Source organism: Burkholderia cepacia ATCC 25416 (assembly GCF_001411495.1).
GTDB lineage: Bacteria > Pseudomonadota > Gammaproteobacteria > Burkholderiales > Burkholderiaceae > Burkholderia > Burkholderia cepacia.
In genome coordinates this window covers 2484277-2541947 of sequence record NZ_CP012981.1, presented here as the reverse complement: position 1 = coordinate 2541947, position 57671 = coordinate 2484277, and the positions used below count along the sequence as shown (strand labels likewise).

Annotated in this window: 49 protein-coding genes, 1 tRNA gene and 1 pseudogene (2 of these 51 only partly in view); 16 read left to right on the top strand and 35 right to left on the bottom strand. The window is 64.7% G+C overall.

Features of this window, described 5'->3' with window-relative positions:
- Positions 1-1719: the 3' portion of an AMP-binding protein gene (locus APZ15_RS11505; protein ID WP_027787656.1), read on the top strand. Its footprint begins 36 nt before the window's first position; the window shows 1719 of its 1755 coding nt (coding positions 37-1755); the start codon falls outside the window, past its left edge; the stop codon is at positions 1717-1719.
- 29 nt (positions 1720-1748) lie between these two features.
- Entirely contained in the window at positions 1749-2666 is a 918-nt protein-coding gene (locus APZ15_RS11500; RefSeq protein ID WP_027787657.1) for a DUF1571 domain-containing protein, read from the top strand.
- Between the two features lie 27 nt (positions 2667-2693).
- Here the strand turns inward: APZ15_RS11500 and APZ15_RS11495 are convergent, their stop codons facing one another.
- Positions 2694-2978 (bottom strand): hypothetical protein, encoded by a 285-nt coding sequence (locus APZ15_RS11495; RefSeq protein ID WP_027787658.1) that lies wholly within the window; start codon positions 2976-2978, stop codon positions 2694-2696.
- Positions 2979-3273: 295 nt separating this feature from the next.
- Between APZ15_RS11495 and hfq the strand changes: the two genes are divergently transcribed.
- Positions 3274-3858 (top strand): RNA chaperone Hfq, encoded by a 585-nt coding sequence (gene hfq, locus APZ15_RS11490; protein WP_027787659.1) that lies wholly within the window; start codon positions 3274-3276, stop codon positions 3856-3858.
- Between the two features lie 77 nt (positions 3859-3935).
- On the opposite strand, the gene APZ15_RS11485 is transcribed toward hfq, so the two are convergent.
- The 14 genes from APZ15_RS11485 to APZ15_RS11420 all read right to left on the bottom strand — a co-directional run bounded on the left by APZ15_RS11485 (position 3936) and on the right by APZ15_RS11420 (position 17571).
- Positions 3936-4643 carry a DUF2968 domain-containing protein gene (locus APZ15_RS11485; protein WP_027787660.1) on the bottom strand — a complete coding sequence of 236 codons (708 nt, stop codon included), beginning with the start codon at positions 4641-4643 and terminating at the stop codon, positions 3936-3938.
- A gap of 54 nt (positions 4644-4697) precedes the next feature.
- Entirely contained in the window at positions 4698-6089 is a 1392-nt protein-coding gene (locus tag APZ15_RS11480) for a sigma 54-interacting transcriptional regulator (protein WP_027787661.1), read from the bottom strand.
- Positions 6090-6106: 17 nt separating this feature from the next.
- Positions 6107-7981, bottom strand: coding sequence for a TadG family pilus assembly protein (locus tag APZ15_RS11475; RefSeq protein ID WP_027787662.1), 1875 nt, complete (start codon positions 7979-7981; stop codon positions 6107-6109).
- Positions 7982-7992: 11 nt separating this feature from the next.
- Complete coding sequence (locus APZ15_RS11470) at positions 7993-8355, bottom strand: DUF3613 domain-containing protein (protein WP_370448725.1); 363 nt, start codon at positions 8353-8355, stop codon at positions 7993-7995.
- Positions 8345-9232: a tetratricopeptide repeat protein gene (locus APZ15_RS11465; protein ID WP_027787664.1), complete on the bottom strand. Its 888-nt coding sequence runs from the start codon at positions 9230-9232 to the stop codon at positions 8345-8347. Before APZ15_RS11465 ends, APZ15_RS11470 begins: the two co-directional genes overlap by 11 nt.
- Before the next feature lie 23 nt (positions 9233-9255).
- Positions 9256-10266 (bottom strand): type II secretion system F family protein, encoded by a 1011-nt coding sequence (locus APZ15_RS11460; RefSeq protein WP_027787665.1) that lies wholly within the window; start codon positions 10264-10266, stop codon positions 9256-9258.
- 4 nt (positions 10267-10270) lie between these two features.
- Positions 10271-11266: a type II secretion system F family protein gene (locus APZ15_RS11455; RefSeq protein ID WP_027787666.1), complete on the bottom strand. Its 996-nt coding sequence runs from the start codon at positions 11264-11266 to the stop codon at positions 10271-10273.
- Complete coding sequence (locus APZ15_RS11450; RefSeq protein ID WP_027787667.1) at positions 11259-12623, bottom strand: TadA family conjugal transfer-associated ATPase; 1365 nt, start codon at positions 12621-12623, stop codon at positions 11259-11261. The genes APZ15_RS11455 and APZ15_RS11450 overlap by 8 nt, the downstream gene beginning before the upstream one ends.
- Positions 12624-12626: 3 nt before the next feature.
- Positions 12627-13907: a fimbrial protein gene (locus tag APZ15_RS11445; RefSeq protein WP_027787668.1), complete on the bottom strand. Its 1281-nt coding sequence runs from the start codon at positions 13905-13907 to the stop codon at positions 12627-12629.
- A 45-nt stretch (positions 13908-13952) separates the two neighbouring features.
- Positions 13953-15287: a type II and III secretion system protein family protein gene (locus APZ15_RS11440; RefSeq protein WP_027787669.1), complete on the bottom strand. Its 1335-nt coding sequence runs from the start codon at positions 15285-15287 to the stop codon at positions 13953-13955.
- Positions 15288-15353: 66 nt separating this feature from the next.
- On the bottom strand, positions 15354-16265 hold the full coding sequence (gene cpaB, locus APZ15_RS11435; protein WP_027787670.1) for a Flp pilus assembly protein CpaB: 912 nt from the start codon (positions 16263-16265) through the stop codon (positions 15354-15356).
- Positions 16266-16350: 85 nt separating this feature from the next.
- Positions 16351-16821, bottom strand: coding sequence for a TadE/TadG family type IV pilus assembly protein (locus tag APZ15_RS11430; protein WP_027787671.1), 471 nt, complete (start codon positions 16819-16821; stop codon positions 16351-16353).
- Positions 16818-17318: an A24 family peptidase gene (locus APZ15_RS11425; protein WP_027787672.1), complete on the bottom strand. Its 501-nt coding sequence runs from the start codon at positions 17316-17318 to the stop codon at positions 16818-16820. The genes APZ15_RS11430 and APZ15_RS11425 overlap by 4 nt, the downstream gene beginning before the upstream one ends.
- An 82-nt stretch (positions 17319-17400) precedes the next feature.
- A complete protein-coding gene (locus APZ15_RS11420) occupies positions 17401-17571 on the bottom strand; it encodes a Flp family type IVb pilin (RefSeq protein ID WP_027787673.1) in 171 nt (56 codons plus the stop codon).
- Positions 17572-18249: 678 nt separating this feature from the next.
- On the opposite strand from APZ15_RS11420, the gene APZ15_RS11415 reads away from it, so the two are divergent.
- The 4 genes from APZ15_RS11415 to APZ15_RS11400 all read left to right on the top strand — a co-directional run bounded on the left by APZ15_RS11415 (position 18250) and on the right by APZ15_RS11400 (position 23819).
- Positions 18250-19896 (top strand): collagen-like triple helix repeat-containing protein, encoded by a 1647-nt coding sequence (locus tag APZ15_RS11415; protein WP_057056456.1) that lies wholly within the window; start codon positions 18250-18252, stop codon positions 19894-19896.
- 40 nt (positions 19897-19936) lie between these two features.
- Positions 19937-21358: a collagen-like triple helix repeat-containing protein gene (locus APZ15_RS11410; RefSeq protein ID WP_027787675.1), complete on the top strand. Its 1422-nt coding sequence runs from the start codon at positions 19937-19939 to the stop codon at positions 21356-21358.
- 144 nt (positions 21359-21502) lie between these two features.
- Positions 21503-23191, top strand: coding sequence for a ShlB/FhaC/HecB family hemolysin secretion/activation protein (locus APZ15_RS11405; protein ID WP_027787676.1), 1689 nt, complete (start codon positions 21503-21505; stop codon positions 23189-23191).
- Positions 23192-23357: 166 nt separating this feature from the next.
- Entirely contained in the window at positions 23358-23819 is a 462-nt protein-coding gene (locus tag APZ15_RS11400) for a DUF2147 domain-containing protein (protein ID WP_027787677.1), read from the top strand.
- A 116-nt stretch (positions 23820-23935) separates the two neighbouring features.
- On the opposite strand, the gene APZ15_RS11395 is transcribed toward APZ15_RS11400, so the two are convergent.
- The 6 genes from APZ15_RS11395 to typA form a co-directional block, all read right to left on the bottom strand.
- Entirely contained in the window at positions 23936-24346 is a 411-nt protein-coding gene (locus tag APZ15_RS11395) for a transposase (protein WP_027787678.1), read from the bottom strand.
- 144 nt (positions 24347-24490) lie between these two features.
- The gene (gene zapE / locus APZ15_RS11390) at positions 24491-25588 is read right to left on the bottom strand and encodes a cell division protein ZapE (protein WP_027787679.1); all 1098 of its coding nucleotides are present in this window, start codon (positions 25586-25588) and stop codon (positions 24491-24493) included.
- A gap of 98 nt (positions 25589-25686) precedes the next feature.
- A complete protein-coding gene (gene lpdA / locus APZ15_RS11385; protein WP_027787680.1) occupies positions 25687-27117 on the bottom strand; it encodes a dihydrolipoyl dehydrogenase in 1431 nt (476 codons plus the stop codon).
- 81 nt (positions 27118-27198) lie between these two features.
- The gene (gene odhB, locus APZ15_RS11380; RefSeq protein ID WP_027787681.1) at positions 27199-28473 is read right to left on the bottom strand and encodes a 2-oxoglutarate dehydrogenase complex dihydrolipoyllysine-residue succinyltransferase; all 1275 of its coding nucleotides are present in this window, start codon (positions 28471-28473) and stop codon (positions 27199-27201) included.
- Between the two features lie 135 nt (positions 28474-28608).
- Positions 28609-31473 carry a 2-oxoglutarate dehydrogenase E1 component gene (locus APZ15_RS11375; RefSeq protein WP_027787682.1) on the bottom strand — a complete coding sequence of 955 codons (2865 nt, stop codon included), beginning with the start codon at positions 31471-31473 and terminating at the stop codon, positions 28609-28611.
- 317 nt (positions 31474-31790) lie between these two features.
- A complete protein-coding gene (typA, locus tag APZ15_RS11370) occupies positions 31791-33617 on the bottom strand; it encodes a translational GTPase TypA (RefSeq protein ID WP_027787683.1) in 1827 nt (608 codons plus the stop codon).
- Positions 33618-33943: 326 nt separating this feature from the next.
- On the opposite strand from typA, the gene APZ15_RS11365 reads away from it, so the two are divergent.
- The 4 genes from APZ15_RS11365 (at position 33944) to APZ15_RS11350 (ending at position 38874) form a co-directional block, all read left to right on the top strand.
- Positions 33944-34435 carry a MarR family winged helix-turn-helix transcriptional regulator gene (locus APZ15_RS11365; RefSeq protein ID WP_027787684.1) on the top strand — a complete coding sequence of 164 codons (492 nt, stop codon included), beginning with the start codon at positions 33944-33946 and terminating at the stop codon, positions 34433-34435.
- Positions 34436-34522: 87 nt separating this feature from the next.
- Positions 34523-36019 carry an efflux transporter outer membrane subunit gene (locus tag APZ15_RS11360; RefSeq protein ID WP_027787685.1) on the top strand — a complete coding sequence of 499 codons (1497 nt, stop codon included), beginning with the start codon at positions 34523-34525 and terminating at the stop codon, positions 36017-36019.
- A gap of 52 nt (positions 36020-36071) precedes the next feature.
- A complete protein-coding gene (locus APZ15_RS11355; protein ID WP_027787686.1) occupies positions 36072-37286 on the top strand; it encodes an HlyD/EmrA/EmrK family protein in 1215 nt (404 codons plus the stop codon).
- A gap of 28 nt (positions 37287-37314) precedes the next feature.
- A complete protein-coding gene (locus APZ15_RS11350) occupies positions 37315-38874 on the top strand; it encodes a DHA2 family efflux MFS transporter permease subunit (protein WP_021162400.1) in 1560 nt (519 codons plus the stop codon).
- Positions 38875-38959: 85 nt separating this feature from the next.
- Here the strand turns inward: APZ15_RS11350 and truB are convergent, their stop codons facing one another.
- The 9 genes from truB to APZ15_RS11305 form a co-directional block, all read right to left on the bottom strand.
- On the bottom strand, positions 38960-39892 hold the full coding sequence (truB, locus tag APZ15_RS11345; RefSeq protein ID WP_027787687.1) for a tRNA pseudouridine(55) synthase TruB: 933 nt from the start codon (positions 39890-39892) through the stop codon (positions 38960-38962).
- Between the two features lie 13 nt (positions 39893-39905).
- Positions 39906-40304, bottom strand: a complete 399-nt coding sequence (rbfA, locus tag APZ15_RS11340; protein ID WP_021162402.1) for a 30S ribosome-binding factor RbfA — start codon at positions 40302-40304, stop codon at positions 39906-39908.
- A 114-nt stretch (positions 40305-40418) separates the two neighbouring features.
- Complete coding sequence (gene infB, locus APZ15_RS11335) at positions 40419-43346, bottom strand: translation initiation factor IF-2 (RefSeq protein ID WP_027787688.1); 2928 nt, start codon at positions 43344-43346, stop codon at positions 40419-40421.
- A gap of 91 nt (positions 43347-43437) precedes the next feature.
- Positions 43438-44913, bottom strand: coding sequence for a transcription termination factor NusA (gene nusA, locus APZ15_RS11330; protein ID WP_006476166.1), 1476 nt, complete (start codon positions 44911-44913; stop codon positions 43438-43440).
- Positions 44913-45371: a ribosome maturation factor RimP gene (gene rimP / locus APZ15_RS11325; RefSeq protein ID WP_014897219.1), complete on the bottom strand. Its 459-nt coding sequence runs from the start codon at positions 45369-45371 to the stop codon at positions 44913-44915. The genes nusA and rimP overlap by 1 nt, the downstream gene beginning before the upstream one ends.
- Positions 45372-45830: 459 nt before the next feature.
- Complete coding sequence (gene rluB, locus APZ15_RS11320) at positions 45831-47597, bottom strand: 23S rRNA pseudouridine(2605) synthase RluB (RefSeq protein WP_027787689.1); 1767 nt, start codon at positions 47595-47597, stop codon at positions 45831-45833.
- A gap of 60 nt (positions 47598-47657) precedes the next feature.
- Positions 47658-48689 (bottom strand): SMC-Scp complex subunit ScpB, encoded by a 1032-nt coding sequence (scpB, locus tag APZ15_RS11315; protein ID WP_027787690.1) that lies wholly within the window; start codon positions 48687-48689, stop codon positions 47658-47660.
- Between the two features lie 272 nt (positions 48690-48961).
- Positions 48962-50164, bottom strand: coding sequence for a pyridoxal phosphate-dependent aminotransferase (locus APZ15_RS11310; RefSeq protein WP_027787691.1), 1203 nt, complete (start codon positions 50162-50164; stop codon positions 48962-48964).
- 74 nt (positions 50165-50238) lie between these two features.
- The gene (locus APZ15_RS11305) at positions 50239-51141 is read right to left on the bottom strand and encodes a LysR family transcriptional regulator (RefSeq protein WP_027787692.1); all 903 of its coding nucleotides are present in this window, start codon (positions 51139-51141) and stop codon (positions 50239-50241) included.
- A gap of 430 nt (positions 51142-51571) precedes the next feature.
- Between APZ15_RS11305 and APZ15_RS11300 the strand changes: the two are divergent.
- Together APZ15_RS11300 and APZ15_RS42115 are read left to right on the top strand one after the other, a co-directional pair.
- Positions 51572-51967: pseudogene (locus tag APZ15_RS11300) on the top strand (transposase); the annotation flags it as partial.
- A 197-nt stretch (positions 51968-52164) separates the two neighbouring features.
- Positions 52165-52416, top strand: coding sequence for a hypothetical protein (locus tag APZ15_RS42115; protein WP_027787693.1), 252 nt, complete (start codon positions 52165-52167; stop codon positions 52414-52416).
- A 193-nt stretch (positions 52417-52609) separates the two neighbouring features.
- On the opposite strand, the gene APZ15_RS11295 is transcribed toward APZ15_RS42115, so the two are convergent.
- Complete coding sequence (locus tag APZ15_RS11295) at positions 52610-52927, bottom strand: hypothetical protein (RefSeq protein ID WP_027787694.1); 318 nt, start codon at positions 52925-52927, stop codon at positions 52610-52612.
- 157 nt (positions 52928-53084) lie between these two features.
- Between APZ15_RS11295 and APZ15_RS11290 the strand changes: the two genes are divergently transcribed.
- The 3 genes from APZ15_RS11290 to APZ15_RS11280 all read left to right on the top strand — a co-directional run bounded on the left by APZ15_RS11290 (position 53085) and on the right by APZ15_RS11280 (position 54697).
- A complete protein-coding gene (locus APZ15_RS11290; RefSeq protein ID WP_027787695.1) occupies positions 53085-53801 on the top strand; it encodes a YdcF family protein in 717 nt (238 codons plus the stop codon).
- A gap of 224 nt (positions 53802-54025) precedes the next feature.
- A complete protein-coding gene (locus APZ15_RS11285) occupies positions 54026-54304 on the top strand; it encodes a hypothetical protein (RefSeq protein ID WP_011351789.1) in 279 nt (92 codons plus the stop codon).
- A gap of 135 nt (positions 54305-54439) precedes the next feature.
- Positions 54440-54697 (top strand): hypothetical protein, encoded by a 258-nt coding sequence (locus APZ15_RS11280; RefSeq protein ID WP_021162409.1) that lies wholly within the window; start codon positions 54440-54442, stop codon positions 54695-54697.
- 40 nt (positions 54698-54737) lie between these two features.
- On the opposite strand, the gene APZ15_RS11275 is transcribed toward APZ15_RS11280, so the two are convergent.
- The 4 genes from APZ15_RS11275 to APZ15_RS11260 form a co-directional block, all read right to left on the bottom strand.
- Positions 54738-55028, bottom strand: a complete 291-nt coding sequence (locus tag APZ15_RS11275; RefSeq protein ID WP_027787696.1) for a putative quinol monooxygenase — start codon at positions 55026-55028, stop codon at positions 54738-54740.
- Between the two features lie 525 nt (positions 55029-55553).
- The gene (bamC, locus tag APZ15_RS11270) at positions 55554-56762 is read right to left on the bottom strand and encodes an outer membrane protein assembly factor BamC (RefSeq protein WP_027787697.1); all 1209 of its coding nucleotides are present in this window, start codon (positions 56760-56762) and stop codon (positions 55554-55556) included.
- 140 nt (positions 56763-56902) lie between these two features.
- Positions 56903-56979 (bottom strand) — tRNA-Pro (locus APZ15_RS11265).
- A 161-nt stretch (positions 56980-57140) separates the two neighbouring features.
- Positions 57141-57671, bottom strand: partial view of a class I SAM-dependent methyltransferase gene (locus APZ15_RS11260; protein ID WP_027787698.1) — the 3' portion only. The gene runs 183 nt beyond the window's last position; only the last 531 of its 714 coding nucleotides appear in the window; its start codon lies beyond the right edge, outside the window — the gene reads right to left on this strand; it ends in the stop codon at positions 57141-57143.

The following is a 57671-nucleotide window of genomic DNA, read 5'->3' as shown; positions in this document are numbered from 1 at the left end:
CCGCCGAACACCGACGGCATCTGGTACGCGTCATATCCGCCCGGCGTCCCGCACGACATCGACGTCACGCAATACGCATCGCTCGTGCAGTTCTTCGACGAATGCACGAGCCGCTTCGCCGAGCGCGTCGCCTATGTGAGCGCGGGCGCATCGATGACCTATCGCACGCTCGCGCAGAAAGTCGACGCGTTCGCATCGTATCTGCAAAGCCTCGGCGTCAAACCCGGCGACCGCGTCGCGATCATGCTGCCGAACACGTTCCAGTACCCGGTCGCGCTGTTCGGCACGCTGAAAGCCGGTGCGATCGTCGTCAACGTCAATCCGCTCTATACCGCGCGCGAACTCGCGCACCAGCTGAAGGACAGCGGCGCGCAGACGATCGTCGTGTTCGAGAATTTCGCGCGCACGCTGCAGGATGCGCTGCCGGAAACGCAGGTGAAGAACATCGTCGTCACCGCGCTCGGCGACCTCCTCGCCGACGGCTTCAATGCGAAAGGACGCCTGATCAATTTCGTGCTGAAGCACGTGAAGAAGCTCGTGCCGGCCTACCACCTGCCGCAGGCCATCCGGTTGCGCTCCGCCCTCGCGCTCGGTGAGCGAAGCAAGCCGCAACCCGTGCAGACGACGCGCGACGACCTCGCATTCCTGCAATACACGGGCGGCACGACGGGCGTCGCGAAAGGCGCGATGCTCACGCACGGCAACCTGATCGCGAACCTGCTGCAGGCGAAGGCCTGGATCGCCGACCAGGTATCGGGCGACGTCGAAACCGTGCTCACGCCGCTGCCGCTGTATCACATCTATTCGCTGACGGTGAACGCATTCATCTTCATGGGGCTCGGCGGGCGCAACATCCTGATCGCGAACCCGCGCGACATGACGATGGTGATGAAGATCATCCGCAACGAGACGTTCACCGGGATCACCGGCATCAACACGCTGTACAACGCATTCCTCGACAACGAGGAATTCCGCAAGCGCGATTTCTCGAAGCTGAAGCTCGCGATGGCGGGCGGGATGGCGATGCAGCGTGCGGTCGCGGAACGCTTCCAGCAGGTGACGGGCCGGCCGGTCGTCGAAGGCTACGGCCTGACCGAATGCTCGCCGATCGTCACGATGAACCCCGTCAACCTGAACGACATGGCCGCGTTCAGCGGTTCGATCGGTCTGCCCGCGCCGTCCACCGTTGTGCGCTTTCGCCGTGAGGACGGCACCTGGGCGCCCGTCGGCGAGCCGGGCGAGCTGTGCGTGCGCGGCCCGCAGGTGATGCGCGGCTACTGGCAGCGCCCCGACGAGACGGCCAAGGTGATCGACGCCGACGGCTGGCTCGGTACCGGCGACATCGGCGTGATGGACGAACGCGGCTTCATCCGCCTGATCGACCGCAAGAAGGACATGATCCTCGTGTCGGGCTTCAACGTGTACCCGAACGAGATCGAGGAAGTGCTGGTGATGCATCCGGGCATCAGCGAAGCCGCGGCGATCGGCATTCCGGACGAGGTACAGGGCGAACGGATCAAGGTGTTCGTCGTGCGCCGCGACCCGTCGCTGACGACCGACGATGTGCTCGCGCACTGCCGCAAGAACCTCACCGGCTACAAGATGCCGAAATTCGTCGAGTTCCGCGACGCGCTGCCGCAGACGAACGTCGGCAAGATCCTGCGCCGCGCGCTGCGCGACGAAGAACTCGCCAAAATCAAGGCCGCGAAGCAAGGTTGAACGATCCGTCGCCCAGGGAGACGCCGTCGATGAACGAAGGAAAGAAGCACCACGCGCGGCATGCCGCCGCCGTGGCAGTCGCCTGCCTGCTGTCGCTCGGACAAGCGGGCCTGCATGCACAGGAAACGGCCGACGCCGCAAGCGCGGCCGCGGGCGTCGCGCTGCCGGCGGACCTCGCGAAAGTCGCCCGCGAGCCGGTCGCACAGCAGGCGCGCTGGCTGCGCACGGCCGCACAGCGCGGCACGCTCGCGCAACTCGACGACGCGACGCTCACGGCGCTCTTCAAGGCACTCGATCCGCTCGCCGTGCCGCTCTATATCCGTAACGGCCCCAACGGCTATCCGTCGTACCAGTTCACGATGGTGCGTCAGGAGCGCATCAGCGGAAAGTGGTCCGATACGCCCGACCGCATGCTCGTGAAGACCACCCGCGAGCCGCTGCGCGTCTATGCGAAATGGCTGCCGGGCGGTGCGCATGCCGGACAGGAGACCATCTACGACACGACGCAGCGCAAGGACGAGATGTACGGGCACCTCGGCAGCCTGCTCGGCAAGATTCCGCTGTGGACGGCACTCGACGGCGCACTCGCACGCGCGCAGTCGAATCACCAGGTGAAGGATCTCGGTACCGAGTTCATCACGAACCTGTACCTGACCGAAGGGAAGAAATACGTGGAAGCCGGCGTGCAGCGGCCGACCGATGTGGAAGCCAGGACGATCGGCGGCGTGCGCGTGGTCGCGCTCACCTACGAAACACCGACCGGCCGACCGCAGTTCTACGCGAAGAAGGAAGTCCTCGGGCTCGATCTGCACGCGCCCTATTTCCGGACCGTCGAGTCCTATGACAACGACGGCAAGATCTTCGAGCGGATCGTCATCGAGAAAATCGCGCCGGCGACGCTAGACGACACCGCATTCGACCCGAAAAACCCCGACTACGCGTTCTGATGCGCGCCGGCGGGGCTGGCCTCGGGCTCAATCGTCATCGTCGTCGCCGTGGTGCCGGTGCCAATGCTTGTAATAGTGCTTGCGCCACTTGCGATAGCGATCGTCGTCCTCGTCGCCGTAGTAGCCGTATCCATAGCCCGGATAGGCGACGACTGCCGGCTGCGGCGCCACATAGACCGGCGCCGGCTCGACATAGACCGGCGCGACCGGTACGCCGATGCCGACCGACAGGTCGACATGCCCCGCCATCGCACTGCCGGAAGCCAGCAACGCCACGACCCCGACCCACCCTGCCCATCGTCTCTTGTCCATGTTCTGAATCCCTGATATACCGGCCCGCCCGGCTCGCGCAGCTAATGTACGCGTCGGGCGGGAACCAAGGTGATACGGCGCTGCGAGAGTCGTAACGCGGCGTAACGAAATGGCATTGACCGTTCGGCCGAATCGCGAAAATGCGCTGGAACGTCTATAGTGGGTTACGGTTCGACACAATCACGACTGCGCGTTTCCCGATTGAACAGGGTAGAATCCCGCCAAACACCTTGTGGACGCACACGCCACACACACGCACAACATATTCTCTGACGCAGGCTCCTGCCGCACCTCAATGGCCAATCCCGCAGAATCCCATCCGCAAAACGACTTCATCAATTCGGCGCGCAAGGAACGTAAGCGTGTTGAAATCTATCTCGTCAACGGCATTCGTCTGACGGGGTGTATCGAGTCGTTCGACCAGTACCTGGTGATGCTGCGCACCCCCGTGGGTCTGCAAGGCATCTACAAGCGCGCGATTTCCACGATCCAGCTCGACACGGGCGGCTCGCGCCCGGGCGGCAGCGGCGGCCCCCGCGGGCCGCGCACCGGCGGGCGCCCGGGCGGCCGTGAAGGCGGCGGTCACAGCCCGTACGGCTCGCACGGCGGCCCGCGTGAATCGCGCGGCGACGGCGGCGGCTACGGCTCCCGCGAACCGCGTGAAGGCTATGGCTCGCGCGAACCGCGCGAGGGTTACGGCTCGCGTGAGCCGCGTGAGGGCTACGGCGCCCCGCGCGAACCCCGTGAACCGCGCGAAAGCTACGGCGCACCGCGCGATGCCGGCGACGCATCCGGCAACGCTTCGCCGTCGGATTCCCGCGGCGGCAACGGTCCGGTGATCGTGACGCGCCGCCGGCGAATCGTGCCGGACGGCCAGTAAAACAAAAGGGCAAGCCAACCGGCTTGCCCTTTTTACTTGTGCGGCCGGCGCGGCATGTCGCCGCACCGCTGCCGGGTTCAGCGTGCCGTCGTCGGCAAACCGGCGTCGGCCTCCCGCTGCAACGAACGCACCTGCTGCTGCAACGCCCGCAGTTGCGACTGAAGCTCGGCCTGCTGCGCCTGCAATGCGGCCGTCTCGTTACGTACGCTCTTCTGACGATCCGCGACTGCCGCCTGCTGCTGGCGTGCGATCGAGATATCCGCCTGCAGACGCCGCGCGCGATCCTGCGTGACCTCGATCTGCTTGTCCATCTGCGCCTTCTGCGATTCCAGCTTCGCTGCCCGCAGTTCGTTTACGGCCAGCCGCTCCGCCTGGTGCGAGAAATCGCGGTAGATCGCTTCCGCACGCGATTCGTCGTAAGTCTTGATCACGCGCCAGAACGCCTTCTGCTGGAACAGCGCGACGAAATACGCACCGTCCTTTACGTTGAACAGCAGGCTCGCACCGTAGCTGCCGTTGTAGCTCGTGCGCATTTCCGTCAGCGAGTGCGCCTGGATCTGGCGCTGCAGGTCGTCGACCGTGCTCGGCCCCGTCGACTCACCTGCCTGCGGCTGCACCGACGTCTGGACCTGCGGATCGACCACCGGAATCGCGGCCACCGGCGCCGACGCCTGCTGTACTGCCGGCGACCCGCTGTCCGCCAGGCTCTGCGCATACGCGCCCTGCATGCCTCCCACCACGGCGAGCAACACGCACGCCTTTCCCAACCCCGTCATATGGCTCATGAAGTTCTATTCCCGCCCGTGTCGTTGTAATTCAGCGCGATTTTATCTCATTAATTACTCACTTTCGCGGGTCTCGGGCTCCTCGTCAAAGATCTGATATTTGCGCATTTTTTCCCACAATACCTTGCGGCTGATACCGAGCTGCTGCGCCGTATCCTGACGCCGCCAGCCGTTGGCGTCGAGCGCCGCAATCACGCGGTTGCGCTCGTTCATGTCCCACTTGCTGCGATCGACGAAGACCTCGGCCGCGCTCTCCGCCGGTACCGGCTGCGCCGAACTGCGCGCATGCGCGATCAACCGCTGCAACCGCGCGGCATCCCACCCGCCCGTCTGCCGCACCGTCACACCGACGCGCTCGGCGAGGTTGCGCAGTTCGCGCACGTTGCCGGGGAAATAGCTGTCCGCGACAGAGTCCGTCAGCCAGTACGGCAGATCGGACAACTGCGCGAGCCGTGCCTCGCCGACGACCTGTGCGACGAACGACTTGAACAGCGCGATCTTGTCGACGGCGCCGCGCTCTTCCAGCGACGGAATGCTCAGCTCGATCACCGCGAGCCGGTAGTAGAGATCGGCGCGGAACAGGCCATCCTTCACGAGTTGCGGCAGCTTCTTGTTGCTCGCCGCGACCAGGCGGAAATCGACCTTGACCGGCGACGTTGCGCCGACGCGCAGCACCGCGCCGTCCTCGAGCACGCGCAGCAGCTTGACCTGCTGGTACAGCGGCAGATCGCCGACTTCGTCGAGGAACAGCGTGCCGCCGGCCGCCTGTTCGAAATAGCCTTTATGCGCAACAACCGCGCCCGTGAACGATCCTTTCGCGTGACCGAAGAACAGCGATTCGAACAGGCCGTCGGGAATCGCACCGCAGTTCACCGGCACGAATTCGCCGTGCCGGTAGCGCGAATGCTTTTCGTGCAGCAGTTGCGCGATGCGCTCCTTGCCGACGCCGGTTTCTCCGTGCAGCAGCACGTTGGTGTCGCAGTCGGCGAATGTATCGACTTCGTGCAGCAGTGCCTGCATCGATTCCGAGTGCGCGACGAGCTCGGTCGGATGCGACGTTTCGGCCGTATGCGCCCGCAGCTGCGTGACGAGCTTGCCGATCATGCCGCGCAGCTCGGCGCACGTGAAATCGAGCGGCAGGATGTGCGAATACTCGGGCGGATACTGCGAAGCGTCGTGATCGCGCGCCGCGCCGACCCAGACGACCGGCATGCCGATATTGGCCTGCCAGTCGCGCAGGAACGCTGCGCCGATTTCGATCATCGTCACGCTGATGATCGCCAGTGACGGCCGCAATGCGGCGCGCTCGGGCGAGATCTCCGCGTTGTCGGCGCGGATCACTTCGACGTCGAAGCTCGCCATGCACCGGGCGACGCGGTCGACAATGTCCGCCTTGCCTTCCCAGACGTACAGGTCGAGCTCTTCGATTGCGGGCGTGGTTCTCATCGGATGGTCTTGCTTCTCTAATTGCTGACTGTTTGCGCGCCGCCGCAGGTCAGCGACATCTGATGCACCGTGGCGGCGCCAAGCTGGACGCCGAGCAGGTCCAGCAGCGGATCGATGATACCGTCGAGCGCGGTCAACAGCGGGCTCAGAACGGTGGTCAGGACCGACAACAGCGACGAAATGAAATCCGGCGTGATCGTGACCGAGATGAGCCCGAACAGCAGACTCACGGTCGGCGTGATCTGCGCGTTTTTCAGGCCCGCCAGCGCATTGTTCACCGCCGAACCCAGCGCATTCGTGTTGGTCGTCCAGTAGTACGACGGATCGCTGCCACCGCGTCCGTAGAACGTATTGGTTGCCGGATTACCGGCAAGATCCACCGACACGTTGGAAACAGTCGCGGACACCTCGACTGCACCAGCCAAAACCAGGACGTCAAGCACCTTGGCTGGCGACGTGCAGCTATAGTTTGCCGGCAGGTTCAGCAGATTGCCGGACGTGAGCGGCGGCTGGCCGATGCAGAGATTGGCAACGCTCGGTTGCGCGGAAATCGTCGCGGAATTAGGGGACGTCAGGCAGTTGGTCGACAACAACGTCGCGCTTCCGGCGCCCAGCTGCACGTAGAGCGGCAGATAGACGTTCGCGGAAACCACGACCGGCAGCGGGTTCACGCCCAGGTTGACGACGAGATACAGGCCGACCTGCGCATTCGTCGCGACCGTCCGCCACGCGCCGTTTTTATCCTTCCCGCCTTCGCCGACCGCGATGGTCGGTGGGCTGATGACCTGCGCCTGCAGTTGGACGATTGATACCGAGCTGCCGTTCGGCAACGTCAGCGGCACATTGGCGCCGATCACCACGCCGGGCTTGCCGGCCTGTGAGATCTGGGCCATCGCCATCACGAGATCGAGCACGTTAACGGTCGCGTCTGCCGCCGCCTGCGTGTTCGCGAGCCCCAGCGTCAACAGCGACGTGGCGCCCTGTCCGGTCAGGCTCGCGACCTTGATCGCCGTGTTGCTGAGCAGGTTCAGGCCGAGCAGGTTGGTCAGTGCACCGGTTGCGCTTGTCTGCAGCGTCGTACCCAGCGTGGTCGACTTGTTGACGGCCGCCACCATCGCGTTGAGCAAGGTGCCGACCGACGCGTTGGCATTGACGAGCCCGCCGATCGTCCCGTTGCCGACCGACAGCGACTGCAGCGCGACGGCGATGTCGCCGAGCTTGACGTTCGCACAGGCGAGCCCCTGGTACGACACGAGATTGAGGTTCAGCGGCGTGCCGCTCTGCCCCTGCAGCAACGAGCCCAGCAACGCGTTCACCAGGCCGGGGTTCCCGCTTGGCACGCCCGAGCAGCCGACGCCGCCCACCGCGGCCAGCGTCGCGCCGATAGAAAAGGTATCGATGTTGGTCGCCTTCGCGGTCGACGTTGCAGTCACCGTACGTGTCGGCCCGAAGAAGAAATACGGCAGCGTCTTGGAGACCGTCACGCGCACCGCGTTCAACTGCGTCGCGAGCGGCACCGTCGATTTCGACGAATAGAAGGAACTCGCCGTTCCGGTCGCCGACGGTGCCCAGTAACCGCATTCGGCCGACAGCGACGTGGTGCCGCTGCCGTCAATCGTGAAGCCGTTTGTCGACGCGTTGCTCGTGGCCGCGGAGGTCACGTTCGCACATGTATCGTCGAGCTTCTGAACCGCAGCGAGTGCAGCAAGATCGGCCACGCGCTGCATGTCACGGCGCGTGAAAAAGACGTTGCCGATGTCGATCGAACCGAGAATCACCATCGACAGCAGTATCCACACGGCCGCCGTGACGACGACCGAACCCCGCTGCCGCCGCGGCGACGCGCGACCTGGTCCGGCCATCCGACTCGATGCATGTCGAGCAGTGCTCATCGCTGCTCCGCTCAATACGATTGCGATGAACTCTGTCCGCCGGACGATCCGTTGCCGTTCGTATTGACCGGCGACCCCATCGATTCCGGAATCTTGTGCTTGAACGATTCGAGATAGCGTTGATAGGAAAGCGATGCGGCATCGCCCAGTACCGGCAAGGCCGGGCCGGCCGCGCGCCCGTCACGCTGGAATGCAAGCAGCGCGTTGGTTGCATGACCGATTTCCGACGCGTCGGGCGCCAGCTGATCGCTATACGCCGCGGTTGCGGCCCCCATGAGCACGAGAAGCGCGACACCTTGGCACACGCGTGCCACGCGACCTGGATTCTTGTTGTTCGTCATGTCAGTTCCCCCTATGCCCTTTTCATTGTGCAAACCGCTGCAGCAAAGGCGCAGTCGGATCGAATCCCTGGATGTTCGCAACCGGCGACGGACGCTTCGCGACATTCGAGCCCGACACGTCGACCACGCTTCCCGAACCGGTCGGCGTCAAAACGGAAGCCGAAGCCGGTGACTGGGACGCACGACGCCAGGTACGTGCCGCCGTGGCAATCTTCGTCGCGTCGTTGCGGATATCGTTGCGAACGTCCATCGACAGCTTCTGCTGCGCCATCAGCTTCTGCGCATCGTGGGTTCGGCCCGAGGCGAGCAGGTATAGCACCAGGTTGCTGATGATCTTCGGATTGCTCTGGTCAAGCTCGGCCGCCTTCATCAGCGGAATGCGCGCCCCCTCGATATCGCCGCAACGCAGCTTCGCGTAAGCGAGATCCGAAAGCGTCGATGCATCGGTCGGCGCCAGCACGGTTGCCTGCGACAACGCCTGCGCGGCGCGCGGAAAATCGCCCGCGCCGCCGGCAATCAGCCCGAGCCCGCGATAGCCGCGCGCGGCGAGCGTTGTGTTGAGCAACTGCGTATAGACCGCAGTGCTCGCGGCAGGCTGGTCCGTCATGCGCAATGCATCGGCGCGCAGCAGGATCGTTTGCGGCGACGCACCGTACTGTTTCTCGTATGCGTCGATATGCGCCAGCGACGCGTAATACAGCCCTTGAGCCTGCATCCGCTCGATCAGGCCGAGATACATGCCCGGCGTATCCGGCGCCGCCTGCTTCTGCGCCGCCGCGTCCATCAGCGCCGCGCGTTCCGCCTGCGGGCCGACGCCGTACCCGCTTTCCTTGAATGCCGAGCACGCGCCGAGCAAGCCCACCATTGCCAACACGCCCACCACTTTCACAATTTCATCGATGCGTCTCATCTTGCTTCCTTTGCATCCCGGCATCAGGGCTGCGCCTGGCTCAGCGCGCGCAACACGGAGATCATTCCCGGTCCCGCCGTCACGATCAGCAGTGCCGGCAGCAACGTCAGGATCATCACGCCCGTCATCTTTACCGTCAGCTTGCCGATCCGTTCGCGCAGCATCGCACGGCGCGCCTCGCGCAACCGGTCGCCGAACTGCTTGAGCGGCTCCTGTACCGCGCCGCCGTGCTTGTCGACCTGGATCAGCAGCCGCACGATCGCACGCAGATCCTCGTTCTCGAAACCGGACGACAGCCGCTGCAGCGATTGCTCGCGCGTCCGGCCGGCAGCGAACTGCCGCTGGGCGATTTCCATTTCCAGCGACAGCACGGGCATCATCCCCTTGAAGTCGTTCGTCAGGACCTGGATGCTCTGGTCAAGCGACAATCCGACGCCTTGCAGCAAGCGAAGCATGTCGACCAGCAGCGGCAGTTCGTCGATCACCGCCTGCCGGCGCTGTGCAGCACGACGCCGCAGGTACAGCTTCGGCAACATGAAGCCGGTGACGAGCGCAATGCCCCCACCCGCCCGCCATTGCGCGCCGGTCAGTTGAGAGCCCATCAGCATGAGGAAAAGCAACGGCACGACAATCGCACAGGCGAGTCGCGCGCTCAGGAACAGTCCGCGGGTGCGCGTGTCGGCGTAGCCGCACTGCTCCAGCAGCAGCCGATCTTCGTCGGCGACAAGATACCGGCCCAGGCGGGTATCGAGCAGGCGCGCCCCGACCATCGACAGACGGTCCAGCCATTGCACAAGATACGATCGCCTGTCACCCGCATTCCGTCCTAACGGATTCTGCCGGGATTCATCGGACTCCTGTGCAGCGCGCGTACCCGCTGCCTCCAACGTCGCTGAGCGCCGCTCGAGCGCGCTGGCCAGCGTGCGATCGCTGCGCGTCTGCGCACTTGCGCGGCGTACTGCAAGCAGCGCCAGCAGCACGACGCCGAGTGCGCCGAGTGCCAGCGCGAGCGAACCGAGTTGATTGGCTGTCATGCCGTCACCTGAGCTTGGCCATGTGGTACAACCAGATCCCGCCCGCGAACTGCAGCATGAAGGCGATGAACAACAGCTGACGTCCCGTGTAATCGTTCCACATCGACTGGAGATAGAGCGGATTCGTCGCGATCACAAAGCTGCCGATCGCGATCGGCAACATGACCAGCACCCATGCGGACAGTCGCGTTTCCGACGACATCGCAGCCAGTTCCCGTTCGGCCTGCTCGAGATCGCGCATGAACGTCGACATCCGATCGAGCATGACGTCGGCGCGGCCGCCGTACCGGACCGAGAGCCGCAGCACCGAACCGACCAGTTCGAATTCCTTGGTTTGATAGACGCTCGCGATGTGTCCCATCGCACGATCGATCTCGACACCCGTGCGCAACATCCGCGATACGTGGTCCAGACAACCGCGCAACGGCGCCTCCGTCGTCAGCAGTGCCGCCTGGAACGCCGCCGGCACGCTGTTGCCGAGCGTGACGAGACGCACGATGCCGTCGAGAAACGACGGCAACTGGCGAACGATCGTCAGGCGACGCCGCTGAATGCGGGACACGAGCCAGAACACGAGCAGCGACGCGCCGCACACGAGCGCGGCGACGCAAGCCAGCCAGCCGCCCCGATTACCGGCGACGAGCCCGAGCGCGACCAACCCCAGCAGCGCGAGAAGCGCCTTGCCGCGCGCATCCTCGATGCCTGCACGGCTCGCCACGTTGACGAGGTATTCCGTACCGATCTCACGCCACTGCGCCCAGCGCGAAGCCGGCGCAGCGGACTGCGCGCGGGCCGCACCGGGCACAGACGCGACATTCTGGACCGGTCTCGCGTCAGGCTGAAGCGCACCCGCCGCTCGCGCGGCCGGCTCGATGCGGCTGTCGATGAAGCGCTGCACGTCGGCGCGGCCGCGTTTCACCTCGCCATGCCGCCACAGCATCAACGCGGCGGCAACGCAAAGGAGTGCCATTGCAAGCGCGCCAGCCATCAGGCTATACATTGAAACCCCCGCCGCCGCGGCCGAATCCGCCACCGAATCCGCCGCCACCGCTACCGCCAAAGCCCGCGGCCTGCAACGACTGACGGAAACGCGCGAGCTTCGGCGAATGCGGATGAATGCCGAGCGACTCCCAGTTGTCGACCTCTTCGCCCTCGGGTGTCACGCGGGCTTCGTAGCGATAGAGTTCCTGCGTCGCGATGATGTTGTCCGACAGGCCGGTCACTTCGGTAATCGAAAGAATCCGGCGTCGACCGTTCGACAGACGGCCGATCTGCACGATGAAGTCGATGGCATTCGCAATCTGCCGACGCAGGCTCGATTCCGTTCCCTGGAAACCTGCGAAACCGGCCAGCATCTCAAGACGATACAGACACTCGCGCGGCGAACTCGCGTGGACGGTGCCCATCGATCCGTCGTGCCCCGTATTCATCGCCTGCAGCATCTCGAGCACCTCGCCGCCGCGTACTTCGCCGACGATGATGCGATCCGGCCGCATCCGCAGCGTATTGCGCAGCAGGTCGCGGATCGTCACGACGCCGTTACCGTCGAAACCGCCCGGGCGGCTTTCGAGACGCACGACATGAGGGTGATTCAGCGACAGTTCTGCCGTGTCCTCGATCGTCACGACCCGCTCGTGCTCGGGAATGTAGAACGCCAGCGCGTTGAGCAGCGACGTCTTGCCGGAACTCGTGCCACCCGACACGAGGATGTTGCAGCGCGCCTCGACCGCCGCTTCCAGCAACGTACCGATCTCCGTATTGAACGTGCCGTTGGCGAGCAGGTCGGCAGGTTTCAGCGGGTCCTTGCGGAATTTCCGGATCGATACGACCGGCCCGTCGATCGACAGCGGCTCGATCACGACGTTGACGCGTCCGCCGTCCGGCAGCCGCGCGTCGACCATCGGGTTCGATTCGTCGAGACGTCGGCCGATCGGCGCGAGGATGCGGCGCACGATCCGCAGCAGGTGCGCGTTGTCGGTGAAACGGATCGGCAGCTTCGCCAGGATGCCGTGGCGCGACACGTAGATGTCGTTGTAGCCGTTGATCAGGATGTCCTCGACGTGCGGATCGGCGAGCAGATCCTCGATCGGACCGAACCCGGCGAGCTCTTTCGTCAGCGCCTCCGCGATCGCCCTGACCTCGGTCTCGTTCAGCGGAATGCGCCGTAGACGCACGAAGCTGTCGATTTCCAGATCGACGAACTGGTTGATCGCCTGGCGCGACCAGCGGCCGAATTCGGCGCCGAGTTCCTCGATGCGCGTCAACAGATGCTCGTGCGCGGCATTCTTGATGTCGTGAAACTGCTGCGACTGGGAGAACGGCGCTGCGCCGTCGGCAAATTGGATGTCGTGTGCCATCGCTTACGATCGCCTGGACGAAGGTTGAATGAAACGCTTGAGGGCGGACAGGCCCAATGCACCGCGCTGGCCGGCGGAGATCGGGCCGGCCAGTCGATCTGCGAGCGGCTCGAGAGCACGCACATACGGATCGCGTTCGGCCGTTTCGACGATCAGCCGCCCCTGATTGGCCGCCTGGCCGATGGCCACGCGACGCGCCGGCAGCGTCGCCAGCAGCGAAATGCCGAGCCGCTCTGCGATCTGGGCCGGTGTCAGGCTCAGCGTCGCGTCGTACTGGTTGACGACGAGACGAATCTTGCCGATGTCGACGCCCGCATCGCGCAGCCCTTCCAGCAGGTCCACTGCAGAGACGATCGATGCGACGCCCTGGTCGCACACGAGCCACGCTTCGTCGGCCACGGCAGTGATCTGCGCAACGAATTCATGATTCGTGAATCCGCCGAGATCGACGATCTGCTGGTCGAAGAACGCGCGCAACCGGTTCAACAGGCCGACGCAAGCCGCATACGACACGTCGCGCAGGTCGGCGAGATTGGGCGGCAAGGTGGTCAGCGCGACGCCGCTCGCGTGACGCGTCAGCGCCGTGTTGACGAAGGTCCGGTCGATGCGCCGCAGGTTGCGCACGGCTTCGACGAAATGGAATTCGCAGCGCGTGTTGAGGAACAGCGCACTGTCTCCCGCGGGAAGCCCGAGGTCGACCAGCGCCGTCTGCCGCGCGTGAGGCGCGGCGACTCCGAACGCAGGCGTGCCCGCTTCCGGGGTGCCCGAACCCGTACGCTTGTGCAGCCACACCGACAGATTCGCGGCGAGCGTGCTGACGCCCATCCCCGCGCGAGCGCCGAGCAACGCGACGAGTTTGCCGTGCCGGTTGGCCGGTTCGGTACCGGTATGCTCGAGCAACCCGCGGGTGATCCGCAAAGCGTCCTCGGCACTACCGGACACGTCGATGAAATCGCGTACGCCGGCCCGCAGTGCCGCAAGCGCGCTTTCCGGCTCCGAAAGCGTGCCGAGCGCGACGACCGGCAGGCCCGGATGGGCAAGCCGCACGGCGGCCGCAGCAGCGCTCGCCGCGCCCTGCGCACGAGAAAAATCGATGAAGACGATCGCAGGATTGAGCCCCGTGATGCGCTGGCTCAGCGCACCTGGGTCAAGCGACAACGCTTCCACCGTGCCGGCCGACACCAGTGTCTCGCCCAGCCAGCGGGCATGTTCATCCTGCTGCGATGCGCACACGAAATAATCGGTCACGGCAGGCTCAGCCAACGATAGGGTTCTCGCGTTCATGTTGAACACCCCCGGTTACATTTCGCGCGACATCTCGTCCCGCATTCATTTCGAAAATCCGGGCGCTGCATCGGGTGATGCGATACCGCCAAGATACGACCGCCACACCGGCCCATCACGCTGTTCGGACAGTTCGCCCGGCGTAGTCGGCAACGGCGCGCCCTTCGCGATCGGCGCAACGAGATGCGGCGTCACGATGATCACCAGCTCCTTGTCGTTCTGCTGATAATTCAGCGACTTGAAGAAGGCGCCAATGATCGGCAGATCGCCCAGGACCGGCACCTTGTTGATGTTCGACATCGTTTCGCGGTCGATCAGGCCGCCAATCACGAAGCTTTCCCCGTCACCCAGCTCGACCGTCGTATCGGCGCGACGGGTCGTGATCGCCGGCACCGATACGCTGTTGATCGTGACGCCATGCTGGAAGTCGAGTTGGCTCGATTCCGGCGCCACCTTGAGCGCGATGCGGCGCTGGCTCAGCACGGTCGGTGTCAGGGTGAGGCCGACGCCGTACTGCTTCCAGTCGATTGCCGTGGAGCCAAGCGCCTGCGGCACCGGCACGGGGATCTCGCCGCCGGCGAGGAAGCTCGCGCTTTGCCCGGACAACGCCACCAGGGTCGGCTGCGCAAGTACCCGGGCAAGGTTGTTCGCCTCGAGAATCGAAATATTGCCGAAGATGCCGCGGCCCGCCGAATTCACCACCAGGTTGAACGCGGACGCGATCGGAATGCCGGCAGTCGCCTGGAACGCCGCCGTTCCGCCACCAGTCACCGACTGGAGACCGCCCGGCGCAAATGCGCCGAATGCGAATCCGTTGCTTTGCTTGAAGAAATTCAGCCCGGCTTCCTTCAGCACCGAGCGGCTGAATTCGACGACCCGCACGTCGACTTGCACAACGCTCCGGTTACCGACTGTCGACGTATCGATCACGGTCGCATCTTTGCCGCCCATCCGCTTGCCGACTGCAACTGCCCGCTCATGCGCGTCGAGCGAAGCCGCCGAGCCCGACACGACAGCGGCACCGCCATACGCCTTCACGGACGGTCCCGCGCCGTCCAGCACGGCCTGCGCGGCCGCATCGACGACATTGACATTCCACACCGTCGGCTCGTCGCGCCCCCGCTCCCACAACATCACGTTCGTCGAACCGGGAGCCTTCGCAACCAGCAGTACGTTGCCGGCGCGACTGCCCTTCATGACCAGCACGTCGACGACCGAAGGATCGCCCACCGCGATCCGCTGCAACGTACGGCCGGTAGCGACCTGCCGCTGCGAGCCGACCGCAAGATCAATCGACCCGTTTGCGCCGGCAGCCTCGGCCAACACGGCGAAGGTCATGGCCCAGATGGCAATCGCGTATGCAATCAGTTTTTTTGTCATTGTTTCGGAGACCGTCGTACGGCCTTCTCCCTTCCGTTACTGCTGTCGATGACCGTGCTTGGATTGTCAATAAGCGACCGTTTCGGTCCGCCCACCCCGGATCACTTCAATGCTGCTTCCGCCTTCGCGCGCGACGATCGGCGCACGCGGGGCACGCGGCGGCGCCTGCACGCGGGGTGCGGTGCGCGCACGCCCACCCGACAGTTCATCGAGCCATACGCCGGCGGCCGCCTGGCCGGAAGGCGTCAGATCGCCGGCCGTGCGGATCGCAACCGTCTGTGTCGCGACCTCGTCGTCGCGCGGATTGCGGAGCGCGAGCGTCAGGCGGCCGCTCGCTTCCGCGAGCGTCAGTGCATCGACCTGTGCCGTCGGCACCGCGAGCACGGCGGTCCGTACCGCACCACCCGGGCCACCGCTACCGTCGCGGTCGGGCGTCGCGTCGCCGAACGACAGGATCCGCAGCTTCGACATCAGCAGTCGCGCCTGTGAATTGGGAATTTCCGATCCGGCTTGCGCCATCCCCGAGTTGTCGCGTCGCAAATTCAGGAACACGTCGACAAAGTTGCCGGGGCGCAACCGGTTTCCGACCGCATTCGTCTCGTCGACCTTGATGGCCACGGCCCGCTCGCCGGGCGCCACCTGGTTCGCCAACCCCGACGTCAAGCCGCCCTCGACGACCGGCGCGGCGGCAAGGATGTCGTTCGCCGGGATGCGACCGACCAGCAGCGACGGATCGCTGAATCCGCCAGTCGGCATCATCGGTGCCGACGCCAACTTCAGCGCATCGACCGGAATCGGTTGACCGGCCGGCAACAGACGCGTCGCCACGACCACCGGCACCGTCTGGACCATTGCCGCGGCAGGCACCGCGGCCGGCGGATGGGCCGGAGCGCGGCCGAGCATCCACGCATAGATTCCGAGCAGCACGGCGAGCGCAATCAGCAGCCCGGCGATGATCTTCGTCAAGTTGTTGCCCATGGTGAATGTTGAGTGCCGTAAATGTTGTTATGTCGACATGTGAACGCCGCTTGCGCCTGTTGCCGCGCACTGGCCGGCGTCCGTTTCATAAAATGGTCGCCGGATTGATCTGCACGGTTGCCGTGCCGGTCAACTGCGTCGGCGTAACGAGCCCGAGCAAGGGCAGCGACGGAACCAGCGGATTGGTCTTGTACGGATACGTCACCGTGACCGTCACGCAATACATGGTCGCGTCGTAACTGCATGCCCCCGACACGGGTGTCGGAATCTGGACGTTGGCCAGCCACGACGTCAGCCCGATCGCGGTCGACTGTGCCGCCTTCGCTCGATCGGTCAGCGCCTGCGCCCCCGACCCGTTGGACTCGTAGACATAATTCAGTGCCGTGCGCGCACCTTCGGTCGCAGCAAGCGTCAAGCCTTGCTGAACCGCGAAGATCAGCCCGAACGTCACGATCGCATACATGATCAGGAAGAACAGCGGAAACACCAGCGCGAACTCGACCGCCGTCGCCCCCTTCTGACGCCGCCATGACCGTAGCTGGTACTGTCGCTTCATTGCAGCCCCCCGGTAACGACGAGATAGGCCAACCATATCGCTGCCGGAGCGACAAGACAGGCTGCGTAAGGTGTTGCCCGCCGTGCGCCGAGCGAGAGCGTCGGCGAACCGCGCGACCACAGCGCGCCCAGCGACGTATGGGTCAGCGTCATCAGCGCGAGGACATGTATACCGGCCGCAAGACTGGCGACAACCCACAGCCATGGCAGTATCGACAAACCGCACCACGCGCCGAGAACCGCAAACACCTTTACGTCCGCCGCGCCCATGACGCGAAATGCAAAAAGCGGGAAAAAGCTCACGAAACCGACGAGCATGCCGATCAATGCCTGCTCGACTGAAACACGAAACGGATTTGCATCAACCAATGCGCTGCCAAGCGCCGCCAAAAGCCCGACGACGACAAGCGGATTCCGAACAAGCCGAAATCGAATATCACCGACGGCAACGAGCGTCGCCCAGGCAAAAAAAATGCTGGTGCTGAGAAGATGTGCCATATCGCGATCGACCGACCAAGTCGACGTAAGGGCGAGCGGTCCGCAAAAACGGACCGCTCGCCGCCCACCGGACTACCGAGGATCAGCCGCCCGGCAACGAACTGGCAATCGTGGAGAACAGCGTCGAGATCTTGGTGCCGATAGTGGTGACACTACCGATGATCAAGGCCGCAATCAGACCCGCAATCAGACCATACTCGATCGCGGTAACCCCGTCTTCTTCCTTAAGGAAGCGCTTGATGAGTGCTTTCATTTTATTCCTCGTGCCTGTATTTACGTTCTTTGGCCTTTTATACGTATACATCCCCGCATATCCGGCCGGTTGCCCCGCGCTGTTCGCCACATCTGCTGTAACGACAACCAGGTGCACTTTCTTTATAGATTGCCCCGAGGGGCATGGCTCACCATTTGATGCAAGTTAACATTCGCGATAGCAACCCTCCTCGAACGTTGTGTACCGAACCGTACATTTCCTTACATCTGCTCCGGATTCTATATCCGATCCTATTTAAGTTCCAACCTCTTTTAACGACTTGGATCGAAAAAAATGACCGTGAGCACAGCGTATTTGTACGGCGTTTCGGTACGACTTACACATAGGATTTACGATAGGTTAGATGTGCACACCTAATCCACCTGTAAAACAGTTGCCTCGTCCACCAAGCCTGCGCGGCCTCCCACGTTACGTCGCACGCGTAACGCCAATGTTGTGACGTTACGTTACGAAACGATCGAAATCGTTCTCATTCGTCTGCACTTAAACAGATTCAACAATCTTTCAATTCCCATAACTTCCTTTTCCGACAAGGAATTGCCCCGTTTAAAACCTGTTGCCGAACCGTCGGGCATCGAAATGGCACGACAGTTGCAGAGTAGTCCTCGCACCACTCAACACAACGCAGTTCACAACACATTTTAATGCGAGGACAAAATGGACATTAAGGTTATCCCTCATGGCGTGTTCCGGACGACTCTGATCGCGGCCACCGTTGCAGCCATGCTTTCCCTCTCCGCGTGCGGCGGCTCGGGTTCCATCAGCCAGGGTCTTGGCGGCGGCTCGAGCTCGGGCGGCGGCGATACGATCTCCACGTCCGGCACGAGCGGCACATCGGGTACGAGCGGCACCAGCGGCACCTCGGGTACGAGCGGTACGTCCGGCACAAGCGGGACCTCCGGTACCAGCGGTACGTCGGGCACGAGCGGCACGTCCGGTACTTCCGGCACGTCGGGCGTGTCGTCGAACCCAGTGGGAACTGTCCTCGCAAGCAGCAGCAACATCTTGACGGGTGTCGGCGGAACCGTCTCGGGCCTCGGTTCCGTCATCGGCAGCCAGACGCTGCCGGGCGTCAACCCGGCCACCACACAAGCCGCGGGCGGCATCGTGCAAAGCGTCGGCGGCGCAGTGACCGCACTCGGCAATGGCCTCGGCAACGGTCTCGGCCAGCTCGGCGCGACGAAGGATCCGGTCGGCACCACGCTCGCCAGCACGGGTGGCGTGGTCAACCAGCTCGGCAGCGCAGTCACGCAAACGGGGACCCTGGTCTCGAGCCTCGGCAGCGGCCCGCTCTCGCCGCTCGCACCGGTCACGGGCGCCGTCGGCGGCCTCGTGTCGACGCTCGGCGGTGCCGTCTCGAACGGCGGCAACACCCTCACCAACGCACTGTCGACCGGCCCGATCCAGCAGGTCACGCAGACGGTCAGCTCGGCCATCACGCCGATCACGACGATGGTCGGCCAGACGACCCAGACGATCGGCACGGCAACCGGCCTCGGCGCGCCCGTCAACACGCTGCTCGGCACGGTCGGCAACGGCCTGAACCAGGCCGGCGCCCTGCTCGCGTCGACGGGCGGCAACCCCGTCACGACCGGTCTTGGCAACACGGTCTCGTCGACGGGCAACACCGTGAAGGCCGTCGGCGGCCTGCTCACCGGCGGCACCGGCGGCGTAACCAACCCGCTCGCGCCGCTCACCGGCCTCGTCTCGACGGTCACCGGCGCACTCGGCGGCGCAACGGGCGGCGGCAGCGGCCCGCTCGCACCGGTCACCGGTCTCGTCTCGACGGTCACGGGCGCACTCGGCGGTGCAACGGGTGGCAGCGGCGGTCCGCTCGCACCGGTCACCGGTCTCGTCTCGACGGTCACGGGCGCACTCGGCGGCGCAGCAGGCGGCAGCGGCGGCCCGCTCGCTCCGGTCACGGGTCTCGTCTCGACGGTCACGGGCGCGCTCGGCGGCGCAACAGGTGGCAGCGGTGGCCCGCTCGCCCCGGTCACCGGTCTCGTCTCGACGGTCACGGGTGCACTCGGCGGCGCAACAGGTGGCAGCGGCGGCCCGCTCGCGCCGGTCACCGGTCTGCTCGGTACCGTGACGGGCGCCCTCGGCAGCGCAACAGGCGGCGCCGGCGGCAGCAGCCCGCTCGCCCCGGTGACGAACGTCGTGTCCACGGTAACGAGCGCGGTCGGCGCCCCGGCATTGACCGGCGGCACGGGCGCCGTCACGAACTCGGGCTCGGCGTCGAATCCGCTCGCACCGGTCACGTCGCTGATCGGCGGCCTGCTCGGTGGCACGCACGGCAAGTAAACCAACATCCATCAATCGACAAGACAGCGAGGAGTCAATCATGTCCCAGCAACGTTCTCTCACGACAGCCGCCCTGCACCAGTGGCGCGTGCCCCTCACGGCCTTCGCCGCAGCCTGCCTGCTGGCCGCCTGCGGCGGCGGCGGCGTGAGTTCGCCGCCGACCAGCAGCAACAACAACCCCAGCAGCACGAGCGGTACACCGAGCACGAGCGGCACCAGCGGCACGTCCACCGGCACCAAGGGCGTCGTCAGCACGGTTGGCCAGACGGCCACCGACCTCGGCAGCACGGTCGGCAACATCACCGTGCCCGGCCTCGGCGACGGTGTGACGAAGGGCGTCGGCAGCACGCTCTCCAGCACGGGCACGATCGTCGGCGCAGCTGCCGATGCCGTGAGCAACGGGCTGGGACAGATCGGTACGACTAAGGATCCGGTCGGCACGACCGTCGCAGGCCTCGGCAACGTGGTCGGCGCGACGAGCAACACGGTGTCCGGCCTGAGCTCGACGGTCAAGGCGCTCGGCACGGGGCAACTCGCGCCGCTCGCGCCCGTCACGACCCCGGTCGGCACCGTGCTCGACACGGTGGCCAATGGCCTGACGGCTGCCGGCACGACGATCGGCTCGACGCTGTCGTCGGGCGCCGTGCAGCAAGTGACGCAGCCGCTCAGCTCGGCGATCACGCCGCTCGTGATCACCGCGGGCCAGATCACGCAACAGGTCGGCACGACGACCGGCCTCGGCCAACCCGTCTCGGGCCTGCTCGGCCAGGTCGGCGGCGCGATCAGTTCGGCCGGCAAGCAAGTTGGCGGCACATCGAGCCAGCCGCTCGTCGGCGACGTCGGTCAACTCGTGACGGCGGTCGGCAACACCGTGACCAACGCGGGCGGCCTCGTCAACCCGAACGGCCCGAACGGCGCGGCGCCGATCCCCGGCCTGATCACGAGCCTCGTCGGCGGCTCGACGGCGACCGTGCAGAACGGCACGTCGTCGGGTTCCGGCTCGACGAATCCGCTCGGCGGCCTGCTGTCGGGTCTCGGCTCGACGCCACTCGGCTCGCTCACGGGTGCACTCGGCGGCGCGACCGGCGGTTCGGGCAGCAGCCCGCTCGCGCCCGTCACGGGCCTCGTCTCCACCGTTACCGGCGCGCTGAGCGGTGCGGCGGGCGGTAGCGGCGGCCCGCTCGCCCCCGTCACGAATCTCGTGTCGACGGTCACGGGCACGCTCGGCGGCGCAGCGGGTGGCGCAGGCAGTGCAAACCCTCTCGCGCCTGTCACCGGTTTGCTGAATACTGTCACCGGAGCAGTTGGCGGCGCAGCGGGATCCGGGGGAGCGAGCCCGCTCGCGCCGGTCACGTCGCTGGTCGGCAGCGTCACGGGAACGGCAACGTCGGGCGGCGGCTCGACGGGCCTGCTGGCACCGGTAACGGGGTTGCTGGGTACGCTGGGTAGCGTTGGCAAGTAAGGAGGACGGTCGCACCTTCGCAGCCGGAGCGGATGGTGCGACCGTACAAACACAACCGGCATTGCGGCACGCGGCGCGCGGCACCTTGGTGTCGCGCGCCGGCATTACAAAGAAGACGAAAAGCAAGGCCTACGAGGAAGAACAATGAAATCCAGACTCGACAGATGGATGATGCTGCTCGCCGCCATCGCGGCAGCCAGCACGGCACAGGCACAAACGCGCGTCGGCGGTAACCCGCTCGACTCCCTGCCCCAGATCAACGCGCCGAAAACCGGCCCGAACGTAACCGTGCAGGTCGCGCCCCAGGCGCCGCAACTGCAGGAGTTGCTGTCGCGCCACCTGACACCGACGACATTCCAGGTCGAAGGCGTAAAGTCGGTACCGTTCGAGGAAATCTCGCGTCGCTTCACCCCCCTCGTCGGCAAGGACATCACGATCGGCGATCTGATCGAAACCGCCAACGGCGTGACGAAGCTTTACCAGGAACGCGGTTACGCGCTGTCGTTCGCGTTTGTTCCCGCGCAGACGTTCGAGAACGGTGTCGTGCGCATCACGGTTGTTGAAGGTTATGTGTCGGACGTCAAGGTCACCGGCAAGCCCGGGGCAATGGAATCGAAGATTCGCGCGATCGCAGCGCATATCACCGACGATCGCCCGCTGCGCCGCGCAACGTTCGAGCGCTACGTGAACACGTTCGGCCTCTTGCCCGGCCTCACGGTGAAGGCGAACGTACCACCGCCGCAAACCACCGACGGCGCCACGACGCTCGAACTTGCCGTCGACCGCAAGGCATTCAACGTCAGCACCGGTATCGATTTCAACCACCCGGGCGTACAGGGCCTCATCACCGCGACCGAAAACGGCCTCACGAAGTTCGGCGAGCAGCTGAGCATCTCCGCACTGGCGCCGCCGGGGCGTGACAAGCAGACCTACTTCGCGTTCAGCGGCGCGGTGCCTGTCGGCAGCAGCGGCCTGATCACGCGCCTCGATGCAAGCACCTATCGCGGCAAGCCTACTGACAATCCGGGCCTGCCGTCGTCCGTCGAACGCACCGTCAAGAACGAGAAGCTTGGTCTTTCGGCATCCTATCCGATACTGCTGAACAACCAGCGCAGCCTGCTCGGCACTGTGTCGGGTTATGCCGCACACAACGAAGACCGCTACCAAAGCCAGATCAACGGCAATACCCTCGAAAACCGGTCACAGGTCCGCGTGATGCAATTGCAGCTCGACTACACGAGCGTCGAACCGAAGCAGGTGCGAAAACTGAGCGTCAACGTCGCCAAGGCATTCGACATCCTCGGTGCATCGAAATCGCAGACTGGCGTGGTTAACGGTGTGGGGTTTACATACGCCGACCCGACGTCGCTGACCTTCGTCCGTACCGGCGCGACCTTCACGCAAACCAACGAATGGCCGTTCCGGATCGGCACGTCAGTCTCGCTGACCGGGCAATACAGCCCTGACTCACTGCCGACGTCCGAGCAGATCTCGTTCGGCTCGACGCGCTACGCGCTCGGCTATCAGCCGGGCGAAGCGTCGGGCGACTCGGGATGGGGGATGTCGCTGGAGGTCAACCGCGGCTTCACGCCGGGCTGGACGTATATGAAGTCCGTGACGCCGTACATCGCCTACGACATGGCGCGTGTGTACCTGCATTCAGGCACGCCGTCGCCCAACCGCATGTCGTCGGTCGGCATCGGTGTGCGTTTCACGGACAGCCGCTTCTACAGCCTCGACCTGAACGTCGCGAAGCCGGTGGGTGACGCGCCAGTCGAAAGCGCATCACGCAGCCCGCGCATCAACGCCGCATTCTCGTATCAGCTCAACTGATCGGTCACCAAACAGCCCGCGCCATGCGGGCTGTTTCGATTAGAGTCCCCTCTATCAAACGTGGCGCGCGGTTTCACGTATTCTGGCGAAGCTCGCAACATGCCCGCCCCATGCAGACGGTCGTGCGGGCAAATCGAACACGACATGCAAAACAAGGAGGACGACAATGATTCAACTGACCCGCCCGTTGCGTGCAATCGCCATCACCGGCGCACTGCTGGCTTGCGCCGCCCCCACGTTCGCACAGGCAGACAGCCCCATCGGTATGTGGCAGACGATCGACGACAACACCCATCAGCCGAAGGCACTCGTGCAGATCGCCGAGGACGGCGACGGTGCGCTGACCGGCAAGGTCGTCAAGGGCCTCGGCGCGAACGATACGCCTGATCGCCGCTGCACCGCCTGCACGGACGAGCGCAAGGATCAGCTCATCAAGGGCATGACGATCATCAAGGCGATGAAGAAGGAAGGCGACCACTGGGACGGCGGCAACATTCTCGACCCGGAGAACGGCAAGGTCTACAAGTGCAAGATGACGCTTGAAGACGGCGGCCAGAAACTCGTCGTGCGCGGTTATATCGGCGTATCGCTGCTCGGCCGTTCGCAGACCTGGGTTCGCCAACAATAACGCGGCGCGCGCTGAAACGCGCGGCTTTATGAAAAAACCGGCCTGACGAATTCATCGTCAGGCCGGTTTTCTTTTGGTGCGCGCGTCGGCACAAACAACGCAGTAAACAGCGGACATCAGGCTGCGTGCTTCATCGCATCCGGCGCATAACTGCTCGGTGAGCGACCCACGGGTACCACGCCGCTACGCGCTTCCGCCGCCTTCGATTGCGTATGCTTGCGCATCCGCACCGACAATTCGTTGCACAGGTTCACGCCCGAGTCGCCGTAGAGTTCACGCATCACGCTCATCAGCGTGCCCGTCTCATGCCAGACCTTGAAGCGGCGATGGCACGTCTGATACGAAGGGTAACGGCGCGGCATCGCCGACCACGTTGCGCCGCTGTAGATGACCCAGAGCACGCCGTTCATCACGGCACGGGTATTGGCCAGCGGCCGACCGCGCAACTCGGTGCGCGGCTGCATTTCGGGCAGAAGCGGCGCGACGCGGCGCCACTCGTGGTCGGTCAGATCGCGATACGGTGTCATGGACATCTCCAGCCTTGGTAACCATGACACAACGATATCGGCTCACCTCAACCGTGAATATAAGACAAGTCCGAAAATACCCCGAGATCGCCTGAATTTGACCGGAATTGACGTTTGAATACCGCCAATTGCCGGAAATCGCACTCAGGTCAGCGACGTATCGACGATGCGGCGCGGCGTTTCGAGATACTCCTTCGACTGCATCTCGACGATGCGCGAGACCGTACGCGCAAACTCGTTGGCCATCGGACCTTCGACGTACAGCTGCTCCGCCGGCACCGCCGCGGACATCAGCAGCTTGACCTTGTGGTCGTACAGCACGTCGATCAGCCACGTGAAGCGGCGCGCCTCGGACGCCATCCGCGGCGACATCTGCGGCACCTCGGACAGCACGATCGCGTGGAACCGGCTCGCGAGTTCGAGATAGTCGTTCTGCGAGCGCGGGCCGCCGCACAGCGTCGCGAAATCGAACCACACGACGCCGTCCGCCTTGCGCAGCGCCTTCAGCTCGCGCTTCTCGATATGCAGGAGCGGGCTTTCATCGGGTACCGCCGCGAGCTTGCCGAACGCATGGCGCAGTTCGCGATCGGCGTCCGCGCCGAGCGGCGTGTGATACATCTTCACCTGCGCGAGCGTGCGCTGGCGATAATCGACGCCCGCGTCGACGTTCAGCACGTCGAGCTTGTCCTTGATCAGCGCAATCGCCGGCAGCATGCGGTCGCGATGCAGACCGTCCGGATACAGGTCGTCGGGATCGTAGTTGGACGTCATCACGAACTGCACGCCGTTGTTGAACAGACGGTCGAGCAGACGGTACAGGATCATCGCATCGGCAATGTCCGACACGTGGAACTCGTCGAAGCAGATCAGACGGTAGCGCTTCGCGATACGCCGCGCGAGTTCGTCGAGCGGATCGGCCTGCCCTTTCAGTTCCTCGAGCTCGCGGTGTACCTCGCGCATGAATTCGTGGAAATGCAGGCGCGTCTTGCGCTGCACGGGCACGACCGCGTAGAAGCTGTCCATCAGGAAGCTCTTGCCGCGACCGACGCCGCCCCACATGTAGACGCCGCGCGGGAGGTCGGGATGATTGATGAGCTTCTTGAATGCGTTCGAGCGGCGCGCCTTGTACTCGACCCACTCGTCGAAACATTGCTGCAGGCGATCGACGGCCGCGCGCTGCGCGGGATCGGACTGATAGCCGCGCGTGGTCAGCTCGCGCGTGTAGTATTCGGTGACGTTCATCGGGCAAACCGGAAAAAACGAAGGCGGACGGGAAACCCCGCCCGCCTTCGTCATGAGACGGCTGCGCCGGCCGATGGCCGGCCGGCGCTATACCGCGCTCAGCTGTTCAGCGAGCGCTTGTCGACGGCGAGCGCCGCTTCGCGCATCACTTCCGACATCGACGGGTGCGGATGGCAGATACGGGCGATGTCTTCCGACGCCGCCTTGAATTCCATCGCCACCACGGCTTCCGCGATCAGGTCCGACGCGTTCGCGCCGATCACGTGCACGCCGAGCAGTTCGTCGGTCTTCGCATCCGCGATCATCTTCACGAAACCGTCCGGCGCGTTCATGCCGAGCGCGCGGCCGTTGATCGAGAACGGGAACTTGCCCGACTTGATCTCGCGGCCTTCCGCCTTCAGCTGCTGCTCCGTCTTGCCGACCCATGCGATTTCCGGGTACGTGTAGATCACCCACGGAATGCAGTTGTAGTCGATGTGCGGCTTCTGGCCGTCGATCACTTCCGCGACCAGCACGCCTTCGTCTTCCGCCTTGTGCGCGAGCATCGGGCCGCGCACCACGTCGCCGATCGCGTAGACGTTCGGCACCGCCGTGCGGCAGTGGTCGTCCACGTCGATGAAGCCGCGCTCGTTCGCCTTCAGGCCGATTGCCTCGAGGCCGAGGTTGTCGGTGTTCGGCACGCGGCCGACCGACACGATCAGGCGGTCGGCGTCGAGCGTCTGCGCGTTGCCGTCCTTGTCCGTGTAAGCGATCGACACGCCGTCGGCGGTCGTCTTCACTTCGCCGATCTTCACGCCGAGATGGATGTCGAGGCCCTGCTTCTTGAACAGCTTGGCCGCTTCCTTCGCGAGCGCTTCGTCGGCTGCGCCGAGGAATGCCGGCAGCGCTTCGAGCACCGTCACTTCGGCACCCAGGCGACGCCACACCGAGCCGAGCTCGAGGCCGATCACGCCTGCGCCGATCACGGCGAGCTTCTTCGGCACCGAGTCGAACGTCAGCGCACCTTCGTTGTCCGACACGATCTTGTTGTCGACCGGGATGCCCGGCAGGTGACGCGCCTTCGAGCCCGTCGCGATGATCACGTTCTTCGCGGTGACGACTTCGGATTCACCCTCGCCGCTCACTTCGATCTGCACGCCGGCGTCGGTCTTGCCGGTGAACTTGCCATGGCCCTTCAGCCAGGTGATCTTGTTCTTCTTGAACAGGAACTCGATCCCGCTCGTCATCTTCTCGACGATCGCGTCCTTGCGGCCGAGCATCTTCGCGACGTCGATCTTCACGCCGTCGACCGTGATGCCGTGGTCGGTCAGGTGATGCGACGCGTTCTCGAACTCTTCCGACGACGCGAGCAGCGCCTTCGACGGGATGCAGCCGACGTTCAGGCAGGTGCCGCCGAGCTTCAGCGCGCCGGCCGGGTTCTTCCACTTCTCGATACAGGCAACGGTCTTGCCGAGCTGCGCGGCGCGAATCGCGGCGATGTAGCCGCCGGGGCCGGCGCCGATCACGACGACGTCAAATTCCTTGGACATGACAATCCTTTCTACTTGTACGCCTGCACGTTCGCGCGCGGGCGCGAACGTGCAGAACGGGTCGATGCAGTGAGACTCGGCTTACAGGTCGAGCAGCAGGCGTGCCGGATCTTCCAGCGCATCCTTCATCGCGACGAGCGACAGCACGGCTTCGCGGCCGTCGATGATGCGGTGGTCGTACGACAGCGCGAGGTAGTTGATCGGACGGATCACGATCTGGCCGTTTTCAACGACCGGACGCTCCTTCGTCGCGTGCACGCCGAGGATTGCCGATTGCGGCGGGTTGATGATCGGGGTCGACAGCATCGAGCCGAACACGCCGCCGTTCGAGATCGAGAACGTACCGCCCGTCATTTCCTCGATCGACAGCTTGCCGTCCTTGGCCTTCTGGCCGAATTCGGCGATCTTCTTCTCGATCTCGGCGAGGCTCAGCTGATCCGCGTTGCGCAGGATCGGCACGACGAGGCCACGCGGCGAGCCGACGGCGATACCGATGTCGAAGTAGCCGTGGTAGACGATGTCGTTACCGTCGATCGACGCGTTCACGAGCGGGAACTTCTTCAGTGCGTGGACAGCGGCCTTCACGAAGAACGACATGAAGCCGAGCTTCACGCCGTGTTCCTTCTCGAACTTGTCCTTGTACTTGTTGCGCAGCTCCATGACCGGAGCCATGTTGACTTCGTTGAACGTCGTCAGGATCGCGTTGGTCTGCTGCGATTCGAGCAGACGCTCGGCGATACGCGCACGCAGACGCGACATCGGCACGCGCTGTTCCGGACGGTCGTTGAGCCACGTCGTCGCCGACGCCGGCACCTTCACTTCCGGCAGCGACGGCTTCGCCGCGGCCTTTGCCGGTGCGGCAGCCGGAGCGGCCTTCGGTGCGCTGCCTGCGGCCAGCGCGTCGCCCTTCGTGACGCGGCCGTCGCGGCCCGAACCTGCGACGTCGCCTGCCGACAGGCCCTTCTCGGCCAGCAGCTTCGATGCGGCCGGCGATGCCGTAGCCGAGCTCGATGCCGTTGCGGTAGCCGGCTGTGCTGCCGGTGCGGCTGCAGCAGGCACTGCGGCCGGCTTGACTTCGGCCGCGCCCGCCGCGGCTTCGGCTGCACCTGCCTTCGCTTCCGTATCGATCGTAGCGATCAGTTGATCGGCAACGACGGTGTCACCGTCGTTCTGCAGCACTTGCGCGAGCACGCCCGCGGCCGGTGCCGGCACTTCGAGCACGACCTTGTCGGTCTCGAGTTCGATCAGGATTTCGTCCTGCGCGACTGCTTCGCCCGGCTTCTTCTTCCACTGCAGCATGGTGGCTTCCGAAACCGACTCCGAAAGCTGGGGGACTTTGACTTCTACGATAGCCATGTGATTTTCCTGGATGCTTAATCTGGGGTGTGACGAGGTTCGTGCGATTCCTTCGGCCGGTGCGGCGCGCAGCGCGCCCGGCGGGCCAAAGGAGACGGGAAAGCGCGCTGCGCCTTCCCGTTTCGCTTCCGTCGGTTATTTCGCGATCGATGCGCTCTTCAGGCGGCCGAAAGCACCTTCGATGAGGGCCTTCTGCTGCTCGTAGTGCTTCGCGTAGTAGCCAACCGCCGGCGAGGCCGAAGCCGGACGGCCGCTGTATGCCAGCTTCTGCCCTTCCTTCATGCCTTCCTTCAGGTGGTGCTCGACGTAGAACCAGGGGCCCTGGTTCTGCGGCTCGTCCTGCACCCAGACCACTTCAGTCGCGTTCTCGTACTTCTTCATTTCAGCTTCGAACTGCTTGTGCGCGAACGGATACAGCTGCTCGATACGGATGATCGCGACGTCGTTCGCCTTCGCTTCGCGGCGATGTGCGACGAGGTCGTAATACACGCGGCCCGAGCATGCCAGCACGCGCTTGACCTTCTTCGCGTCGATGCCGCCGTCGGTTTCGCCCAGCACCGGCTGGAACGAACCCTTCGCGAGCTCCGACAGGTCCGACACGGCTTCCTTGTGGCGCAGCAGCGACTTCGGCGTTGCGACGATCAGCGGCTTGCGGAACAGGCGGATCATCTGGCGACGCAGCAGGTGGAAAATCTGCGCCGGCGTCGTCGGTTGAACGACCTGCATGTTGTGATCGGCACACAGCTGCAGGAAACGCTCGATACGCGTCGACGAGTGTTCCGGACCCTGGCCTTCGTAGCCGTGCGGCAGCAGCATCGTCAGACCCGACACGCGACCCCACTTCACTTCGCCCGACGAGATGAACTGGTCGATCACGACCTGCGCACCGTTGACGAAGTCGCCGAACTGGGCTTCCCACAGCACGAGCGTGTTCGGCTCGGCGGTCGAGTAACCGTATTCGAAGCCCAGCACCGCTTCTTCCGACAGCACCGAGTCGATCACCGTGAACTTCGCCTGACCGTCGGCGATGTTCTGCAGCGGCACGTACGTGCCGTCGTTCCAGCGCTCGCGGTTCTGGTCGTGCAGCACCGCGTGACGGTGCGTGAACGTGCCGCGGCCCGAGTCCTGACCCGTCAGGCGCACCGAGTAGCCCGATGCGACGAGCGACGCGAACGCGAGGTGTTCACCCATGCCCCAGTCGAGCGGCTGGTCGCCACGCGCCATGTTGCGGCGGTCGTTGATCACGCGCTCGACGAGCGGGTGAACCTTGAAGTTTTCCGGGACCGTCGTGATGCGTTCGCCCAGGCGCTTCAGTTCGGCGAGCGGCACGGCCGTGTCGGCTGCATCCGTCCACTTGCGGTTCAGGAACGGAACCCAGTCGACCGCGTACTTGCTCTTGTAGTTCGACAGGACCGGATCGACCGTGTGGTGACCGTCGTCCATCGCCTTGCGGTACGCCTTCACGTAGTTGTCGGCGTCTTCCGCGGTGATCACGCCCTGCTGCACGAGCTTCTCGGCGTACAGCGCACGGGTGCCCGGGTGCTGTGCGATCTTCTTGTACATCAGCGGCTGCGTGACCGCCGGCGTGTCCTGCTCGTTGTGACCCAGCTTGCGGAAGCAGACGATGTCGATCACGACATCCTTGTGGAACTGCATCCGGTAGTCGATCGCGATCTGCGTCGCGAGGATCACGGCTTCCGGATCGTCGCCGTTCACGTGCAGCACCGGCGCCTCGATCATCTTGACGACGTCGGTACAGTACAGCGTCGAGCGCGCGTCGCGCGGGTCGGACGTCGTGAAGCCGATCTGGTTGTTGATGACGATGTGCAGCGTGCCGTGCGTGCCGTAACCGCGCGTCTGCGCGAGGTTCAGCGTTTCCATCACGACGCCCTGGCCAGCGAAGGCCGCGTCGCCGTGGATCTGCACCGGCAGCACCTGCAGGCCGTCTTCGTCGCCGCGACGGTCCATCCGCGCCTTCGCGGAACCTTCGACCACCGGGTTCACGATTTCGAGGTGCGACGGGTTGAACGCGAGCGACAGGTGGACCGGGCCGCCTTCCGTCGACACGTCCGACGAGAAGCCCTTGTGGTACTTCACGTCACCTGCCGGCAGGTCGTCGACGTGCTTGCCTTCGAATTCGGCGAACAGGTCGGCCGGCATCTTGCCCAGCGTGTTGACCAGCACGTTCAGACGGCCGCGGTGCGCCATGCCGATGATGATTTCCTGCACGCCGCGCTTGCCCGCGTGCTGGACGACTTCGTCCATCGCCGCGATGAAGCTTTCGCCGCCTTCGAGCGAGAAGCGCTTCTGGCCGACGTACTTGGTATGCAGGTAACGCTCGAGGCCTTCGGCGGCCGTCAGGCGATTCAGGATGTGCTTCTTCTCGTCTGCCGAGAAGTTCGGCGTCGCACGGGTCGATTCCAGACGCTCCTGCCACCAGCGCTTCTGTTCCGGGTCGCTGATGTACATGTACTCGGCGCCGATCGTGCCGCAGTACGTGTCACGCAGGCCCTTGACGATGTCGCGCAACGAAGCCTGGTCGAAACCGAAGTACAGGTTGCTTGCGCTGTACGTCTGGTCGAGGTCGCCTTCGGAGAAGTCGTAGAACGCGGGTTCGAGTTCGGGAATGGCGGGACGTTCGCGACGCTTCAGGGGATCGAGATTGGCCCATTGCGAGCCAAGGAAGCGATAAGCGCTGATGAGGGACTGCACGTGCACTTGCTTGCGCGCTGCAGCAAGGTTGGTGCTGCTTTCGCGCGGGATGAAGGCATTGGCCTTCGCACGCTCGGCGAACGATTCGACGATCGGGAAATGAGCGACGTCATTGGCATTCGAGCCGTCCGTTGCAGGCACGTTCTGCAGCGCGTCGAAATACTCTCGCCAGTTCTCCGGCACCGATGCCGGATTGTTGAGGTATGCATCGTACAGTTCTTCAACGTACGAAGCATTGCCGCCGAACAGATAGGAGTTCAGCTGAAACTGCTTCATTACATCTGACATTTTACGCTCACCTTTCTTCGAGCTTCTCGAGAAATAGCGGGTTACTCAACCTTCCGCGACACGGCCTGACCGTTTAGCGGATTGCGAATCAAGTCTTGCTTGGAAGGACCTAAAACTTGCGTGCGCGCAGCATATCACAGAACCGATACCGGAGTTCACGGCGAAATGTGCCTGAAAGCACCGCTCGACGGGGTTTTGCCGGATTGCCACAACCCGCGGGAACAGTGTTTTGCAGCGCCCCCGATTGCACATCGGGCAGATGCAAAAAAGGCCACCCGAAGGCGGCCTTTCTCGTCCTGCACGGGAACGATCGATGCTTAGTCGACCGCGCCTTCGCGGCTCGCGCGGCGACGCTCGTGCTCCTTCAGGAAGCGCTTGCGCAGGCGGATCGACTGCGGCGTCACTTCGACGAGCTCGTCGTCGTCGATGAATTCGACCGCGTACTCGAGCGACATCTGGACCGGCGGCACCAGGCGCACGGCTTCGTCGGTGCCCGACGCGCGCACGTTGGTCAGCTGCTTGCCCTTGATCGGGTTCACGACGAGGTCGTTGTCACGGCTGTGGATGCCGATGATCATGCCCTCATAGAGCGCATCGCCCGGCTTCACGAACATGCGGCCGCGATCCTGCAGCTTCCACAGTGCGTAGGCCACGGCAGCACCGTCGTCCTGCGAGATCAACACGCCGTTGCGGCGCTCGAAGACCGAACCATCCTTGACCGGTGCGTACGAGTCGAAGATGTGGCTCATCAGGCCCGTGCCGCGCGTGAGCGTCAGGAATTCGCTCTGGAAGCCGATCAGGCCACGCGCCGAGATCTTGTACTCCAGACGCGTGCGGCCACGGCCGTCCGATGCCATGTCGAGCATCTCGCCCTTGCGGCGGCCGAGCTCTTCCATCACGCCACCCTGGTGCTCGTCCTCGACGTCGACGGTCAGCAGTTCGTACGGCTCGTGACGCACGCCGTCGATTTCCTGCATCACGACGCGCGGACGCGACACGGCCAGCTCATAGCCTTCACGGCGCATGTTCTCGACGAGAATCGTCAGGTGCAGTTCGCCGCGGCCCGACACTTCGAACACCGTTTCGTCGCCGGTGTCCTTCACGCGCAGCGCGACGTTGTGGTTCAGTTCCTTCATCAGGCGGTCGCGGATCTGGCGGCTCGTGACGAACTTGCCTTCGCGGCCGGCGAGCGGCGACGAATTGACGAGGAAGTTCATCGTCAGCGTCGGCTCGTCGACGGTGATCATCGGCAGCGCTTCCGGCGTATCGACCGCGCAGATCGTTGCGCCGATGCCGACGTCTTCAATACCGTTGATCAGCACGATGTCGCCCGCTTCGGCGGATTCGACCTGCACGCGCTCGAGGCCCGTGAACGACAGCACCTGGTTGATCTTGCGGTTCAGCACTTCGCCTTCCGGGCCGAAGCGCATCGCGACCGGCTGGCCCGGCTTGATGCGACCGCGCGTGATGCGGCCGACGCCGATCCGGCCGACGTACGTCGAATAGTCGAGCGACGTGATCTGCAGTTGCAGCGGCGCGTCCGGATCCGCCGGACGGACCGGCACGTGCTCGAGGACTGCCTCGAACAGCGGGCGCATGTCGCCTTCGCGCGCGGCCGGGTCGAGCGACGCATAGCCGTTCAGGCCCGATGCGTAGACGATCGGAAAATCGAGCTGCTCTTCGGTTGCGCCGAGCTTGTCGAACAGGTCGAAGGTCTGGTTGATGACCCAGTCGATCCGCGCACCCGGACGGTCGATCTTGTTGACGATGACGATCGGCTTCAGGCCGAGCGCCAGCGCCTTCTTCGTGACGAAGCGCGTCTGCGGCATCGGGCCCTCGACCGCGTCGACGAGCAGCAGCACCGAGTCGACCATCGACAGCACACGCTCCACCTCGCCGCCGAAGTCCGCGTGCCCCGGCGTGTCGACGATGTTGATGTGCGTGCCTTCGTACTCGACCGCGCAGTTCTTCGCGAGAATCGTGATCCCGCGCTCTTTTTCGATGTCGTTCGAGTCCATCACCCGCTCCGCAACCTGCTGGTTCTCGCGGAAGGTGCCGGACTGGCGGAGCAGTTGGTCGACGAGCGTGGTCTTGCCGTGGTCGACGTGGGCGATGATGGCGATATTGCGAAGGGCGCGGGTCATAGAAACCTGGAAATCGTTTGAACGCGCAAAAGCGCCCGCTCGTTTTTCACGGGCGCGCGCATTGCAGCTTGGAAAGCCGCAAATTATAGCACGTGAGAATGTCGGTAACCGACGGGCACGTTGCAACGCAGCAGGCAGGCCGGCGCACCCTCCTCTCGAACGCGCCAATCCGTCGAAGCCCGTGTCGCCGTCGGGCACAAAAACCTTATTGATATGAGGGATTTTTGAGATGCAAAGCGCGCCCCTTGCCGTTCGATTAACATTTGCCGCGGCAAGCAACTGTGCCTATACTGCTGCCTAGTCAACTATTGCAGCTTCAGGGTTTTATGTCGGATTCTTCTACCCCATCCCCCGTTTCGCCGCTGTCCTCGTACCAGATGAACGACAGCGTCGGTTATCTGATGTCGCGCGTGAAGTCGGTGATGACCAACCTCGTCACGCAACGCACGCAGGAAGAGCTCGGCATCACGGGCACGCAGGCGAGCATGCTGTTCATGATCGCGGTCGGCAAGTGCTCGACGGCCGCCGAGCTTGCCCGCGAGTACGGGATCGACGCGAGCGCAGTCACGCGGCTGCTCGACCGGGTCGAAAAGCGCGGCCTGCTGTCCCGCGTCCGCAGCATCGAGGATCGACGTGTCGTGCGCCTCGAGCTGACCGACGAAGGCCGTGCGCTCGCCGAACGGCTGCCGCCGATTTTCCGCAGCGTGCTCGACCAGGTGCTGGACGGGTTCACGCCGGAAGAAGTCGGGTTCCTGAAGAGCATGCTGCGTCGCATTCTCAGCAACTATTGCGAGACCGCCGGCGGCAGCATCACGTAATAGTTGCCATAACAATTACTTTTGACAGATTAATGTAAGGAAATCCTTGCAGTGTCCATCATTCATTCCGAGTCAGGGATCAGCGCGATGAAATCCTCCCCGTTGTCCGTGCGCGCCGGGTCGTGCCGCACCGCCGTCGCCGTCGCGGTCGCCGCACTGGCGCTGGCGGGCTGCGCGAACTACATCGGCATCAAGAGCGACAAGCAGATCGCCCCCGCGTCGCAATTCGAATCCGCCCAGAGCCTGCCGGCCCAGGGCGGCCAGTGGCCGGCGCTCGACTGGGCCAGCCAGTTCGGCGATCCGCAGTTGCCGAAGCTGATCGACGAAGCCCTGCAGGGCAATCCGTCGATCGCGCAGGCACAGGCGCGCATCGCAAAGGCGTCGTCGTACATCGAATCGTCGCGCTCGAACCTGATGCCCAAGGCGGAAGCCAGCTATTCGTGGACGCGTGAGCTGTATTCGTCGAACGCGCTGTTCCCGCCGCCGTACGGCGGCCAGTGGTACAGCGAGAACAACGCGCTCGCGAGCGCGTCGTGGGAACTCGACCTGTGGGGCAAGAACCGCGAGCGCCTGCACACCGCCGTGTCGCAGGAAAAGGCGGCCGAAGCCGACATGCAGCAGGCACGCATCACGCTCGCGTCGTCGGTCGCACGCACCTACAACTCGCTCGCGCAGCTCTATGCGCTGCGCGATATCGCCCAACGCGAGATCACCAACCGCGAGACGGTCGGCAAGATCACCGACGGTCGCGTGTCGGCCGGCCTCGACACCAACGTCGAACGCCAGACGGCCCGCGGCAATATCGCGACGACCCAGGCTTCGCTGTCCGATCTCGATGGGCAGATCACGACGGTGCGCTACCAGCTCGCGGCACTGCTCGGCAAGGGCCCGGATCGCGGGCTGCAGATCGCGGCGCCCGTGATGAACCCGAGCGGCGATGTCGCACTGCCCGGCAACCTGCCGGCCGATCTCGTCTCGCGCCGCCCCGACATCGTCGCCGCGCGCTGGCAGGTCGAAGCCGCGATGCACGACGTGAAGGAAGCGAAGGCCGAGTTCTACCCCGACGTGAACCTTGCGGCCGGTTTCGGCTTCGATGCGTTCGGCTGGGGCAAATTCCTGAACTTCGCGAGCCGCCAGGCGCAATTCGGCCCGGCGATCCACCTGCCGATTTTCGACGCCGGCGCGCTGCGCGCGCAGCTCAAGGGCCGCTACGCGGACTTCGACCTGTCGGTGGCGAACTACAACCAGACGCTGATCAGCGCGCTGAACGACGTCGCGACGCAGGTCGCGTCGATCCGCGCAGTCGATCGCCAGATGGGCGATGCGCAACGCGCCCTCGACGCATCGACGCGCGCATACGACCTCGCGGTCATCCGCTACAAGGCCGGCCTGTCGCCGCAGCTGCAGGTGCTGACCGCGGACAGCAACCGCCTCGCATCGGAGCAGACGGTGACCAACCTGAAGATGCGCCGGCGCGACATGCAGCTTGCACTGATCAAGGCGCTGGGCGGCGGGTTCGACGCGACCGGCACGCCGCTTGCCGCGCCCGATGCCGACAAGACGACAAAACAGGCCGCCAACTGATCCGGCGCCACCACTACGCAGACACTCGAAATAACGGACGGAGAAAATCGCCATGAGCGACCAACAAAACGCCGCCAGCGCGCAGCCGCAGAACAACGGCAAGCGCAAACGGATGATGACGCTGCTCGTCGCGGTCATCGTGATCGCGGCCATCGCGTATGGCCTGTACTACTTCCTCGTCGCCCGCTTCCATGAAGGGACCGACGACGCGTACGTGAACGGCAACGTCGTGCAGATCACGCCGCAGGTCACCGGCACCGTGATCGCGGTAAAGGCCGATGACACGCAGACGGTGAAGGCCGGCGATCCGCTCGTCGTGCTCGACCCGGCCGACTCGCAGGTCGCGCTGCAGCAGGCCGAAGCCAATCTCGCGCAGACGGTGCGCCAGGTGCGCGGTCTGTTCGTCAACGACGACCAGTATCGCGCGCAAGTCGCACTGCGCCAGTCCGACCTGTCGAAGGCCGAGGACGACCTCCGTCGCCGCGTGGCCGTCGCGCAGACGGGCGCCGTGTCGCAGGAAGAAATCTCGCACGCACGCGACGCCGTGCGCGCCGCCCAGGCATCGCTCGACGCCTCGCAGCAACAACTCGCGTCGAACCGCGCGCTGACCGCAAACACGACGATCGCATCGCATCCGAACGTGATGGCCGCAGCCGCGAAGGTTCGCGACGCGTACCTGGCGAACGCGCGTAACGTGCTGCCCGCACCGGTCACCGGCTATGTCGCGAAGCGCTCGGTGCAGGTCGGCCAGCGCGTGTCGCCGGGCACGCCGCTGATGTCGGTGGTGCCGCTGAACGCAGTGTGGGTCGATGCGAACTTCAAGGAAGTCCAGCTCAAGCACATGCGCATCGGCCAGCCGGTCGAACTGACGGCCGACATCTACGGCTCGTCGGCGGTCTATCACGGCAAGGTGGTCGGCTTCTCGGCAGGTACGGGCTCGGCGTTCTCGCTGCTGCCGGCGCAGAACGCGACGGGTAACTGGATCAAGGTCGTGCAGCGCCTGCCGGTGCGGATCGAACTCGATCCGAAGGATCTCGCCAAGCACCCGCTGCGCATCGGCCTGTCGATGCAGGTCGACGTGGACATCAAGGACGAACGCGGCGACCAGCTCGTGAACGCACCGAACACCGTCTACGAGACCAATGTGTTCGCGAAGTACGGCGACGAAGCCGACGCCGAAATCGCCCGCATCATCGCCGAGAATGCCGGCGGCAACGCACCGGCGCCGGCTGCGGCGAAGTCGAGTGCCGTCGCGAAGATGATGTAACCGTTCCGACTCCGGAAAGACAACCGACATGGCACAGGCACCTGTCTCTCACCCGCCCTTGCAGGGCGGGCAGCTCGTGATCGGGACGATCGCGGTATCGCTCGCGGTGTTCATGAACGTGCTCGACACGTCCATCGCGAACGTCGCGATCCCGACCATCTCGGGCGACCTCGGCGTGTCGTCCGACCAGGGCACGTGGGTCATCACGTCGTTCGCAGTCGCGAACGCGATCTCCGTGCCGCTGACCGGCTGGCTGACCGACCGCTTCGGGCAGGTTCGCCTGTTCCTCGCGTCGATCATCCTGTTCGTGATTTCGTCGTGGATGTGCGGGCTCTCGCCCAACCTGCCGTTCCTGCTTGCGTCGCGCGTGCTGCAAGGCGCGGTGGCAGGCCCGATGATTCCGCTGTCGCAAGCGCTCCTGCTGTCGAGTTATCCGCGCGCCAAGGCGCCGATGGCGCTCGCGCTATGGGCGATGACGACGCTGATCGCGCCCGTTGCCGGCCCGATTCTCGGCGGCTGGATCTCGGACAACTACTCGTGGCCGTGGATCTTTTACGTCAACATCCCGGTCGGCATCGCCGCCGCCGCCGCGACGTGGGCGATCTACCGCAATCGGGAATCGGCCGTGCGCCGCGCCCCGATCGACGGCGTGGGCCTCGCGCTGCTGGTCGTCTGGGTCGGCTCGCTGCAGATCATGCTCGACAAGGGCAAGGATCTCGACTGGTTCGCGTCGACGACCATCATCGTGCTCGCGCTGACCGCGGTCATCGCGTTCGCGTTCTTCGTCATCTGGGAACTGACTGCCGAGCACCCGGTCGTCGACCTGTCGCTGTTCCGCATGCGGAACTTCACCGGCGGCACCGTCGCGCTGTCGATCGGGTACGGCCTGTACTTCGGTAACCTCGTGCTGTTGCCGCTGTGGCTGCAGACGCAGATCGGCTACACGGCGACCGACGCCGGTCTCGTGATGGCGCCGGTCGGGCTGTTCGCGATCCTGCTGTCGCCACTCACCGGGAAGTACCTGCCGCGCACCGATCCGCGCTTTATCTCGACGGCGTCGTTCCTGACGTTTGCGCTGTGCTTCTGGATGCGGTCGCGCTACACAACGGGGGTCGACGAATGGTCGCTGACGCTGCCGACGCTCGTACAGGGCATCGCGATGGCCGGCTTCTTCATCCCGCTGGTATCGATCACGCTGTCGGGCCTGCCCGGCCACCGCATTCCCGCGGCATCGGGCCTGTCCAACTTCGTGCGGATCATGTGCGGCGGCATCGGCACGTCGATCTTCCAGACGGCCTGGGACCATCGCAACAACTTCCATCACGCGCAACTGGTCGAGCAGGCGAACGTCTACAACCCGACGTTCAACCAGGCCGTCACGCAGATGGGCAACCTCGGGCTGACGCGGGACCAGGCACACGGGCTGATCAACAACCTGGCCACGCAGCAGGCCGCGCAGCTCGGCGTGAACGACCTGTTCTACATTTCGGCGGCGATCTTCGTGCTGCTGATCGGGCTGATCTGGATCACGAAGCCCGAGCGCTCGGGCGGTGGCGATGCAGGTGCCGCGGCATCGGCTGCACACTGAACACGCTGCCTGGACGCAAACAAAAAGCCCCGCTTCGTGAAGCGGGGCTTTTTCATTCCGACGGGCGCGCGTTCGCGCGGCTGCGTCAGGCTGCCGTGACGACGAGCCGCTCCGGCGCCAGCACGCCGTTTGCCTTGCGGGCCACGCCGAGCAGGCGAGTCGCGTCGTAGACGCGCACACGCCCGCCTTCGGTCGCGTCGATCGGGTCGAGCGACGACAGCGGCAAACGCTGCCCGTGCAGGAACCGCTTCGCGCTGGTTTCATCGAGACGAACCAGCGGAAACGTCGACAGCAACGCATCGACCGGCTGGAGCCACGCATCACGTGCCGCTTCGTCGGCATCGGACAGCGCATCGAGCGTTACCGCATGCTCGAGCGTCAGCGCGCCGACGCCCGTGCGCCGCAGCATCGTCAGATGCGCACCGCAACCGAGCGCCTCGCCGATATCCTCTGCCAGCGTGCGCACATAAGTGCCCTTGCTGCAGGTCACGCGAAACGTCACGTCAGGCAGGTCGCACGCGAGCAGGTCGAGGGCGAGGATCGTCACGTTGCGGCCCTCGCGCTCGACGGTTTGCCCCGCGCGCGCATATTCATACAGCGGTTTGCCATCGCGCTTGAGCGCCGAATACATCGGCGGCACCTGCACGATCTCGCCGGTGAAGCGCGCCAGCGCGGCTTCCACCGCCGCACGGTCGCATTCGACGGGGCGCGTGTCGATCACCTCGCCTTCCGCGTCGCCGGTAGCCGTACGCTGGCCGAGACGCATCGTCGCTTCGTAGGTCTTGTCCGCTTCGAGCAGATCCTGCGAGAACTTCGTCGCCTCGCCGAAACACAGCGGCAGCAAACCCGAAGCCAGGGGATCGAGCGTACCGGTGTGACCGGCTTTCTTCGCGAGCAGCAGGCGCTTCGCGCGAATCAGTGCATCGTTGCTCGAAAGGCCGACCGGCTTGTCGAGCAGGAGGACGCCGTCCAGCACGCGCCGGGGCACGCGCGGACGTTGGGATGCTGCAGTCGTCATAGGCCGGTCGAGCTCAGTCGTCCTTGGTAGCCGCGTCGGCCTCGTCGTCGTCCTTCGCGCGCGTCGAGTTCGCTTCCTTGATCAGGCGCGACATTTCCACGGCCTTCTCGATCGTCTGGTCGTAGTGGAAATGCAGCGTCGGCACCGTATGGATGTGCAGGCGCTTGAACAACAGGTTGTGCAAGTGACCCGACGCGTGGTTCAGCGCTTCCTGCGTCTTGGCCGGATCGCCGGTCAACGCGGTGAAGTAGACCTTCGCGTGCGCGTAATCCGGCGTGAGTTCGACGCTCTGGATGGTCACGATGCCGATGCGCGGGTCTTTGACCTCGCGCATGATGAGTTCGGACAGATCGCGCTGAATCTGGTCAGCGATCTGCACGTTGCGATTGGGGGAAGTACGTTTCCTGGACATGATCGATCCGTGATCCGTTTATCAGGATGAAGCGGCGGCCAGTGTTGGCGCGCCACCATGAAAATGGGCGGGACAGGCCCAAGCCTGCCCCGCCCATGAGCCGATGCGCGAGGATTACAGCGTACGCGCGACTTCGGTCACTTCGAAGACTTCGAACTGGTCGCCTTCGATGACGTCGTTGAAGTTCTTCACCGACATACCGCACTCGAAGCCTTGCTTCACTTCCTTCACGTCGTCCTTGAAGCGCTTCAGCGATTCGAGTTCGCCCGTGAAGATCACGACGTTGTTGCGCAGCACGCGAACCGACGACGAGCGCTTGACGATACCGTCCGTGACCATACAGCCGGCGACCGTGCCGACCTTCGGCACCTTGAACACCTGGCGCACCTCGACCATGCCGGTGACGACTTCGCGCTTCTCCGGCGCCAGCATGCCCGACATTGCCGCCTTCACCTCATCCACTGCGTCATAGATGATGTTGTAGTAGCGGATGTCGATGCCGTTCGCTTCGGCCAGCTTGCGCGCCTGTGCATCCGCACGCGTGTTGAAGCCGATGATGACAGCCTTCGATGCCGTTGCGAGGTTGACGTCGTTTTCGCTGATGCCACCCACCGCGCTGTGCACGATCTGCACGCGCACTTCGTCGGTCGACAGCTTGAGCAGCGACTGCACGAGCGCTTCCTGCGAGCCCTGCACGTCCGCCTTGATGATGAGCGGCAGGTTCTGCACTTCGCCTTCGCCCATCTGCTCGAGCATGCTTTCCAGCTTCGCGGCCTGCTGCTTCGCCAGCTTCACGTCGCGGAACTTGCCCTGACGGAACAATGCGATTTCACGCGCCTTGCGCTCGTCCGGCAGCACGATCACTTCCTCGCCCGCGCCCGGCACTTCCGACAGACCCTGGATTTCGACCGGGATCGACGGGCCGGCTTCCTTCGTCGGCTTGCCGTTCTCGTCGAGCATCGCGCGTACGCGGCCGTAGGCCGTACCCGCCAGCACGATGTCGCCGCGGTTCAGCGTACCGGACTGCACGAGGATCGTCGCGACCGGGCCCTTGCCCTTGTCGAGCTTCGCTTCGATCACGATACCCTTGGCCGGCGCTTCGACCGGTGCCTTCAACTCCAGCACTTCGGCTTGCAGCAGCACGTTCTCGAGCAGATCGTCGATGCCCGCGCCCGTCTTTGCCGACACCGGCACGAACGGCGAATCGCCACCGTATTCTTCCGGCACGACGCCTTCCGCGACCAGTTCCTGCTTGACGCGATCGGGGTTCGCTTCCGGCTTGTCGATCTTGTTGATCGCGACGACGATCGGCACACCACCCGCCTTCGCGTGGGCAATGGCTTCCTTCGTCTGCGGCATCACGCCGTCGTCGGCTGCCACCACCAGCACCACGATGTCGGTCGCCTTCGCGCCGCGTGCACGCATTGCCGTGAACGCTTCGTGACCCGGCGTATCGAGGAACGTGATGACGCCACGCGGCGTATCGACGTGATACGCGCCGATGTGCTGCGTAATGCCGCCCGCTTCGCCTGCGGCAACCTTCGCGCGGCGGATGTGGTCGAGCAGCGAGGTCTTGCCGTGGTCGACGTGACCCATCACCGTGACGACCGGCGGACGCGGCAGTTGCTCGGCGTCGGTACCGGTTTCGCCTTCGACGAGCAACGCTTCCGGATCGTCCAGCTTCGCGGCAACCGCGCGGTGGCCCAGTTCCTCGACGACGATCATCGCCGTTTCCTGGTCCAGCACCTGGTTGATCGTGACCATCTGGCCCATCTTCATCATCACCTTGATGACTTCGGAGGCCTTGATCGACATCTTGTGCGCGAGATCGGCAACCGACACGGTTTCCGGCACGTGCACTTCACGGACGATCGGCTCGGTCGGCGCCTGGAAGGACGATGCACTGTCCTGGTGACGGCCACGACCCTTCGGGCCGCCGCGCCAGCCGCGGTCGACGCCGCCGCTCGAATCGCCGCGCGTCTTGATGCCGCGACGCTTCGACGCGTCGTCCTGCCAGCCGCCCTTGCCAGCGCCCGGCTTCTTGTTGCGGTCGCCCGCGCCTGCCGGCGCCTGCGTCGTTGCCGGTGCCGCACCGGCCGGCTTCTTCACGGCCGGGCGCGCCTGCGCACCTTCCGGCTTTGCCGGCTTGTGCAGCGTGCCCTTCGCTTCGGCCGGCTTCGGCGGCTCGACCGGTTTCGGCGGCTCGACAGCCTTGACGACGGCCTTGCGCGGCGTGTTCATCATCTCGCGAATCGCACGCGCTTCGGCTTCTGCCGCCGCACGGCGCTTGCTGATCTCTTCCTGCTCGGCACGCGCCTTGTCCGCTGCCTCGCGGGCAGCGTCTTCAGCCTTCTTCGCCGCTTCGCGCTGCGCCGCACGTTCGGCGGCTGCGCGCGCCTCGTCCTGCGCGGACTGCGCCGATTGCGGAGTCTCCGCTTCCTGTTCGGCTGCAGCAGCCTGCTGTGCCGCTGCCTGCTGCTGTGCCGCCGCAGCTTCGGCCGCGGCACGCTTCGCCGCCGCTTCTTCCTCGGCGCGACGGCGCTCGGCTTCGGCCGCTTCCTCGCGGGCACGACGTTCCGCTTCCTCGCGCTCGAGGCGCTCCTGACGCTCGCGCAGTTCCTGCGCCTGCTTCTCGAGCAGCTCGGCCTCGCGGCGCGCTTCTTCCTCGCGACGCTTCAGTTCTGCATCGTCGTCCGCTTCGGCGACCTGCGCCTGACCCTGTTCCGCACCTTCGGCCACGTCGTCGCGCTTGACGAACGTACGCTTCTTGCGGACCTCGACCTGAATGGTGCGAGCCTTGCCCGTCGCGTCAGATTGCTTGATCTCCGACGTATGCTTGCGGGTCAGCGTGATCTTGCGCTTGTCGCCGTCGGTTGCGCCGTGCGACTTGCGCAAATGATCGAGCAGACGCGCCTTGTCCGTTTCGGACAGCGCATCGTCTTCACTCGCTTTCTGGACGCCCGCTGCCTGCAGCTGTTCGAGCAGCACACCAGCAGGCATTTTCAGTTCCGCGGCAAATTGGGCTACGTTGTTACTCGCCATTCATTCCTCTTAGTGCAAGGACCGATTCCTTGCGGTTAGCATCGGGTCAGGCCATACGGCCGCCATCAAATCAGTGCGCCATGGTCATTTCTCACTGGAACCAGTGTTCACGTGCTTTCATGATCAACGCCTTAGCGGCATCCTCTTCCATCCCGGTCATGTCGACCAGTTCATCCACAGCCAGCTCGGCGAGATCGTCGCGCGTCTGCACGCCGTGTTCGGCCAGCTTCGCGAGCAGCTCCGGCGTAATGCCGTCGAGGCTCTTGAGATCCAGCGCTGCGTTCTCGACCTTTTCTTCGTTCGCGATCGCCATCGTCAACAGCGCGTCGCGTGCGCGGTTGCGCAGTTCGTGCACGGTGTCCTCGTCGAACGCCTCGATTTCGAGCATTTCGTTGAGCGGCACGTACGCGATCTCTTCCAGACTCGTGAAGCCTTCGTCGATCAGGATGTCGGCAACTTCTTCGTCGACGTCGAGACGCGCCATGAACAGCGCACGCAGCCGGTCGCGTTCTTCACCCTGCTTCAGGGCGGATTCGTCCGGCGTCATGATGTTGATCTGCCAGCCGGTCAGTTCGCCAGCAAGACGAACGTTCTGACCGCTGCGGCCGATCGCGACAGCCAGCTCGTTCTCGTCGACGACGACGTCCATCGAGTGCTTTTCTTCATCGACGACAATCGACTGGACAGCTGCCGGCGCGAGCGCGCCGATCACGAACTGGGCGGGATCCTCCGACCATAGCACGATGTCGATGTTTTCGCCACCGAGCTCGTTGCGCACGGCCTGCACACGGGAACCGCGGATACCGACGCAGGTGCCGATCGGGTCGATCCGCTTGTCGTACGCGATGACGCCGATCTTCGCACGCACGCCCGGGTCGCGGGCAGCCGCCTTGATCTCGAGCAGGCCCTGCTCGATTTCCGGCACTTCCATCTCGAACAGCTTCATCAGGAACTCGGGCGCCGTACGCGACAGTTCGATCTGCGGGCCGCGCGCGGTGCGGTCGACCTTCGCGATGTACGCACGCACGCGGTCGCCCACGCGCAGGTTTTCCTTCGGGATCAGCTGATCGCGGCGCAGCAGCGCCTCGACGCGGCCCGATTCGACGATGAAGTTGCCCTTGTCGAGGCGCTTCACCGTACCCGTCATGATCTTTTCGCCACGTTCGAGGTAATCGTTCAGGATCTGCTCGCGCTCGGCGTCGCGCACCTTCTGCAGGATCACCTGCTTCGCGGCCTGCGCGCCGATGCGACCGAACTCGATCGACGGAACGGGTTCCTCGACATACTCGCCGACTTCGACGTCGGGCTTCTGCTCACGTGCTTCGAACAGCAGGATCTCGCGATCCGGCTCCTGCAAGCCTGCCTCGTCGGGCACGACGAGCCAGCGACGGAAGGTTTCGTGCTCGCCGCTTTCGCGATCGATATGGACGCGGATTTCGGCGCCTTCGTCGAACAGCTTCTTGGAAGCAGATGCGAGCGCGGCCTCGAGGGCGCCCAGCACCACATCCTTGTCGACGTTTTTCTCGCGCGCCAGCGCATCCACCAGCATCAACACTTCGCGACTCATTATTTGCGGCTCCTAAAGTCAACTTGCGGAATCAGGCGGGCTTTGTCGATATCGGCCAGCGTGAAATCCAGCATGGCCGCCTCGCCCTTCTTCCTCTCAAATTCCAAACCGATCGTTTCGCCATTCGGCGCGTGCAGAATGCCCCGGTACGTCTTGCGCCCGTCCAGCGGCTTTTTCAAGGTCACGGAAACTTCGCTGCCGGCGAAGCGCTCGAAGTCGGCCAGCTTCTTCAACGGGCGGTCGAGCCCCGGGGACGAGACTTCGAGCCGTTCGTAATCGATGTTTTCGACCGTCAAGACGTGCTGGAGCTGACGCGTGACCTTTTCGCAATCTTCGAGCGAGATGCCGGCAGGCTGATCGATATAGATGCAAAGCATGCCGCGCCCAGTGCGCTCGAGATCCACCAGCTCGTAACCGAGCCCGGTGACCGTGGTTTCTATCAGTTCCGTCAGTTGCACAGTGTCCTCTCAGGTGTTCGCGCCCGCCGCTCGCGAATTCACCCGCGGGCGCGCGCCTTAGCCGGCGCAGGAAGCGCTACCCGAGATGCCTAACCGTTTCAGCAAAAAAAAATGGGCGGAACGCCCATCTTCTTACTGGTGGTCGCACCTGAGCCGCACATTGAATCCGTACGCCCAGCGACTCCGCGATTATAGCGATTTTTGGCGCAAACGCCAAGCCAGCCGGTAAAAGCAGCGTGTCGCCCGCCTTTACCGACCCAAAAATGCGAAATCGGGTTATCCGATCAGCCAGCACCATCCTGCCAGGCCGGAGATCGGTCATGCCGGCTGCGACGCAGCGGCACGCAATATATATACAGTCGAAAGCGATCGGCGCAATACGCCGTGCCGGCAAAATCGGCGGGATGCCGATCGGGCCGGCACGCCGGCGGCTTTGCGCCGCCGTGCGCCAATATGTGTTTAGCGGCTGCGCGTACGACTGCGCTGCTGACGCTGGCCGCCGCCGCGCGGACCGCCGCCGTTGCCGGCGCCGTCAGCCCGATTACCGTTCGGATTGCGATTGCCGCCACCCTTGCTGCCGCCGCGCTTGGCGCCCGCGCCTTCGCGCTTGGGGCCTGCGCCGTACGACGCACGGTTGCCGTCGACATCGCGGCCGCCACCCGCTCGATTGCCGTCGCGACCACCGCCCGCGCGGTTGCCATCGCGGCCGCCGCCGGCACGATTGCCGTAACCCGACGGCGCAACCGGCAGGCTGCCGTAGCCGCTCAGGCCCGGCAAACCCGGCCCGCCGCGCCGACCGCCGCCGCGACGCGGCTGATCCAGCTGCCCGTGAGCCGTCAGCACCGGCTCGCGGCTGATGAAGCCCATCGATGTCTGCATCGGATCGGGCTGGCGACGCTCGGCCTGGCCGGCACCGCCGCGCTTGCCCTTCTCCTCGGACGGCGCCTTCAGGCCGACGGTCGCCATCAGCTTGCGCACCTGCGTGTCGTCGAGCTCCTCCCAGCGGCCGCGCTTCAGACCGCGCGGCAGCGGAATCGGACCGTGACGCGTACGGATCAGGCGGCTCACCATCAGGCCGACCGCCTCGAACATCCGGCGCACTTCGCGGTTGCGGCCTTCGGCCAGCGCGACGTGATACCAGTGGTTCGTACCCTCGCCGCCGCCGTCGCGGATGCGCAGGAAGTTTGCCGGGCCGTCATCGAGCTCGACACCATGCAGCAGCTTCTGACGCATGCCTTCGGCCAGCTCGCCGACGACGCGCACCGCGTATTCGCGCTCGACGCTGTAGCGCGGATGCATGAAGCGGTTTGCGAGGTCGCCCGAAGTCGTCAGCATCAGCAGACCTTCGGTATTGAAGTCGAGGCGGCCGACAGCGAGCCACTTCGCCGTCTTCATCGGCGGCAGTCGGTCGAACACCGACGGACGGCCTTCCGGATCCGCGTGACTGACGATCTCGCCCGTCGGCTTGTGGTACAGCAGCACCCGCGGCGGCTTGTTCGGCAGCTTGCGCTTGACCGGCTTGCCGTTGATCCGCACCTGGTCGGTCGGCATGATGCGCTGGCCGATGTGTGCGGGCTCGCCGTTCACCGACACGCGACCGGCGACGATCAGCTCTTCCATCTCACGGCGCGAGCCCATGCCCGCTTCCGCCAGCACCTTGTGCAGCTTCGGCGCGTCGTCGTCCGGCGACAGCACGCGCTTGTTCGCCGGCTGGTTGCGGCCGCGACGCAGCATCGGCGCACGCACGCCGCTACCGCCCGCGGAATTGTCGGCGTCGAATGCCGGCGACGTCACGTAGGCGAACAGTTCGTCCTGGGACGCATCGCCTTCCGTCTTCGCCGCACCACCTTCAGCCTTCGATGCGCCGCCGCGACGGCCCTGGCCGCCCTGACCGCCCTGGGCCTTGGCCGCGCTTTCGCGCTTGCCGGCCGGCTTGCGACCGCCCTTGGCCGCGCCTTCCTTGCGCGGCGCACGCGCCGGCTGCTGCGCTTCGGCGGCTTCGGCCGACTGAGCGTCAGCGTCTTCGCCACCCTGCGGCTCGCCTTCGGCGCCCTTCGACTTGGCCGCCGCGCGACGTCGCGCGATCAGGCTGCGCGGGCCTCGCCGCAGACCGCGGCGGGGACGTTCGTCGCCACCCTCGGCCGGAGCGCCCTGCTCCGGTGCATCGTCGGCACGCGCTGCCTGCACGGCAGGCGCGGACGATTCAATATCGTGGATATCTGTCAAAACAACCTCAAAATGTCAGGTCTCGCGCCCGGCGCGGGCGCGGCAAGAAGTTGGCCGCGTTCAGGCGCGACGCTGTTCGGGTTCTGCTTCGTCGTCCGGCAGCGCGTCGACACCGATGGGTGCACTGGCGCTTCGTACGGCATCGGCGAGACTGTCGGACGTGTCGTCCAGCATCTCGCCGTCCGCGGGACGGGAACGGGAGGCGTCGGCCTGACCAGCCTCGCCGGGCATGTCGCTGGCCGCTTCCGTTCCGTCTCCGGCAACCGCTTCGGCGGCCGGCTTGCGATCTTCCTCGCTCCAATCCGCGCGCAGCGGCTCGGGCTGCACACCGGCCGGCACTACTTCGGCGCCAGCCTGTTCCAGTTGTTCCGCTTGCCCGCGATCAGCTTCGAGCGTATCGCGGCTCGCGATTTCCTGCGTCGGCACGACGTCCGCCGCGGAATCGCCCGGCAATCCCGCCGGCTGGCCGGCGGATGCCTCGCCCGCCTGCGACGCGTCGCCCGCTGCGTCGTCGGCAATCGACATGTCTCCGTCGAAATCCATCGCCTGCTGCGCCAGCAGCGCAGCCTCGATGTTCGCGGCCGGCTCTTCGAGCGCCGGCAGATCATCGAGCGCCTTCAGGCCGAGGTCGTCGAGAAACTGCTTGGTCGTCGCATACAGCGCCGGGCGCCCCGGCACGTCACGATGACCGATCACTTCGATCCAGCCGCGATCCTCGAGTTGCTTGACCACCTGCGTATTGACCGTGACACCGCGAATCTCTTCGATGTCGCCACGCGTGACGGGTTGCCGGTACGCGATGATCGCGAGCGTCTCGAGCACCGCGCGCGAATATTTCGGCGGCTTCTCGGGATGCAGGCGATCCAGATAGTGACGCATCGCCGGCTTGCTCTGAAAGCGCCATCCGGTCGCCAGCGCCACCAGTTCGACGCCGCGGCCGGACCAATCCTGTTTCAGATCTTCGAGCAACGTGCGGACCGTGTCAGCCGACACGCCGTCGGCAAAGAGCTTGCGCAAATCGCCGAGCTTCAGCGGTTCCTGCGCGCAGATCAAAGCAGTCTCGAGGACGATCTTCGCCTCTTGGGTATTCATGCAGCTAGGCCAGACCCTGTGGTCAAACGAACCGGATCAACAAACAGACGAAAGGAACGGAAGACGCGCTCGCCCGATTCTGATCGGTCATATTGATGGGAGCACGAACCGGGGGCGGCGAACCAACTTCAGGTCAGGCCCAAACCGGACGGAACAGCACGGCTCAACGACGGAACCGCGTGACTGAGCGCCATATTACGCAAAATTGCCCGGTGCGTAAAGATGAGCCGAACCGGCTGCCGCCAGCGCGCCGAATCCGCTCCGGCCCCGCTTCAGCGGGTGGCCGCTCCGCGCGCGAGGAAGCTGCGCAACCGCTCGACGCCCGCGTCGAGTCGTGCCGGATCGCATGCGTAGCACCAGCGCACGAACCCTTCGCCTTCCGGACCGAATGCACGCCCGGGCGCAAGGCCGAGCCCTGCTTCACGCACCAGCGTCTTGCAGAACGCCAGACTGTCGGCCGCGCCCGGCAGGCGCAGGAACAAGTACATCGCGCCCGGTGGCGGCGGCACCTCGACGCCCGGCAGCGTGCGCAGCGCGGCAACCAGGTGATCGCGCGCGTCACGCAGCGCAGCGACGAACGACCGCACGAACGGCTCGCCATCGCGCAGTGCGACCTCACCCGCGGCCTGCACGAAACCCGGCGCGCACGACGTGTTGTATTCGACGAGCTTCGACAGGTCGCCCATCACCGCTGCCGGCGCAATGAGCCATCCCAGGCGCCAGCCCGTCATCGCCCACGCTTTCGAAAACGAATTCACGACAACGACCCGCTCTTCGCGCGACGCGATGTCGAGGAACGACGGCGCGCCGTCCGCGCCGAACGCGAGCCGCTCGTACACCTCGTCGGCAACCAGCCAGATGCCGTGGCGGCGGCAATGGGCGAGCACGGCCCGCTGGTCGTCACGCGACATCGTCCAGCCGGTCGGATTGTTCGGCGAGTTGATCAGCAGCATCCGCGTATCGGGTGTCAGCGCCGCAAGCAGCCGCCCGATCTCGAGCTGCCAGCCTGCCTCGCCATAGCCGAGTGGCACACATTCGACCCGCGCCCCAAGAATCTTCGGAATCTCGACGAGATTCGGCCACAGTGGCGTGACCGCGACGACGCGCTCGCCCGGACCGACCAGCAGCTGCGCGGCCAGCATCAGCGCACTCACACCCGAACTCGTCACGGCCACGGTGTCGGCCGCCGTCGCACCGTGACGGGCGCTGACGTAGGCCGCGATCGCGTCGCGCAACGGCGCGGTACCGAGGTTGTGCGTGTAGAAGGTTTCGCCGTCGCGCAGCGCCGCCGCCGCGGCGTCGCGAATGAAGTCCGGCGTCACGCGATCGGATTCGCCGAACCAGAACGGCAGCATGTCCGGCACGCCGAAGCCGGCGTTTGCCACTTCCCGGATCAGCGACGGACGCAACGCGTGCACCACATCGCGCGCCGCCAGCGCGCCGGACACCGAAAGAGAACCAGCAGAATGCGCCATCGAGCACCACCGTCGAGGAACACGATCCGCGTAGTGTACCGGCCCCAAGCCGGACCGACGCACGTCGGCGCGCGTCAGTCGAGGTCCTCCGCCCTCGCCGGCATCTGCCGCACAAGCTCCCAGATCGCCTGAGCGGCAGGCGACAACGACCTGTCGCGGCGGCGCACCAGCTCGACCGTGCGTTCGGTGCGCGGCGTGAGCGGCCGCGCAACGAGCGTCGAGCCGGCCGGCAGCGGCAGCGAGAGCCACGGCTGCACACTCACACCGACGCCGGCCTCGACGAGGCCGAACACGGTCGCCGAATGCCCGAGCTCCTGCATGACCGTCGCGTTGACACGATGGGTGGCCAGCGCGGCATCGATCAGCGGCCGGCTTCCCGACGCATGATCGAGGAGCACGAGGCGCTCGCCGTCCAGCGCCGTCCAGGGCACCTCGGCGCGCGCCGCGAGCGGATGGTCGGCGCGCGCGACAAGGCAGAACGAATCGGTCATCAGCGGTTCGCAGACGAGATCGCCAACCGTGAGCGGCCCGATCACGACGCCGAAATCGACCTCGCTCGACTTCACCTTGCGCAACACATCGCTCTGCACGTCGTCGCGCAAGCCCAGCGTCACGAACGGGAACTGGCGCTCACACGACGCAACCACGCGCGGCATCAGCCGGCATGCAATCGTCGGGCTGGCCGCGACGATCACGCGACCCCGGCGCTGCTCGCCGATTTCGCGAATCTCGCGCAGCGTGTCGTCGAGATCGTCGAGCAGACGAGACACACTCGCGATCAGGTTCGCGCCGACATCGGTCAGCTGCACGTCGCGCGTCGTGCGGTCGATCAGCTTCAACCCGAGCTCGGCCTCGAGCTCGCGCACGCAGCGGCTGACCGCGGACTGCGTGAGCCCGATTTCGTCGCCCGCGCGACTGAAGCTACTGAGCCGCGCTACCTCGATGAAGACGCGAAGCTGGCGCAGCGTGACGTTCATTTCCTGACCTCATCAATCGTCGATATCGATGCACGATTTTAATGCGCGAATCCGGCGTCGACGTGCGAATCAGGCATCTGCCCCCATGTTTCGCTGCGGTGCAATACCTACGCGAACGCACGCGGTGCGGGCGAACTGCACAAGATTGGTGATTGTCCCGATTTGCTGGCGGGTTATTTTGGCGTCTTATACGCCCCTAGCTGACTTAGCCGTTAGCTCGCTGCCAAGCGGCTCTCGAGGGAATTACCTCCGACATGGCACGCTTCGTGCATCACCTGGCGCACAGGGCGCAGGTTTCGTCGGACGGAAGAGCAGAAACGCCGCTGCCGGCCAACCGGACGCCCCCACCCGGCACTCGACGATCGAGTGCTTGAAGAGTGCGCGGCGCAGGGCAGCGCACCGGAGTTAGCTTCGCTGAGGTGAGGACATGATGCTGTTCGACGATTTGAGAGATAACGAGTGGGCGCTGGTCGAAGGTCTGTTTTGCTCGGAACCCGCACGGAGTGAGCGGCGCGGCCGCCCCCGCGTGGAAGCCCGCTCGGTGGTGAACGCCGTGCTGTGGGTGCTGTCGACGGGCGAAGGCTGGTCGAAGCTGCCAGGCCGCTATCCGTCGCCGCCGACTTGCCGCCGCCGCTTCGACGAATGGCAGGCAGACGGCACGCTCGCCGAAATCGTGAAGCGACTCGGCACGAGCGGCCGGCAGATCTCCCTGCGCGGGCGCATCGGCGCGAGTGCTGCGAAGCCGCCCGCCCCGCCGAGCCGCGACCGGCTGCGCGGCGCCTTCTGGACCAATCCGGAATCCTGGCGCGCGCCCGTCAAAATGGCGTAACGAATGCTCGATCGGGCGGCTTCGGCCGCCCGGTTTCTTTCCGCAACTCGATCTGTTCGCGACGCCTGCGGTGCCGTCGATTACCGTTGTCGTGGCGCGATACATCTATTTACCAATATTTACAGCAAGCCTGCACTCCCGCGCTTACCTTAGCGACATATCAACAAGCCGCGTGGCTTGAGGGGAGCCCCGCCATGAAACCAATGTCACTGCTCGTTGCATGCGGCATTGTCATTTCCCTGGCGTTGTCCGCTCCAGCCCGCGCCGACGATCGCGCGAAGCCGCCCCATCGCCAGCAGGATCACCGGAACACGCTCCGCCAGCCACCCTCCGCTAACGCGTCCGGCCGGCAGACCGTGCCGCGCGGCGACCTGCGCGGCGACATCGCCAGCAATGCGCGAGCGCGCATCGGCTCGCAGCCGTCGGACGTACCGCGTCATCCGTAGTCCTGCCAATTTCAGGATTTCACCAAAGAAAATGCCCGCTGCCGGGAACTGCGCCGCATGCGGCGAGTCACAACGTTGCCATGAGCACAGCGTGGCAACAGCAAAAGTATCCGGTACGCCCGTATCCTCGCGATACGGGCTTTTTTTTGCATCGCCTGCCGCTCGGCGTTGCGTGCGGAGAAATGATCGGCCGCTACAGGCGGCTTTCGAGAATCGCCACGGCACTCGCTTCGCTCAATGCGTAGTCGGCCATGCGGCGATCGGCCCAGGAAAGTAATTTCTCGTCGCGCTCGAGGCGCGAGAACTCGGCTCGGCCGCTTTCGGTCAGCACGGCAATGTCGACCGGTGCGTGAAAGCCCGGCGCGGGGGCAACGGTTTTCTGCCTGACCGTGTCCATCAGCCCAAGCGAACGGAGATACTCGAACACGCCCGGGCGGCGCGCCCACGGTACCTGGCGGTACTGCACTCGTCTCAATGCGTCGAGCACCGCTTCGTTGGAATACGTGGCCATCTCGATTCTTTCTTAAAGTGCAGCGACAATGCGAAGCGGCGCGCCGGGCGGGGTCTCCACCCACCGATACCGCCACCGATTCTGGAGGCCGACGTTCGGCGTCGCGTCAGGGCTGGATCGTCAGCCGTCCATAAAAAGACACCATACCCCAATCAAATTGATTCTGTTCGATTCATTTGTACTTCTCTTCATCTGTTTCATGCTCTGCCGCAAGCGGCGGCAAATCATCTCGATGGCCGCCGCTGCGCTGTTCTGGCTGCTCGCGACAGGCTGGCTCACCGCGCCGCTGATCGCGTGGACCGAGGCGGGAGTCGTACCTGTCGAGCACCCGGACATGCATGGGCGGACCACACTGATTCTCATCGGCGCCGGAACACGGCGCACCGACGCCGGGCTGCAGCCCCCGCCTGACGGAGCCGCCCGCATCCACAAGGTCGCGGCGCTCTACCACGCGTGCCGGCAGCAGGCCGCACACTGCACCGTGGTGATGTCGGGCGGCGACCCGCAGCATCACGGAGCAACCGAAGCGGCCGTCTACGGACGCCAGCTCGTCGCGGAAGGCATTGCTCCCGCGGACCTCGTTCTGGAACCAGATAGCCGCACAACCTACGAAAACGCGAAATTCACTGCGCCTATACTACGCTCACAGCATGACGACGCGCGCATTCTCGTCACTTCGTCATATCAGATGCGCCGCGCATTGCTCGATTTCCGCCACTTCGGGATCGACCCGCAGCCCGTTTATGCGAATCGCCGGCGCGCGCAAACGGGCTGGCTGCCGCGCTGGCGCAACCTAGCCAACGCCGAACAGGCGCTGCATGAACTGGTCGGCATCGCGCAGTTCCACGTCTATCGATGGCTCGGGTGGTTCTGACTGACGGCTGCGGGAAACCCGAGTGGGAATGAATGCGGCGGCGACGATGGCAGGCGCGTGACGAAGTGTGCGAAGTGTTGCGCGACTTCAACGGGGCCTTGCGTCCCGCCACGATCCGATGCACATTGATCCGTCACTTTTGTTACACTCGACACGCACTCGATTGCAGTCGCCAGACAAAACGGCAACACTCGGGTTCATCACCACTTAGCGGAGGTAAAGCAATGAAGAAGACGTCCCTGGCTATCCTGGTAGCGATGTCGGCGCTGACTGGCGCAGCGTATGCGCAAGAGAGCACGGAAATCAAGACGATTACCGATCCGGCCAAGATCTCCGAGATCGAGCAGCGCGCACAGGCGCTGCAGCAGCAGCAAGCGGCCGAAGCCGCACAGCCGGCGATGCAGGAAGAGCATCACCACGGCAAGAAGGCTGCTCACCACAAGGCTGCCGCGAAGAAGGCCGGCAAGAAGGCTGCCAAGGCCGCAGACGCTGCCAGCCAGTAAGTTCGGCGGTACCGCACAAGAAAAAGCCGAATCCGGGCAACCGGGTTCGGCTTTTTTGATTGCGGCACGCGTGCGCTGTGCTAAAGTCGCGCACCGAATTTTTCCACCCGTGCGCACCCCGGTGCGGAGGACAGCATGAGCAACATTCAACTCGACATCGAGTGGACCGAAGCCGCCACTCGCCAGATCAAGCAACTGATGCCCCGCGGCTCGGCCGACGCATTCCTCGCGCTGCCGCCGATCGAGTGCCTGCCGATGGAGGGCGACGTGCTCTTCCTCGGCCCGCAAGGCAAACAGCAACCGTTCATCGTCGCCGAGCGCCAGTATCATCACGACGGCGACGCCGACTGGACGATCATCCTGATCCTCGACGTCCCCAACACGTCGCACTGACGCACCCCGCGACCGGACACGTCCGGTCGCCCCACCCGGCTCAGACGAGCTTCGACAGCACGCGGATTTCGGAACGCTCGATCCAGTCCGCGGCCGCTTCGCGATAAGCAAGAATGTGCGCGGAACGCGCATGGGCAGCAAGCGCCTCCTCGCTTTCCCAACGCTCGACGAATACGAACCGCGCGGGCTCCTTCAGATCCCGATGCAGGTCGTACTGCAGCGCGCCTGCTTCGTTGCGGGTCGGCTCGACGATCCCTTCGAGCTGGACGCGCAACTTCTCCTCGGCGCCCGGCTTCGCCACGATCAGCGCCACGACTGCAATTTCCGCCATTCCGCCCCCCTCATCTCGAAAAGTCCGAGAATACGCGAATCGTGTATCGGCTGCGCCGGCACGGCCCCGCACGACGGCCAAAAAAATAGCCCGCGCTTCAGAGAAGCGCGGGCGAAACCGTCGCCCTACGAGGATAGGCGACGGGGCCATCGGGATCCGCACGCTGGCGCGGATCATCATCAGTTGCGCCGACACTTGTCGCATCGGCATTCGAAGACGTCGATACCGTTGATCGCGCGCTCGCGGCGCACCCCCGGTATCTGACGCCATCCTCCCTGTTTCAACGATTCCAACATATAAAGCAGGTTGCGTGCCAGCCATAACATGCGAACCACCTCATTGATTTATAAGGACAAAATTTTTGCAGCCGACAATACGGCACATGTTCTGCCGCCGTAACGCGCGGATGTTACGTAACGTCACGAGAAGGGACCGAACACCTCTCTCATGTGTGTGCCGGCGAGCGGCAATGAAAAAGCCCGCCATGTGGCGGGCTTTTTCATTGGTGCGGAGAAACCGCGGAAATCAGCGGAGCTGATTCACGAGCAACCCCATGATCTGGCGAGCCGGCGACGATGTGTCGATCACACCCGAATCGTCAACGACCGCCACGCGCGTCTGGTCGGCCGTGAGCGCCTTCACGTTGACACGGTACTGCTTCGCCTGCTTTTCCTTCTTGCCGTGGAACAGCTGGCTCCAGAAGCCCTGCTCGGCCGAAGTCAGATCCTTCGGATCGACATAACGCACGAAATACAGGCCCTTCGTGCGATCGCGATCATCGACCGTGAAGTTCGCACGATCGAGCGCGAGACCGACGTGCAACCACGACCGGTCGTACGGCTCGCCAAGCGTGACTTCCGACGGCACGGCCGCGTCGGCCGCATCGTTGCCTTGCGCCGACGTGCGGGAGACGTTTTGCGCGGCAATCGCGGCAGCCGCCTTCGACGACGCGTCGGTGTCCGCCTTCTTGTCCTTCGGAATCGTGTTGTCCTTGATGTTCGCGATCGGCGGCTCGCCGTTCTTCGCGCGCTGCTCGTTCTGTGCGAGCACGGCCATCAACCGCTTCAGGTATTCGGTCTCGAGCGCCGGATCGTTCGGCTTCGGTTCCCACTTGCTCGAATCGTTGTTCGCGCCCGTGATCGCTTCGCGCATCCCCTTCTGGCTGATGAACACGTAGGTGCCGCCATTCGGCGCCGCATCGAGACGCGTACGATACTTGTTGCGCTCGGCCGTCACGTACGAGTTGCCCATCGCCTTCGAGATCACGCTGCGGATCAGGCCGTCGTTGATCTGCGGATGGGTTTCGTTCCAGTCGGTTTCCATCACGCCCTTGTCGCGCTGGTCGACGACGAGCAGGAAACCCTGCTCCTGCCAGAAGCGGCGGACCTGCGTCCAGACGTCGGCCGGCTGCTTGCCGTCGATCACGAGCCAGCTCTCGGTGCCGTCGCGCTGGATATGCATGCCGGCCACGGCCGGAGCAACGGTGTCCAGCGCAGGCGCCGCCTGCTGGACCTGCTGAAGCGCGGACAGGGAAGTCGCGCCGCCCTGGGGCGGCAGCGAACGCTGATCGGCCGTCTCGTCGAGCATGTTGGGCGGCACTGCGAGCGACGCTTCCTTCGATTTCGAATCGCTCTTGTAGTCCACTTTCGTGGGCGACGACGTACCGCAACCGGCGACGAGCGCGCCGGTGGCGAGCACTGCAGCGAACCGCATGGTAAGACGAAGATCAGTCATGTTCGGGGAATCCTCTTCCGCTAAATCACGGCGCTTTCCGTGGATCAACCTTGCATTTTACCGGGGCCGCGCCGCGATGTGCAAAAAAGCGACCGGCAAGAAAAAACCCGCGTCAGCCCAAGCTGACGCGGGTTCTTGTCTGGTCGGGGCGAGAGGATTTGAACCTCCGACCACCTGCACCCCATGCAGGTACGCTACCAGGCTGCGCTACGCCCCGAAAGAAAAAAATTATAACAGACAGTTTTCCGATTTAGAACGGGTCACATGCATTTTGTGAATGTTCTTGCGAAATTTTTTGACGTAACGCCTCCGATGCAGCCAACGACGCGCATGACATGGCGACCTTCGCACCGGCCGCACGGCCCCCGCGCATCGCATTCAAAGCTTGCGCGCGATACAGATGACCGTCAGGCCGGCGACGCGGTTGAAGCGAAACATCGGCAACTCGATCCGGCAGATCGTCTTGAGCAAGCCGTTGACGAACGGATGGTGACGGCGCAATTGCGACGCCGGCTCGCGCGGATGCCGACGCGCCCGCTCCCCCAGCCGCAGCGCTGCCGCAAGCGGAAACGTAAGGCCGAAATAATAGGCGCCGTGCTCGACGTCGAGCCCCGCGCGGCGCACCACGTCCTCGAGACTGCCGAGCGTATATCGGCGCTTGTGCTCGAGAAAATCGTCATGGCCGCTCCAGAGGAACTGGAACGCGGGAACCGTGATCAGGAACCGGCTTCCGGAAGGCGCGCCCGCCACATAACGTGCGAGTAAACCGACGTCGTCGTCGACATGCTCGAGCACGTCCATCAGCAACACAAGATCGGCATCGAATCGTTCGACGGAGCGCCGAAAGTGGATGGGCTTGCCGGCCGCCTCCGCGTCGGTATCGTCGGCGTAGCTCGTATCGACACACCA

What these genes read in the sequence shown, in the direction of transcription:
- truB (WP_027787687.1), bottom strand. Translation starts at nt 39,892, where the DNA reads ATGACGACTGCAGCATCCCAACGTCCGCGCGTGCCCCGGCGCGTGCTG.
- APZ15_RS11275 (WP_027787696.1), bottom strand. Translation starts at nt 55,028, where the DNA reads ATGGCGGAAATTGCAGTCGTGGCGCTGATCGTGGCGAAGCCGGGCGCC.
- bamC (WP_027787697.1), bottom strand. Translation starts at nt 56,762, where the DNA reads ATGACTGATCTTCGTCTTACCATGCGGTTCGCTGCAGTGCTCGCCACC.
- APZ15_RS11310 (WP_027787691.1), bottom strand. Translation starts at nt 50,164, where the DNA reads ATGGCGCATTCTGCTGGTTCTCTTTCGGTGTCCGGCGCGCTGGCGGCG.
- APZ15_RS11465 (WP_027787664.1), bottom strand. Translation starts at nt 9,232, where the DNA reads ATGAGACGCATCGATGAAATTGTGAAAGTGGTGGGCGTGTTGGCAATG.
- APZ15_RS11500 (WP_027787657.1), top strand. Translation starts at nt 1,749, where the DNA reads ATGAACGAAGGAAAGAAGCACCACGCGCGGCATGCCGCCGCCGTGGCA.
- typA (WP_027787683.1), bottom strand. Translation starts at nt 33,617, where the DNA reads ATGACCCGCGCCCTTCGCAATATCGCCATCATCGCCCACGTCGACCAC.
- APZ15_RS11280 (WP_021162409.1), top strand. Translation starts at nt 54,440, where the DNA reads ATGAGCAACATTCAACTCGACATCGAGTGGACCGAAGCCGCCACTCGC.
- APZ15_RS42115 (WP_027787693.1), top strand. Translation starts at nt 52,165, where the DNA reads ATGAAACCAATGTCACTGCTCGTTGCATGCGGCATTGTCATTTCCCTG.
- APZ15_RS11295 (WP_027787694.1), bottom strand. Translation starts at nt 52,927, where the DNA reads ATGGCCACGTATTCCAACGAAGCGGTGCTCGACGCATTGAGACGAGTG.
- scpB (WP_027787690.1), bottom strand. Translation starts at nt 48,689, where the DNA reads ATGAATACCCAAGAGGCGAAGATCGTCCTCGAGACTGCTTTGATCTGC.
- APZ15_RS11450 (WP_027787667.1), bottom strand. Translation starts at nt 12,623, where the DNA reads ATGGCACACGACATCCAATTTGCCGACGGCGCAGCGCCGTTCTCCCAG.
- APZ15_RS11355 (WP_027787686.1), top strand. Translation starts at nt 36,072, where the DNA reads ATGAGCGACCAACAAAACGCCGCCAGCGCGCAGCCGCAGAACAACGGC.
- APZ15_RS11395 (WP_027787678.1), bottom strand. Translation starts at nt 24,346, where the DNA reads ATGACACCGTATCGCGATCTGACCGACCACGAGTGGCGCCGCGTCGCG.
- APZ15_RS11445 (WP_027787668.1), bottom strand. Translation starts at nt 13,907, where the DNA reads ATGAACGCGAGAACCCTATCGTTGGCTGAGCCTGCCGTGACCGATTAT.
- APZ15_RS11375 (WP_027787682.1), bottom strand. Translation starts at nt 31,473, where the DNA reads ATGTCAGATGTAATGAAGCAGTTTCAGCTGAACTCCTATCTGTTCGGC.
- APZ15_RS11360 (WP_027787685.1), top strand. Translation starts at nt 34,523, where the DNA reads ATGAAATCCTCCCCGTTGTCCGTGCGCGCCGGGTCGTGCCGCACCGCC.
- rbfA (WP_021162402.1), bottom strand. Translation starts at nt 40,304, where the DNA reads ATGTCCAGGAAACGTACTTCCCCCAATCGCAACGTGCAGATCGCTGAC.
- APZ15_RS11350 (WP_021162400.1), top strand. Translation starts at nt 37,315, where the DNA reads ATGGCACAGGCACCTGTCTCTCACCCGCCCTTGCAGGGCGGGCAGCTC.
- APZ15_RS11410 (WP_027787675.1), top strand. Translation starts at nt 19,937, where the DNA reads ATGTCCCAGCAACGTTCTCTCACGACAGCCGCCCTGCACCAGTGGCGC.
- APZ15_RS11440 (WP_027787669.1), bottom strand. Translation starts at nt 15,287, where the DNA reads ATGACAAAAAAACTGATTGCATACGCGATTGCCATCTGGGCCATGACC.
- APZ15_RS11455 (WP_027787666.1), bottom strand. Translation starts at nt 11,266, where the DNA reads ATGTATAGCCTGATGGCTGGCGCGCTTGCAATGGCACTCCTTTGCGTT.
- APZ15_RS11405 (WP_027787676.1), top strand. Translation starts at nt 21,503, where the DNA reads ATGAAATCCAGACTCGACAGATGGATGATGCTGCTCGCCGCCATCGCG.
- APZ15_RS11285 (WP_011351789.1), top strand. Translation starts at nt 54,026, where the DNA reads ATGAAGAAGACGTCCCTGGCTATCCTGGTAGCGATGTCGGCGCTGACT.
- APZ15_RS11430 (WP_027787671.1), bottom strand. Translation starts at nt 16,821, where the DNA reads ATGAAGCGACAGTACCAGCTACGGTCATGGCGGCGTCAGAAGGGGGCG.
- odhB (WP_027787681.1), bottom strand. Translation starts at nt 28,473, where the DNA reads ATGGCTATCGTAGAAGTCAAAGTCCCCCAGCTTTCGGAGTCGGTTTCG.
- APZ15_RS11365 (WP_027787684.1), top strand. Translation starts at nt 33,944, where the DNA reads ATGTCGGATTCTTCTACCCCATCCCCCGTTTCGCCGCTGTCCTCGTAC.
- APZ15_RS11305 (WP_027787692.1), bottom strand. Translation starts at nt 51,141, where the DNA reads ATGAACGTCACGCTGCGCCAGCTTCGCGTCTTCATCGAGGTAGCGCGG.
- hfq (WP_027787659.1), top strand. Translation starts at nt 3,274, where the DNA reads ATGGCCAATCCCGCAGAATCCCATCCGCAAAACGACTTCATCAATTCG.
- cpaB (WP_027787670.1), bottom strand. Translation starts at nt 16,265, where the DNA reads ATGGGCAACAACTTGACGAAGATCATCGCCGGGCTGCTGATTGCGCTC.
- infB (WP_027787688.1), bottom strand. Translation starts at nt 43,346, where the DNA reads ATGGCGAGTAACAACGTAGCCCAATTTGCCGCGGAACTGAAAATGCCT.
- zapE (WP_027787679.1), bottom strand. Translation starts at nt 25,588, where the DNA reads ATGAACGTCACCGAATACTACACGCGCGAGCTGACCACGCGCGGCTAT.
- nusA (WP_006476166.1), bottom strand. Translation starts at nt 44,913, where the DNA reads ATGAGTCGCGAAGTGTTGATGCTGGTGGATGCGCTGGCGCGCGAGAAA.
- lpdA (WP_027787680.1), bottom strand. Translation starts at nt 27,117, where the DNA reads ATGTCCAAGGAATTTGACGTCGTCGTGATCGGCGCCGGCCCCGGCGGC.
- APZ15_RS11460 (WP_027787665.1), bottom strand. Translation starts at nt 10,266, where the DNA reads ATGACAGCCAATCAACTCGGTTCGCTCGCGCTGGCACTCGGCGCACTC.
- APZ15_RS11495 (WP_027787658.1), bottom strand. Translation starts at nt 2,978, where the DNA reads ATGGACAAGAGACGATGGGCAGGGTGGGTCGGGGTCGTGGCGTTGCTG.
- APZ15_RS11425 (WP_027787672.1), bottom strand. Translation starts at nt 17,318, where the DNA reads ATGGCACATCTTCTCAGCACCAGCATTTTTTTTGCCTGGGCGACGCTC.
- APZ15_RS11475 (WP_027787662.1), bottom strand. Translation starts at nt 7,981, where the DNA reads ATGAGCACTGCTCGACATGCATCGAGTCGGATGGCCGGACCAGGTCGC.
- APZ15_RS11485 (WP_027787660.1), bottom strand. Translation starts at nt 4,643, where the DNA reads ATGAGCCATATGACGGGGTTGGGAAAGGCGTGCGTGTTGCTCGCCGTG.
- APZ15_RS11400 (WP_027787677.1), top strand. Translation starts at nt 23,358, where the DNA reads ATGATTCAACTGACCCGCCCGTTGCGTGCAATCGCCATCACCGGCGCA.
- APZ15_RS11420 (WP_027787673.1), bottom strand. Translation starts at nt 17,571, where the DNA reads ATGAAAGCACTCATCAAGCGCTTCCTTAAGGAAGAAGACGGGGTTACC.
- APZ15_RS11415 (WP_057056456.1), top strand. Translation starts at nt 18,250, where the DNA reads ATGGACATTAAGGTTATCCCTCATGGCGTGTTCCGGACGACTCTGATC.
- APZ15_RS11480 (WP_027787661.1), bottom strand. Translation starts at nt 6,089, where the DNA reads ATGAGAACCACGCCCGCAATCGAAGAGCTCGACCTGTACGTCTGGGAA.